52 protein-coding genes, 3 tRNA genes and 5 pseudogenes (1 of these 60 running past the window's edge) are annotated in these 57671 nt (G+C 34.8%); 39 read left to right on the plus strand and 21 right to left on the minus strand.

Annotated elements, in window-relative coordinates:
- The 10 genes from OOK92_RS05435 to OOK92_RS05480 all read right to left on the minus strand — a co-directional run.
- Positions 1 to 763, minus strand: partial view of an MFS transporter gene (locus OOK92_RS05435; RefSeq protein ID WP_264735478.1) — the 5' portion only. 383 nt of this gene lie to the left of the window's left edge; only the first 763 of its 1146 coding nucleotides appear in the window; the start codon lies at positions 761 to 763; its stop codon lies off the left edge, out of view.
- A gap of 127 nt (positions 764 to 890) precedes the next feature.
- Entirely contained in the window at positions 891 to 1943 is a 1053-nt protein-coding gene (locus OOK92_RS05440; protein ID WP_006280070.1) for a threonine aldolase family protein, read from the minus strand.
- Positions 1940 to 2989 carry a threonine aldolase family protein gene (locus OOK92_RS05445; protein ID WP_264736392.1) on the minus strand — a complete coding sequence of 350 codons (1050 nt, stop codon included), beginning with the start codon at positions 2987 to 2989 and terminating at the stop codon, positions 1940 to 1942. The genes OOK92_RS05440 and OOK92_RS05445 overlap by 4 nt, the downstream gene beginning before the upstream one ends.
- A gap of 1 nt (position 2990) precedes the next feature.
- Positions 2991 to 4766 carry an ABC transporter ATP-binding protein gene (locus OOK92_RS05450; RefSeq protein WP_253303154.1) on the minus strand — a complete coding sequence of 592 codons (1776 nt, stop codon included), beginning with the start codon at positions 4764 to 4766 and terminating at the stop codon, positions 2991 to 2993.
- Complete coding sequence (locus OOK92_RS05455) at positions 4767 to 5756, minus strand: phytanoyl-CoA dioxygenase family protein (protein ID WP_319803921.1); 990 nt, start codon at positions 5754 to 5756, stop codon at positions 4767 to 4769.
- A gap of 4 nt (positions 5757 to 5760) precedes the next feature.
- On the minus strand, positions 5761 to 7437 hold the full coding sequence (locus OOK92_RS05460; protein WP_264735480.1) for a WG repeat-containing protein: 1677 nt from the start codon (positions 7435 to 7437) through the stop codon (positions 5761 to 5763).
- Complete coding sequence (locus OOK92_RS05465) at positions 7398 to 9725, minus strand: glycosyltransferase (protein ID WP_264735481.1); 2328 nt, start codon at positions 9723 to 9725, stop codon at positions 7398 to 7400. The genes OOK92_RS05460 and OOK92_RS05465 overlap by 40 nt, the downstream gene beginning before the upstream one ends.
- The gene (locus tag OOK92_RS05470) at positions 9682 to 10635 is read right to left on the minus strand and encodes an NAD-dependent epimerase/dehydratase family protein (RefSeq protein ID WP_264735482.1); all 954 of its coding nucleotides are present in this window, start codon (positions 10633 to 10635) and stop codon (positions 9682 to 9684) included. The genes OOK92_RS05465 and OOK92_RS05470 overlap by 44 nt, the downstream gene beginning before the upstream one ends.
- A 124-nt stretch (positions 10636 to 10759) precedes the next feature.
- Positions 10760 to 11509, minus strand: coding sequence for an NTP transferase domain-containing protein (locus OOK92_RS05475; protein ID WP_264735483.1), 750 nt, complete (start codon positions 11507 to 11509; stop codon positions 10760 to 10762).
- Positions 11510 to 12104: 595 nt separating this feature from the next.
- The gene (locus OOK92_RS05480) at positions 12105 to 13361 is read right to left on the minus strand and encodes an AAA family ATPase (protein ID WP_264735484.1); all 1257 of its coding nucleotides are present in this window, start codon (positions 13359 to 13361) and stop codon (positions 12105 to 12107) included.
- Between the two features lie 121 nt (positions 13362 to 13482).
- Here OOK92_RS05480 and OOK92_RS08560 point away from each other — a divergent pair.
- A pseudogene (locus tag OOK92_RS08560) lies at positions 13483 to 14628 on the plus strand (IS3 family transposase).
- A 44-nt stretch (positions 14629 to 14672) separates the two neighbouring features.
- Here the strand turns inward: OOK92_RS08560 and OOK92_RS05495 are convergent.
- A pseudogene (locus OOK92_RS05495) lies at positions 14673 to 15491 on the minus strand (AAA family ATPase); the annotation flags it as partial.
- A 2859-nt stretch (positions 15492 to 18350) separates the two neighbouring features.
- Between OOK92_RS05495 and OOK92_RS05500 the strand changes: the two are divergent.
- The 24 genes and pseudogenes from OOK92_RS05500 (at position 18351) to OOK92_RS05615 (ending at position 38638) form a co-directional block, all read left to right on the plus strand.
- Positions 18351 to 18810, plus strand: a pseudogene (locus tag OOK92_RS05500) (crossover junction endodeoxyribonuclease RuvC).
- Positions 18811 to 18913: 103 nt separating this feature from the next.
- Positions 18914 to 20119, plus strand: a complete 1206-nt coding sequence (locus OOK92_RS05505; protein ID WP_264735485.1) for a DNA modification methylase — start codon at positions 18914 to 18916, stop codon at positions 20117 to 20119.
- A gap of 16 nt (positions 20120 to 20135) precedes the next feature.
- Positions 20136 to 20621: a hypothetical protein gene (locus tag OOK92_RS05510; protein ID WP_264735486.1), complete on the plus strand. Its 486-nt coding sequence runs from the start codon at positions 20136 to 20138 to the stop codon at positions 20619 to 20621.
- A gap of 19 nt (positions 20622 to 20640) precedes the next feature.
- Positions 20641 to 22134 (plus strand): annotated as a pseudogene (locus OOK92_RS05515) (ankyrin repeat domain-containing protein).
- Entirely contained in the window at positions 22131 to 23969 is a 1839-nt protein-coding gene (locus OOK92_RS05520) for a phage terminase large subunit family protein (protein WP_264735487.1), read from the plus strand. The pseudogene OOK92_RS05515 and the gene OOK92_RS05520 overlap by 4 nt, the downstream one beginning before the upstream one ends.
- Before the next feature lie 231 nt (positions 23970 to 24200).
- Complete coding sequence (locus tag OOK92_RS05525; RefSeq protein ID WP_264711509.1) at positions 24201 to 25148, plus strand: IS110 family RNA-guided transposase; 948 nt, start codon at positions 24201 to 24203, stop codon at positions 25146 to 25148.
- Positions 25149 to 25306: 158 nt separating this feature from the next.
- Positions 25307 to 25552: a gpW family head-tail joining protein gene (locus tag OOK92_RS05530; RefSeq protein ID WP_264735488.1), complete on the plus strand. Its 246-nt coding sequence runs from the start codon at positions 25307 to 25309 to the stop codon at positions 25550 to 25552.
- Positions 25549 to 26235 (plus strand): glycoside hydrolase family 25 protein, encoded by a 687-nt coding sequence (locus tag OOK92_RS05535; protein WP_264735489.1) that lies wholly within the window; start codon positions 25549 to 25551, stop codon positions 26233 to 26235. Before OOK92_RS05530 ends, OOK92_RS05535 begins: the two co-directional genes overlap by 4 nt.
- Complete coding sequence (locus OOK92_RS05540) at positions 26235 to 27656, plus strand: phage portal protein (protein ID WP_264736395.1); 1422 nt, start codon at positions 26235 to 26237, stop codon at positions 27654 to 27656. Before OOK92_RS05535 ends, OOK92_RS05540 begins: the two co-directional genes overlap by 1 nt.
- 65 nt (positions 27657 to 27721) lie before the next feature.
- The gene (locus OOK92_RS05545) at positions 27722 to 28804 is read left to right on the plus strand and encodes a S49 family peptidase (RefSeq protein WP_264735490.1); all 1083 of its coding nucleotides are present in this window, start codon (positions 27722 to 27724) and stop codon (positions 28802 to 28804) included.
- Between the two features lie 123 nt (positions 28805 to 28927).
- Positions 28928 to 29296: a head decoration protein gene (locus OOK92_RS05550; RefSeq protein ID WP_264735491.1), complete on the plus strand. Its 369-nt coding sequence runs from the start codon at positions 28928 to 28930 to the stop codon at positions 29294 to 29296.
- 72 nt (positions 29297 to 29368) lie between these two features.
- A complete protein-coding gene (locus OOK92_RS05555) occupies positions 29369 to 30373 on the plus strand; it encodes a major capsid protein (RefSeq protein WP_264735492.1) in 1005 nt (334 codons plus the stop codon).
- A 102-nt stretch (positions 30374 to 30475) separates the two neighbouring features.
- Positions 30476 to 30781, plus strand: coding sequence for a head-tail joining protein (locus OOK92_RS05560; RefSeq protein ID WP_264735493.1), 306 nt, complete (start codon positions 30476 to 30478; stop codon positions 30779 to 30781).
- Complete coding sequence (locus OOK92_RS05565) at positions 30782 to 31306, plus strand: phage tail protein (protein WP_264731111.1); 525 nt, start codon at positions 30782 to 30784, stop codon at positions 31304 to 31306.
- A complete protein-coding gene (locus OOK92_RS05570) occupies positions 31303 to 31782 on the plus strand; it encodes a hypothetical protein (RefSeq protein ID WP_264735494.1) in 480 nt (159 codons plus the stop codon). Before OOK92_RS05565 ends, OOK92_RS05570 begins: the two co-directional genes overlap by 4 nt.
- The gene (locus OOK92_RS05575; protein ID WP_264735495.1) at positions 31769 to 32233 is read left to right on the plus strand and encodes a phage baseplate assembly protein V; all 465 of its coding nucleotides are present in this window, start codon (positions 31769 to 31771) and stop codon (positions 32231 to 32233) included. Before OOK92_RS05570 ends, OOK92_RS05575 begins: the two co-directional genes overlap by 14 nt.
- Position 32234: 1 nt before the next feature.
- Complete coding sequence (locus OOK92_RS05580) at positions 32235 to 32489, plus strand: PAAR domain-containing protein (protein ID WP_264731107.1); 255 nt, start codon at positions 32235 to 32237, stop codon at positions 32487 to 32489.
- A gap of 2 nt (positions 32490 to 32491) precedes the next feature.
- Complete coding sequence (locus OOK92_RS05585) at positions 32492 to 32827, plus strand: GPW/gp25 family protein (RefSeq protein ID WP_264735496.1); 336 nt, start codon at positions 32492 to 32494, stop codon at positions 32825 to 32827.
- Positions 32828 to 32829: 2 nt separating this feature from the next.
- Positions 32830 to 33612 (plus strand): baseplate assembly protein, encoded by a 783-nt coding sequence (locus OOK92_RS05590; RefSeq protein ID WP_264735497.1) that lies wholly within the window; start codon positions 32830 to 32832, stop codon positions 33610 to 33612.
- Positions 33612 to 34772, plus strand: a complete 1161-nt coding sequence (locus OOK92_RS05595; RefSeq protein ID WP_264735498.1) for a phage tail protein — start codon at positions 33612 to 33614, stop codon at positions 34770 to 34772. Before OOK92_RS05590 ends, OOK92_RS05595 begins: the two co-directional genes overlap by 1 nt.
- A 194-nt stretch (positions 34773 to 34966) precedes the next feature.
- The gene (locus OOK92_RS05600) at positions 34967 to 35767 is read left to right on the plus strand and encodes an ankyrin repeat domain-containing protein (protein ID WP_264735499.1); all 801 of its coding nucleotides are present in this window, start codon (positions 34967 to 34969) and stop codon (positions 35765 to 35767) included.
- Between the two features lie 313 nt (positions 35768 to 36080).
- Positions 36081 to 36581, plus strand: a complete 501-nt coding sequence (locus OOK92_RS05605) for an ankyrin repeat domain-containing protein (protein ID WP_264735500.1) — start codon at positions 36081 to 36083, stop codon at positions 36579 to 36581.
- Between the two features lie 271 nt (positions 36582 to 36852).
- Positions 36853 to 37101, plus strand: a complete 249-nt coding sequence (locus tag OOK92_RS05610) for a hypothetical protein (protein WP_264735501.1) — start codon at positions 36853 to 36855, stop codon at positions 37099 to 37101.
- A complete protein-coding gene (locus OOK92_RS05615) occupies positions 37010 to 38638 on the plus strand; it encodes a recombinase family protein (RefSeq protein WP_264735502.1) in 1629 nt (542 codons plus the stop codon). Before OOK92_RS05610 ends, OOK92_RS05615 begins: the two co-directional genes overlap by 92 nt.
- Positions 38639 to 39023: 385 nt before the next feature.
- Here the strand turns inward: OOK92_RS05615 and OOK92_RS08490 are convergent.
- The 4 genes and pseudogenes from OOK92_RS08490 to OOK92_RS05630 all read right to left on the minus strand — a co-directional run.
- Positions 39024 to 39160, minus strand: a pseudogene (locus tag OOK92_RS08490) (IS4-like element ISWosp8 family transposase); the annotation flags it as partial.
- A gap of 204 nt (positions 39161 to 39364) precedes the next feature.
- Entirely contained in the window at positions 39365 to 41176 is a 1812-nt protein-coding gene (gene glmS, locus OOK92_RS05620; RefSeq protein ID WP_253309670.1) for a glutamine--fructose-6-phosphate transaminase (isomerizing), read from the minus strand.
- Between the two features lie 32 nt (positions 41177 to 41208).
- Positions 41209 to 41655: a preprotein translocase subunit YajC gene (gene yajC, locus OOK92_RS05625; RefSeq protein WP_253302548.1), complete on the minus strand. Its 447-nt coding sequence runs from the start codon at positions 41653 to 41655 to the stop codon at positions 41209 to 41211.
- A 137-nt stretch (positions 41656 to 41792) separates the two neighbouring features.
- Positions 41793 to 41869, minus strand: a tRNA-Asp gene (locus tag OOK92_RS05630).
- Between the two features lie 192 nt (positions 41870 to 42061).
- Between OOK92_RS05630 and rpsB the strand changes: the two genes are divergently transcribed.
- Genes rpsB through OOK92_RS05665 form a run of 7 tightly spaced genes read left to right on the plus strand, consistent with a single transcriptional unit; the run spans position 42062 to position 46973 of the window.
- Positions 42062 to 42910, plus strand: a complete 849-nt coding sequence (gene rpsB / locus OOK92_RS05635) for a 30S ribosomal protein S2 (RefSeq protein WP_253309669.1) — start codon at positions 42062 to 42064, stop codon at positions 42908 to 42910.
- Complete coding sequence (tsf, locus tag OOK92_RS05640; RefSeq protein ID WP_264732175.1) at positions 42891 to 43751, plus strand: translation elongation factor Ts; 861 nt, start codon at positions 42891 to 42893, stop codon at positions 43749 to 43751. Before rpsB ends, tsf begins: the two co-directional genes overlap by 20 nt.
- 10 nt (positions 43752 to 43761) lie before the next feature.
- Entirely contained in the window at positions 43762 to 44496 is a 735-nt protein-coding gene (gene pyrH / locus OOK92_RS05645) for a UMP kinase (protein ID WP_182182811.1), read from the plus strand.
- A 7-nt stretch (positions 44497 to 44503) separates the two neighbouring features.
- Entirely contained in the window at positions 44504 to 45061 is a 558-nt protein-coding gene (frr, locus tag OOK92_RS05650; RefSeq protein WP_164224746.1) for a ribosome recycling factor, read from the plus strand.
- A 6-nt stretch (positions 45062 to 45067) separates the two neighbouring features.
- A complete protein-coding gene (locus OOK92_RS05655) occupies positions 45068 to 45661 on the plus strand; it encodes a hypothetical protein (RefSeq protein ID WP_264735503.1) in 594 nt (197 codons plus the stop codon).
- On the plus strand, positions 45662 to 46357 hold the full coding sequence (gene uppS, locus OOK92_RS05660; protein ID WP_015589050.1) for a polyprenyl diphosphate synthase: 696 nt from the start codon (positions 45662 to 45664) through the stop codon (positions 46355 to 46357).
- Positions 46347 to 46973, plus strand: a complete 627-nt coding sequence (locus tag OOK92_RS05665) for a phosphatidate cytidylyltransferase (RefSeq protein ID WP_264732170.1) — start codon at positions 46347 to 46349, stop codon at positions 46971 to 46973. The genes uppS and OOK92_RS05665 overlap by 11 nt, the downstream gene beginning before the upstream one ends.
- Positions 46974 to 46997: 24 nt before the next feature.
- Here the strand turns inward: OOK92_RS05665 and OOK92_RS05670 are convergent, their stop codons facing one another.
- The gene (locus OOK92_RS05670; protein ID WP_264735504.1) at positions 46998 to 47189 is read right to left on the minus strand and encodes a zinc-finger domain-containing protein; all 192 of its coding nucleotides are present in this window, start codon (positions 47187 to 47189) and stop codon (positions 46998 to 47000) included.
- Between the two features lie 68 nt (positions 47190 to 47257).
- Positions 47258 to 47764 carry a pantetheine-phosphate adenylyltransferase gene (gene coaD / locus OOK92_RS05675; RefSeq protein WP_253309665.1) on the minus strand — a complete coding sequence of 169 codons (507 nt, stop codon included), beginning with the start codon at positions 47762 to 47764 and terminating at the stop codon, positions 47258 to 47260.
- An 81-nt stretch (positions 47765 to 47845) separates the two neighbouring features.
- On the opposite strand from coaD, the gene OOK92_RS05680 reads away from it, so the two are divergent.
- The 4 genes from OOK92_RS05680 to OOK92_RS05695 all read left to right on the plus strand — a co-directional run bounded on the left by OOK92_RS05680 (position 47846) and on the right by OOK92_RS05695 (position 51624).
- Positions 47846 to 47918, plus strand: a tRNA-Phe gene (locus tag OOK92_RS05680).
- Between the two features lie 704 nt (positions 47919 to 48622).
- Entirely contained in the window at positions 48623 to 49363 is a 741-nt protein-coding gene (locus OOK92_RS05685) for a reverse transcriptase N-terminal domain-containing protein (RefSeq protein WP_264735505.1), read from the plus strand.
- A gap of 262 nt (positions 49364 to 49625) precedes the next feature.
- Positions 49626 to 51314, plus strand: a complete 1689-nt coding sequence (locus OOK92_RS05690) for a recombinase family protein (RefSeq protein ID WP_264735506.1) — start codon at positions 49626 to 49628, stop codon at positions 51312 to 51314.
- Positions 51289 to 51624 carry a hypothetical protein gene (locus tag OOK92_RS05695; protein ID WP_264735507.1) on the plus strand — a complete coding sequence of 112 codons (336 nt, stop codon included), beginning with the start codon at positions 51289 to 51291 and terminating at the stop codon, positions 51622 to 51624. Before OOK92_RS05690 ends, OOK92_RS05695 begins: the two co-directional genes overlap by 26 nt.
- Positions 51625 to 51684: 60 nt before the next feature.
- On the opposite strand, the gene OOK92_RS05700 is transcribed toward OOK92_RS05695, so the two are convergent.
- Positions 51685 to 51760 (minus strand) — tRNA-His (locus tag OOK92_RS05700).
- A gap of 150 nt (positions 51761 to 51910) precedes the next feature.
- Between OOK92_RS05700 and murJ the strand changes: the two genes are divergently transcribed.
- Complete coding sequence (gene murJ / locus OOK92_RS05705) at positions 51911 to 53407, plus strand: murein biosynthesis integral membrane protein MurJ (protein ID WP_264735508.1); 1497 nt, start codon at positions 51911 to 51913, stop codon at positions 53405 to 53407.
- Positions 53400 to 53567 carry a hypothetical protein gene (locus OOK92_RS05710; protein WP_264735509.1) on the plus strand — a complete coding sequence of 56 codons (168 nt, stop codon included), beginning with the start codon at positions 53400 to 53402 and terminating at the stop codon, positions 53565 to 53567. The genes murJ and OOK92_RS05710 overlap by 8 nt, the downstream gene beginning before the upstream one ends.
- Before the next feature lie 142 nt (positions 53568 to 53709).
- Here the strand turns inward: OOK92_RS05710 and OOK92_RS05715 are convergent, their stop codons facing one another.
- The 3 genes from OOK92_RS05715 to OOK92_RS05725 form a co-directional block, all read right to left on the minus strand.
- The gene (locus OOK92_RS05715) at positions 53710 to 53874 is read right to left on the minus strand and encodes a hypothetical protein (protein ID WP_264735510.1); all 165 of its coding nucleotides are present in this window, start codon (positions 53872 to 53874) and stop codon (positions 53710 to 53712) included.
- A 70-nt stretch (positions 53875 to 53944) separates the two neighbouring features.
- Positions 53945 to 54901 (minus strand): IS5 family transposase, encoded by a 957-nt coding sequence (locus tag OOK92_RS05720; RefSeq protein WP_264735368.1) that lies wholly within the window; start codon positions 54899 to 54901, stop codon positions 53945 to 53947.
- Positions 54886 to 55080, minus strand: a complete 195-nt coding sequence (locus OOK92_RS05725) for a hypothetical protein (protein WP_264735511.1) — start codon at positions 55078 to 55080, stop codon at positions 54886 to 54888. The genes OOK92_RS05720 and OOK92_RS05725 overlap by 16 nt, the downstream gene beginning before the upstream one ends.
- 19 nt (positions 55081 to 55099) lie before the next feature.
- On the opposite strand from OOK92_RS05725, the gene OOK92_RS05730 reads away from it, so the two are divergent.
- Complete coding sequence (locus tag OOK92_RS05730; protein ID WP_264735512.1) at positions 55100 to 57652, plus strand: AsmA-like C-terminal region-containing protein; 2553 nt, start codon at positions 55100 to 55102, stop codon at positions 57650 to 57652.
- The last annotated feature ends 19 nt before the right edge of the window (positions 57653 to 57671 follow it).

A 57671-nucleotide genomic window follows, 5' to 3' on the forward strand; every position in this document is an offset into this window, starting at 1 on the left:
AGAAGTACATATCACTAATTCTTCCTGTTATTAAAGTTCCAAGGATTCCACCTAAATCATATACGCCTGTTATTAGTGAGGATTGTACAAGAGAAATTTGTAATTTATTCTTTAAAATTAGAGGAAACCAAAAGAAGATTCCCATTTTTATAATATAAGCACAAAAAGTAGCACAACATAGAAACCATATGGAACTTGTTACCTTGATACCTATTTGAGATTTCTGCACCTTATAATAGGTAGTAAAGTTGGCACTTTCTTTGTAATATGCCTTTAATATTATATAAATTCCAAAAAGTAAGCATAAGAAACCAGAGTACAAAAATGCACTTTTTGCATCATATATTTTAATTATACTTGGTAATACAATTAAAGTAATACAAGAACCAAGTTGCTGAGATGCGCTCATAACTCCCCATGATGATGCAATTGAAGAGATGCTGGAGTTTGTAACCATAAACTTGGTAATAGCTGGCCAACCTAACCCTTGTGTCCAAGCTAATAATATTAATGTTAACAGTAATAAAGTTAGATTATTATATGATAAAGTTATACCAATGGTTAATAATCCAGTTGCAATATTGCATAGCCCAAACATAAATAATGGATTATTTTTGGAGTCCATGATTATTCCATTAACAAATTTTGATACTCCATAAAAAAAAGAAAAGCAGGCAAAAAAATAGCTTAATTTTACATGGTCAGTATCTATTAACAGTGGTAGAGCAATTGGTATACTTTGTCTTGATAAATAAAGCAGCATATATCCACAGAAGAATAGTAAATATTGAAAGGAGACAAAGTTCACACCTATTCCCAAATAGCTCTATGCAGATGCTAGCATAATACTATATTGGTATAATATTGTTTGACAAGAAGTTTGCAAACAATTAGTGCAGAAAATTACTTAGTATCTTTCTTATAGCAGATACAGTAGTATTAATATCTTCATAGCTTATATCTCTATGTGTTATAGCTCTGATTTTACCTTTGATGTTAGCCATTCTAATTCCATAATTTGTCATTAGTACGTTTATTAATTCTTGAGTAGATATACAATTAGTACGTAATGAAAAATACGCTATATTAGTTTTATACAGGTCGATATCAATTATAACTTGATCTATGGAGTCTAGGCCTTCTATAAGGTGCTGCATTTTTTTATGATCTTCTTCTAAAGAATTTACATTATTACGTAGAGCATATAAACATGCAGCTGAAATAATGCCAGCTTGGTGCATACCTCCGCCAATTTGAAACTTATAGTACCAAGCTTTTTCAATAAAATCTTCACTTCCAAGCAATATTGCGCCCATTGGAGCACCTAATCCTTTACTAAAATCAATGAATACCGAATCAAAATAACTTGCATACTCCTTTGGAGATATTTTAGTATGAGCACAAGCGTTGAACAGTCTTGCTCCATCTAAATGAGTGAATACGTCATTCTCTTTGCAGAGACTTGAGATCTCTTGAATATATTCTAAAGGCCACACAGCTCCACCACCAAAATTTGTCGTTTGTTCGATAGAAACAAGCCCAACTCTCGGAATATTTCTTAAACTAGGACGAGTAATAAACTCAACAATTTGTTCTCCAGTAAATATTCCTCTCGTACCTTTGATGGGCAAAGGAGTGGCATGTGCCTGGGCTGCGATCAAGCCAGATTGTACTATGAGCGGATGTGAAGTTTCATCAAGCAGCAAGTAATCACCAGGTCTTTGAATGTGTACTTTATAAGCAATTACATTGGACATCGTTCCTGAAATCAAAAAGATTCCTGCAGGTTTACCTAATATTTTACATGCGGTTGCCACTAATTCGTTCACAGTTGGATCTTCACATGCAGCTTCGTTTCCAACTTTTGCTTTAGCCATCGCTTCCCTCATTTTAGCTGAAGGGTCAGTGTTTGAATCGCTAAAGAAATCTATTTTTACTCTCATATTAAATTTAACACAACCTCCTTTATAATTTCAGCAGCTTTCATGATGTCTGTTTCCTTTGTGCCAAGATGGGTAACTGCTCTTATATGAGACTCGAGCCAAGGAAAAAGCAATAAACCATAAGCTTGGCACTTACTCAAGAAAACCTCATTAGTTACATTTAGTGCTTTTATACTAAAGCTTACTATATTAGTTTCTGGATAAGGTAGTACCAGTTTTATGTGTGGAATTTCCTTAATCTTGTCTGCAAACAGTTTGGCGAGTTTATTGTCTTCTTTAAGCCTAGAGATATTGTTCTGTAGTACATACTTTGCTGCATTAGCACAATACCCTATCTGATGATAACCACTACCTAGCCAAACCTGTAGCTTTTTAGCCCTTTCAATTATCTCTCTTTTACCCATAAGCATTGAACCAAAAGGAGCTCCAAGTCCTTTGGTAAAAGAAAAGCTCATTGTATCCACATATTTAGCATAATCTGCTAAAGCAATATTTGTTTCGACATGAGCATTAAATATTCTTGCACCGTCTAAATGAAGATTTACATTGTGAGCTTTTAAAAAGTGATATAACTCGACTTGTTTTTCAAAAGGATAAATTTTACCATTAAACCCATTTATACTATTTTCTATAGAAACAAGACTCACCTGAGCAAAAATTTTATACCTCGGCTTAGAATTAATAGCATATTCTACTTCATCAACATCTAAGATTCCGCTATTATTTCTAATACAATTAAATACGATATTATTTACTTTTGCATTGCCTGCGCTATCGAAAAAATTAACGTGATAATTATAATGAGTTATTAGTTCATCACCAGGACTTGTTTGACTGGCAATGGCTAATCTATTTGCAAGCATACCGCTGGTTGCAAATAATGCTTCTTCTACTTTGAATAATTGTTTGCAATATTCTGATAAGTCATTACAGCTTTTGTCTTCACCATAAGCAAAATCTCCAACAGTTGCATTACTTATTGCATGTATAACGTTGGAGCTCTGCAGAGTTGTAGTGTCACTTCTCAGATCAATAATTTTTTCCATCTTATTTTTTGCCATTCAAACAACCAATTTGAGCATTCCAAAGTTCCTTGTAAAGACCTTGCTTAGAAACTAATTCAGCGTGTTTACCATCTTGGACAATTTTTCCTTTGTTAAATACTAGAATTCGGTCCATGTGTAAAAGTGTAGAAATACGGTGTGCTATAGTAATCGTAGTTTTATTTTTCATCAATTTGAATAAACTCATTTGAATTGTTTTTTCTGTTATAGAATCTAACTGACTAGTTGGTTCATCGAGAAATAATATTGGAGCGTTTTTTAAAAATGCCCTGGCTATTATTATTCTTTGTCTTTCTCCTCCAGATAGCTTGATGCCTTTTTCTCCGACTGTAGTTCCATATTGATCTGGTAGAGTCATAATGAAATCGTGAATACCAGCCAGCTTTGCAGCTCTCATTATTTCTTCGATAGTAGATTGAAGTCTACCATATATGATGTTTGCTAAAATAGTATCATGAAATAACAATGGGTCTTGAGGTATTACAGATATTTGTTGCCTCAAAGAACTCTGTGTAACTTCTGATACTATTTGATTATCAATCTGTATATTACCTTTTTTAACATCAAATAGCCTTAGGATTAAGTTTATAAAAGTAGATTTACCACCTCCAGAACAACCAACTAGACCTACTTTTTCGCAAGGATTAATGGTAACTGAGAAATCTTGAAATAATGACTCCTGACCTTCATAAGAAAAAGAAACATTATTAAACGTTATTTTTCCACTTAATAAATTTAATTCTTTAGCATTTTTCTTATCTTGAATTTCTGGTACGGTAGTTAAGATTGGCAATGCATCTGAAACTTTGCCGAAATGAGTAGAAAATTGCGTAAGATTCCTAGTTAGATGGTTAAGAAACTCTATAATCGATATATTAATTCCAAGTACAAGAGCTATATCTCCTATTGCGATCTTGTTCAATTGATAGTCATAAATTAAAAAGTACAAGTTTACTGCTTGGAGTATATCAAATGAATAGCCATATATAAACCAAAGACAAAAGTATGCCCATTGTAATTTTCTCTCTGCAATAGTTCTTTTCTTGCATATTTGAAAAAATTTGTGTCTCTCATGTGCTTGCTGAGAAAATAGCCTTACTGATATAACATTTAAAATACTATCTGCTATACTAGCTATTACTTGTGAATTTTGTTTAGAGTAATTATCAGCTAGTTCAGTAAGTACACGAAAGCTGAAAATCGATACTAAAATAAAAATGCTTACCCAAGTGAATGTAGCGATTGCAAATTTTATGTTTACTAATGATAAGGTATAAATAGCTAAGACTAATGCTATGCTGTAACCGAAAAAACAATCTATAAGCAATCTTATTAACTCTATCACACTATCCATTAAGCTACTGACCTTATGTACTAAGCTTCCAGATAAATTGTTCTGATAATAGGAATGGTCTTGTTGGAGTAGTCTACAAAAAGATATATCAGCTATCTTTTGACGCATTAAGGTAAACATTCGAATGTCAACAAAATAGCCATAGAATCTAAAAGCAGTAGTGATAAGTAATGCCATACCAAGATAAGCGCTTACAGGTAATAAAAGATTCTCAATTACATTACCTTCCTGATATTTTACAGCTGTATCTAGAATATTTTTTACTAAATACTTTCTAAAAGACAAATCAACAGCTACCACCAGGGCAACTAAAGACATTATAAGTACATTAAGTTTGAATTTAGATACTATATTCAAGATGAACATCAATACACATTTGAAGCTATCAACTCTACTTCTGTTCATTTATAATGCTAGCTCCACTACGTTGACTTTTTTATTGAGAAATACAAGTAGTGAAAACCATAAATTTTTGTATATTTTTCCTGAGATGTCTCCAGCATCATGTAGTGCTGATGCTCGATTCAGAATAAGTAGCTTATATAAATCTCGCTTAGCCTCAGTAGTGTCGATCTCAGAAATATTTGTAGTTGTGTCTGTAATAAAGGCTAACCAGCTCTTGATAAGTTCTTCCATGTTTTTTGCTTTTACACTTTCCTGGTAGCCAAACAATGACAAGCATTCTCTCAGTACAGATTCTGTTAACTCACCACAATTGAGTATACCAAAAACTGAAGGCTGAGGTTTTGGCACATAGGGAAGATCTTGATCTTTTACAATCCACCTTGTTACATAAGCAAATCTATCTTTAGCATCTGTATTCTTATCACTACCATGCCATAACCGTGAATCAAAAACTATCCCATCTCCTGCTGAAATAGGTAGTGACTTAATTTTGTAATTTTCCCGATTGTTTGAGTACTGATCAAAAAAATATGGGTACCAAAAATCAACTAAAGGCTGTATTTCCCATTTATGACTGTTTTCTATAATTTGCAGTGCACCTGAAGTTTCACTTACATTATTCAAAGCTAACCAAACAGAAAAGTGGTAAGGATCATTGAAACTATAGGAGATGTCTTGGTGGAAGGGAACTGCATCTATTAAATCAGCAGTTTTACATATAACATTTGATTTTTTCTGCAGTATCTGACACTGAAGTGACTTTTCAAGGTAATTTTTAATAATTTCATCTAATGCTTGAGAGATAATTCTAGTTACTTGAGATGACGTGCCCCATCTGCCGGTACAGTTTAAGTAGTCAGAAGTTGAAACACTTAGTTCTTGGGATAGCTCTGATATCTTATTTGTTATATCACTTAAAGACTGAGTTATTAGCTTTAAAGGAACCAGATTTTTGATAATAAAAAAACCATTTTTTTGTAGTATTTCCATATGATTAATACCTGACATCAATGACTGATAAGTAATCTGTTAAAGGCACAACAGCAAAAATTTTGAATCCTTTTACTTGTTTTAATATTTTTTCCCAATCGCTTAATGTTCTTAGTTTACCTCCTGTTTCAACCATTACATTAATATCTACAGAGCCTCCAGTTGGAGAGCGGTAATCTAAAATAGTTTCTATCAATAAAATACGAGATATTCCTTTGACCAATTTTAAATAAGACAATACTTTATCATCATCATAGTGCTGTAGAAAGCGGCAAAAGACACCTAATTCATAATTTGTAACTGATAGTTCTTCCTGAGTTATAAGTTTGACTTTTAAATTTTCTACTAACTGTCTTGGTACTTTATGTTCGTTATATAGGCCTATAGAACCTTTATTGTGTATATCAGAATAAGCAAGAAATAAAGAGTGTACACCAAATAGCAATATATTCTTAGCATCATCTATATTAATTCTAGAATTAAACTCTTTAGTATCAAACCTAGAATATCCTAGCAATGCTTGGTAAAACGCTATTTTCTTATTTTCTGATGCTTCTCTTTCCTTAAAAGATTCAAATGAAGAGATTGACTTCTGTTTTAGTATATCGGCAATATTTAACCAATTCTTTTCAGCGGCAACTCTTGCCCACATCGTTGCTGCTTTTGGCAAAAATGGTATTCCCTTAAAACACTTACCTTTTGATGATAGTTGCCATAAGTCCTTGTCCTTATCGTAATCAATAAACCCTATTTCCCACAACGCCCTTAACAGCCTTTCTAGATTTGGTACGATAATGTTTAACTTTTTAGATAAAACTGGCGTAGTTGCAGGTAAAATATTTAACAAATCAAGTTCAATAGCAACGCTTGTTAGGTAAGTTTTCCAAAAGGCTGAAAGTTCTGCAGAAATCCTATGCACTTGAGATTCTTTACCTAAATCAAAAATACTAAACTTTACATTTCCGGTAATATCGATTTGTCCTAACACACCTTCAAAAGTTTCAACTTTTGCCATCCCATTATAAAATGCTTCTACCATTTTAAATCTCTGCTGGTAAACAGGATCACCATTAATATCTATATGAAACCAACCATGTTGATCTTCTGCAATAGAATACCCTTTATGAAAAACATTAAGTTTTTTATACCATTTATTATGTACTAACTTTCCATGATGATTAATATGTGTAGCTTTACTATCCTTATAGACTACAGCGATACCATCCTTAAAATCTCCAACATAATCATATTCCTCCTGATAAATTCTGTTGCCATTTAAATTAATATGAAAACATTTATCATGTCTTCTAACTACACAAGCATCTTCCTGATAATTTCCAATCCATTGATAAGACTGTTTGTATACTCTACATCCAGATGGATCAATATGGTAACACCCTGTATCATCTTCTACGGCTGCTCTATTAAAGTAGAATCCAAAAGTTTTCAGAAATCTATTATGATAAACTGCTTCTCCTCTTACATTGATATGATAAGCACCTGTCTGATCATAAACCGGTGCAAGACCGGGCTCATGAAATTTACCAACCTTTATAAACCTATTTTCATATAAAGGATTTCCTAGCAACTCGTGAAAGCTCTCACACGGTGAAATTTTAATAGATTTAAAATTATCTTTGATTAATTGATCAAAGGTTTTCTCATGTTGCATGTTTTGCATAATTTGTAATTTAAATAATTCTTTTGTAAGCTTAGGTACTCACTACTCTGCCATATTTCCTCGAGTTTAACCTCATTAACATTACCAAAATTTCCTAATGTCTTACGGAGTTCATCTGGAGCACAGCAAGGACTAAACTTTCCTTCATTGTTTATCCATGCTTCTTTACCTAAAAATGGGCATTGACCACCTGGAGCCAAATCCTTAATACCTTCTTGAGAAAGGATTGTGAAATTTTCCAATTTTATCTTTTTACCATTTGGCAATAGAATATTATCTCTAAGTTCGTATAACCTTCTCACCTCCGTGTTCCATCTACTAATTGCTAACTCATCTCTTCTCATAGATAGATCCTTAATTTCCTCAAAATGTGCCCAAAGATGATGTCCTTTAACTCTATCTATGCCGTTTTTTATGGCCATCTTAACTATGTCATAGAGTTCATGTAAATTACTTTCCAAAAATGTTAATTGTAAAGTAACGGTACACCTTTCACCTGTATCGCTAAAGTATTTATCTCTAACTTCAAGGAAAGTTTTTAAATTTTCTGTCACTACTTCCCATTTTGAACCTTTCATGATTCTTTCATGAGTTTCTTTAGTTGCCCCATTCCAGGAAATCTTAACATCAGATAAAATTGGTACCAATAGTTCAGCCCATTTTCTAGCTCCTTTAATAGGAAAAGAACCATTGGTTGTGAGGTTAAGCTTAAGGCCGAACTCATGGCACAAATTGATTATTTCATCAAAGCTTTTATACATTAAAGGCTCACCCATAGTAGAAGGAATGATTTCCCTTAAAGGTGTGCCAGCTGCTTCCTTAATTACTTTTCTGATAGTTTCTATCGACAGTATCTTAGGTTTTATTCCTTTAGCTTTCTTTTCTTCTTTAACTTTGCTGTATGGTGAAAAACATTCGCACATTATACAAGCAAAATTGCAGTAATCTGGATTAGTATCAAAAGTAATTCTCCAAGGACCGGGTTTAACAGCTACTGATTTGCCTTTCTTTTCAATAGCATTACGGTAAATCTTGTTAAGTTTTTCAGTATGCTCACTTATAGAAGGTATATTTCCATTTTCAGTATAAGGATAGCCTTTTTGGGTAAGTTTATTGTATAACTCCTGATTTGTAGATAGGACTTGCATTTTTTCTGACAAACTACTTGCATCTCTGTGCTTAAATAATAGTCCATCTCTTACATATTCTGCCATGCCACCATAATCGGCTGTTATAACTGGTATTCTAAGTTGCTGTGCTTCATGTATTACTAACGGTGAATTTTCACCCCAAATTGAAGGAATGACTATTGCATCGACTTTATTAAATACGTCAGTAACTATATTCTTATTATCATAACTTCCCATCCATTCTATTCTTTCTTTAACAACAGGTGAAAACTGATCGGCAATCGCTTTTAAAGCTTTAGTTTCTTCTCTTGCTGCTCCCCAAATTCTAAGTTTTGCTTTAGATGATAAGTGAGAAAAAGCTTTCAATAATAGATTAACACCTTTTTCGGGAGTATGAGTACCAATATAACCGAAAATAAACTCTTTTTCTTGTGCTCTATTTCTATTCTTAAGACGATTGAGATCAAAACCATAATCAAGATAAGAAATTTTGTTTATCGGAACATAAAAATCCTGAGTAAATTTATCCATCAAGAATTTCGATGGGGAAATAAAGTAATCTATATAGTCTATTATTTTCCTTGTGTGCTTCATTCTAGTTGCAACCCATTGTTCCCAATAATTTATGTCTAAATTCAGGAATTCTTTATCTCCTGTAAAATATCCTTTGTAACATTGGGTTGCACATTTTTGATCCTTTTGTCCATCACAAAGCCGTAACAAATCTTCAGAATTGCGTTGAATAAACCTTCCTCTTGGACACATTAACCAAAAGTCATGTAGCGTAAAAATTGTAGGTATATTGTCTTTAAAAGCAATTTCTGGTAAAGTAATTGATAGATGATTAAGATGACCAAAATGTATAAGATCTGGCTGAAAGTTATCTATTACTCTTTTAAATTGTATATCTACTTCTTCATTGATAAATTTGTAACGATATTTAGCTGTGGGTATATTAATTAAATGCAGTAAGATTCGAGAGTCACTACTATCTAGGACTGTAGTGTAATAAAAATCAGGTAAAAAGCTATTTTCATACCTAGTAAATACTTGTACCTCATTGTTATTTGCTAGTTCATGAGCAAGAGTTTGGCTATAAACCTCTGAACCAGCACTATAATAAGGAGGGTAACCATGAATAACTTTTAATATTTTCATATATTACCATATCTATATTGTTAGGATATTCTTGTGTATTGTTTTGTAGACTTTTTATAAATTTACTTAATCCTACTTCTAATGAATGTTTTGGAGACCAACCAAGTAGCTCTTTAGCTCTAGTAAAATCACCATGAAACTTAGTTACATCAAAATTTCTTGGAGGATAAAAATCAATTCTAGAATCACTTTTCGTGACTTTTAATATTGTTTTTGCTAAGTTTTCTAAAGTACATGGGCTATTAGTAGTAAGATGAATAGCAGGAAGAGAAGATTTTTCGCTTTGTAAATATTTAACAGTTAAGCATATACCCTCTATAACATCATCCAAATAGGTAAAATCAAAAACACATTCTTTACCTTCTATTTTAATTGGATCACCTCTTAATGCATTAATACAGAGTGCAGGAATTACTCTACTGTTATGATCTAGTAAACCACCGTATACATTTGAAAAGCGTAATATTGCTACATTAAAATCTTTTGAACTTGTTATTTGTTCCTCAATAAATGCTTTACCTTTTGCATAATTATTTATTGGATCGATACTAGCAGATTCTGTAACTGGCAGTTCCTTCTGCTCTCCATAGACTTCCCTACTACTTGCATATATAAACCATGGTTTATTTGGAAGTGACTTACATAACCCTAAAAACCGCATTGTACCATCAACATTAATTTTTTGACACAGTGTAGGATAAAGTTCACCATGTATAACTCTAGAAATTGCAGCCAGATGAATGATTCCTGTACACTGAGCAAGTAGTGGTACTATATCTTCTGAAAAAAAACTGAGTGGATTGTTGTGAAACCTAATATCACAGCTTATTACTTCATGGCCCTGGTTTTCTAACTTTTTCACCAAGGTTGACCCTATCAAACCTGCAGCACCTGTTATTAATATCCCCATGTATACCCTCTCACTACAACTAGGAAAATTTGTCGTACCAATTATCTTACAAGTAAGAATCAAAAGGTATTATAAAACCAGTATAAAATAAATGTCAACTTAAATTAGTAATAAAAAAATGTAGTTATGAAAGAAAAGTTGGCTGCCTTCTTTCTTGAAAATAGTGTTCGGCTTTAATCAAATCCTCCTTATTATTTACTCCCATTGCTTCTCTTTCATCAGAAACTACATAACCTACACTCAAGTTATTGTTTGCTGCAATGGGCACTATATCATTAAGACAATATTCATTGGTCGAATTATTAAATTTTATTTCTTTTACTAAGGTAAAGAGATCTTTAGCATATGAAGCTATTATTCCAGAGTTTGCAAGAAGCATTTTATCTCCATTTTTTAGGATTTTTTGAACATTGCCGTAATTATCAATTACTAATCTTCCATATTGTTCATCTTGACTATTGAATCCAAGAAGAACTAAATTATTATACTTTAAACAATCAGTCATTTTCATAACTGTATCACTAGATATAAAGGGAGTGTCTCCATACTGTATTAAAACTATGTCTTGATCAGATAACTCCTCCAGATTTTCTAGAGCAATTTTAACTGCAGTGCCAGTACCTGTAATATTTTCTTGAATTATTAGTTTTATATTGTATTGATCGATTATACTTTTTAGGGTATCAAACTTTTCTAAATCTTTTAGAAGGGAGTTGTTAACAACAATTGATAAGCTTTTTAGACTCAGCAATTTTGCATTAGAAATTACATGTTCTAAAAGAGTAAGATTTCCCACTTGGTGCAACGCTTTTGAATATTCAGAATTCATTCTACTGCTCTTTCCTGCTGCTAATATTATCAAAATTTTACTCATACATAATTCAGGAATTGATTAGGTAGTAAGTTAATTTATAATTAGTAAGATGTAAAGTCCACTTTGATTTTCTAAATGATCTAGACGAAGATAACTACCATCGAACAGACAAAATTCGTTAAATTAGCATCTGTAGTAATTCTTAGCAATTCTTAAGTAAAATTTTAGAAAGAGACGCCCCATAGTTATAATTGAGTGTGTGCTACTTTCAAGTATGGTTTTTATTGATGAAACCTCTTAGACCACTCTGTTTGAAATAAGGTAACTACTGCTTAATTCACCAAAAAGCCTGTAATTAAGTTTTAAAGCGAGTTTGCCCAAAACACACAAATCGATTGTACCTCTTTAGCGTCTGTAATGCCCTTTAAAATTTGAATAAAAGGTACTTTTGTTAATTCTATTAGTATAAAATAAACTTGTGCATGATTTTGTCGTCATTTTTATTCATTGTAAAGAAAATTTTGTATGAAAGTTTTTTAGAAAACTCACTTACCCCTCTTAAATGTTCTGAACATTCTGAAAATTTGAATAAGTGAAAACATAGGCTGTTTGTAAACAAAAAAGTAATTGCTATTTTCAGAAACTTTTTGAAAAATTACCACAAAATATCTAAATCTTTAATAGGCAAGACCGCACCATTTGCTTGTAGATAGTAATGTGTTGGCTTTATTAACTTGTGCTCTACTTTATCTCCTACTGAAACTTTAAATTCCATATCCTGCACACAAAGAAATCCATATTTAGAATTGGTCCCATATCCTGCAGCATTACGAAAGAATTTAATCTGTCCAAGAGTTGCAAGATTATTTATTCTTTCTCTAATATTGCGCTCACTGCCAAGACCCTCTTCTCCTTCAAAACGCTTTGCAAATTGTCCAGCAGTATAAATATTACCTTGATATGCGCTACTGCGAATTAAACTCAAGATAACCTCATGTTTTCTCATCCGTTCTAAATCCAACTTTTTACTATATTGATCTCTGATTATTGGTTCTGAATTTAAAACTGAATTGTCATGTACAAATGCCCCATTTTTCCAGTAAAGTGTCATTTGCCCGTTATTGCACTGCGAATAGTTAGATTTTTTGCGCGATAAAATTCTCTCATCAGGAGAAGCATTAGCTTTATCTGGTCTAGTCAAATACCAACGAGACCTTACTGTATTATTCCATGCTGTTGAACCGCCTGTGCCAGTTTTACGTATTATTCCCGCATCAGAAGGGTGGGCAAGTAATAAAACAGCTCCTTTTATTGCTTGAGCTATTCGACCACAACAACCTTGAATAAATTGTCTCACATGAGAACGGTCGTTTTCATTTCCTCCAAATAGGTCTGCTGCTGTATCTAATATCACAAGCTTCGGCTGAAACGATTCAATATCCTCAAGTAACTCTTGAAAGTACGTAGTTAATTGACCAGTATCTTTGTTATTAAAAACCATAAGTTGATTATTGTGCCCTGCTCGTGACCATAAGCCAACATTATCCTGAAAATCAGAAGATTCCATACCTGATTGATAAAATTCATTTATTGCGCATTGCCGACGCCAAAGTTCTTCTTCATCATCTTCACAGAACACACCATATGTCTTTATTTTTTCCAGATCTATTCCAAGCCAAGGTTTACCAAAAGCAGCGGCTGTCATTAATTGTTGAGCAAGGAGAGATTTTCCAACACCACCATCACCATAAAGAGCTGTAACACTTCCTACAGGGAGCCAATCCTTAATAACCCACTTTCTTTCTGGAGGGATATTGGTCCAAACTGTAGTATCAATTCTTTTTGACTTTCTTGAAGAATAAGGGCTTTTGTTGTTAAGGATAAATTCTTCAACGTTCATTCCTTCTAGCACACTATCTGCAGCATCCCAAGATTTTGGCTTATCTTGAGGAATTGACCTTACCCAGAAAAAGTAGAGAGGAAGTTAAGACGTTTTTGAAGTAAAATAGAACGTTTTTTCAAAGAGGTGTAATATGGGAAACAGAAGGGAATATACAATAGAGTTTAAATTGGAAGCAATAAAACTAGTAAGAGAAACAGGTCAACCGTCAGCAAAAATAGCAAGAGATTTAGGTATGAGTGGAGATTTATTAAGCAGATGGGTAAGAAAATATAATGAAAAAATGTCAGGAGTAGATGCATTTCCAGGTAAAGGAAAGTTAGCTCCTTATGACAAAGAAAGGTTTGACTTAAAGAAAGAGTTAGCAAGAATAACTAGGGAAAGAGACATTTTAAAAAAAGCCCTGGGATATTTTGCCAGCCAAAAGGAGTAAAATATTCTTTTATAAAAGATCATAGAAACAGCTATAAAATACAGGAGTTATGTAGGTTTTTAAATGTATCTGCTTGTGGTTATTATAAATGGGTTGCTCAGGAGAAAAGCAATAAAGAATTAGCAAGAGAGGAGCTTCTAGCAGATATTCAAAAAATATATCAAGCATCACAATGCAGGTACGGAGCTCCTAAAATCCATGCTGAACTAAAAGCTTTAGGCAAAAATTATAACATCAAAACAGTGCAAGATGTAATGCAAAAAAATGGCATTCAAGCTAAGCTTAGAAGAAGATTCAAAACTAAAAAACAGCAAACAGACAGTAGGATTATAGCTCCAAATATCCTGGATCAAAATTTTACTACGGACCAGCCCAATAAGGTATGGGTAACTGATATTACTTATATAAAAACCAAAGAAGGCTGGCTATATTTGGCAGCAATAATTGACTTATATTCACGTATGGTAGTTGGTTGGTCAATGAGTAGTTCAATGGATAAACAATTAATTATAGATGCTTTATTTATGGCTGTTAATAAACGCAAACCCGCCAAAGATCTACTGTTTCATAGTGATCAAGGGTCACAATATACTTCTAAAAATTACCAATTCTTATTAAATAGAGAAAATATTATCTCTAGCATGAGTCATAAGGGTTGTTGTTATGATAACTCACCTACAGAAAAGCTCACTCAAAAGAGAGCTACTTATTGATCCTTCACAACACTCTGCTCAACAAGCTAGAACTGCCATATTTGAATACATTGAAATTTTTTATAATAAACAACGACGTCATTCTACTATTAACTATTGCATCCCTGAACAATTTGATGCATCATTTTCATGACAAAAACGTCTTAACTTCCTCTCTACTTTTTCTGGGTAAGGTCAAATCTTGAGAATAGAAAGTGATGCAACTCCAAAACCAGAAAGCTTTTTTGCGGCTTCTTGAGCATAATCTTTTCCAGGATCATCGTTATCTGGCCATATAATAATGTGTTTACCTTTAAGTGGAGTCCAATCAGTTTTCTCAATAGGTGCTTTTGCTCCAAACATTGCTGTTGTTGCAGTGATCCCTTGTTCTATGAGTAGCTCAGCACATTTTTCCCCTTCTACCAATATCACTCTATCAGATTTAGTGATGCCTGGAATGTTATACAGAGGCCTGATCTCAGGTGCAGTAAAGGTAGATTTTTTAGCATCAAATGGTTGATAACTTTTTCCTGAAGCAGTATCATAACGATATTTGCTGGCAATCAACTGATTATCCTGATCGGGATAGTCCCATTGAGTTATTCTCTTTTGCTCTTTAGTAGGTCGCTTGTTACATCCTATCCATTCACTTATCGAAGAAATTACTTCAACAAATTCTATTTTAGCGTTTTTCCCATGTGCAGCTGCCCAAAGATCAATAATGTCACCACCGTCCCCAGTCGCAAAATCAATCCATAATCCGACCTTGCCATACGCTAATTCAACTTTGAGGCTTTTGCCTTTATTACCTTGTACATCACCTACCTGAAATTTATCACCATGAAAAGTTCCTCTTGGAAATAAATAAGAGAGGCATGATCTGATGTTTAATAATAGTTGTCTTTTTATTTCTTCTACATCAAATTGTTCTAATGGTTCTAAATGTGAGACAGCGTCGTTAAAATCATAATTTAAAGTATTTTTTTCTTTGACATCAGTTAAAAAATCTTGTACCATAGGCTGAAGCTCCTTTTAAAGTTAAGTGTTTGAAAGGTTTTTGAGCAAGGCTGTATTGGTTGCGGTCTTGTTCTCTTAATCATGAAGTAAAAAATGTAGTAGGTGGTTCTCTTGGCAAAGCTTGAAAATATATTAATAAGTGAAGGAAGTCAGTTCAGGTTTATAGTAAAGGTAAGATTGAAGGCTCTTAGAGTTTTCTTTCTTTTAAGACAAAATACTCTAATGTAATTCTACAATATTTTCCTCACTATGTCAACTTCCTATTAAATAATCATAATGCTTCTATTTTGTCACATTGATATATTACATATTTATAGTATGTAATATATATTATATATAAGGAAATTTGCCATTTAACATTTTGGTTAAACCTCCACATATACGCAGCTTTGGAGCCGATTGGCAATTTTGCCAAATGAAATTTTATTTGCCATTTGAAATTCTCTTAAGGTATTGATTTTCTTGTATTTCTCTTTGTAAGTTCATCTGGTTATTTGGTAGGTTTGCCAAATGATTTGCATTTTGAAGCTTACTTTAATAAGTAAATATACCTATATGGTAGAAAATTTATGACAGTTGCTTACTGCATAAACTAAGTTCACTTATTAACATAACTCAAGAGATGCTTATATTTCTGTACCATTTACTATAGTATACCGGATCCCTTATCGATCTTTCCGGAAGTGAGGGAAATTTTTCCAAAACACTTTTACTCCTTATTATAAAAACATCTAACTTTAAACTTACACTGTTCCCTTACTATATATGTTCACCAAAATTATAAAAACTGTTCACTTTTTTAAAAAATTTTGCACAACTCCGCTTTCTATTAGCTTTCATACTCCACTAAATGACTTCTTTTCTAAACGATATATACTAGAAATGCAGTCCGAAATATGAATTGCTCTAAAATTTTTTTCATTACGATTTTTCTATTAAACTTTAATAGAGCTTAACGTGTTTACAATATACCCAGGAGAGAGATTTTCCGTCTATAAGAAGTATCCACAAAAATGCTATATTAGTAAAGTTATTCATAATAATTATTTGTGAATTAAGCGCTTTAGATTCGAGATTATATAGATTTTTGGCAGTTTAAGCCATTTTAGATTGGAAAATGAAATCTCCTAAAAGGAAAAAACCCGGCTATATTAAAGAGTTAAGAGTAATTTAAGTTTGAAATTTAAAAAAACTTCTTAATTGCTTTAAAAGCTAGGATTATAGAGGGTTTTTGAGTGTAGCCCAGTTTCGGGTAAAACCTTATATATTATATATATAATAAATAATAATATATAATAATAGAACATATAGGATATGTACCTTTCATAATACCTACCTAAATATTATTAACACGCTTAAATGTTTAATTTTTTAACTTTCAAATAACAAGTTAAGCAAAAAAACATGAACTGTAATAAGTTTTAACCCGGTGCTCAACTGAAAATGGTTTTCAAAAAGGCTAATATACCGTCCATTTTAATTTTTAACCGAAATATAAAAGTCATTTAAAAAATAAACTCAAGTGGCAATTAACCGGTTTTTTAAAGTCGCCTATAACCTACTCTAACTACTTACGCATACAGGTGGACCAGCTGCATTTCATGATATTAGTAGACATAAACCTAGTTATTGTAAGATAATTAAAGGCATCACTCAAAGGAAGATAAATGTGTGGCCTATTCTTCAAAGTAAGGTTTTAAGGAATAAGAAGCTGTTCTGAGTTTTGTGATTTCCAGTAAAATTGAAAAATTAGGAACAAAAACATACTATACTTAACTCACTGAATTTCTATGCTTTTAGCCACTTAGTGTGTGAAAATATTACTTTTCCATTTCCAAAAGACTTAATGAATCAGATCGCCCTAAATAAAAATACAACACAGAGACAAAAATATGAAAAACCTGCTATTGCATTTTGGATAACCTAAAAAAAGATGAAAGATAAATGCTTACAAAAAACAAGATGGCTAATAATATCGTTTTAAAAAGATTCTACGACTCCAGGGTACAATTATACTACTAAGACCTAAGTTACTTATGTAAGGTAGCTTAAAACTCGATTATGAGGCACTTCTAAATTATCTTTTACCTTAAACTTTTACTTGCTATAAAAAAACCTTACCCTAGTCTATCACGTTTTTTATTTGTTGTAAAATATTTTTTCAAAAAAGTGAACAGCTTTTGTAATTTAGGTAAATATATATAACAAGAGCTGGTTATTTTGGAGGTCTTATTGAAATATAACGACTTTTATTTAAAACTCTTAAGGAAATATTTTAAATAATCTCTATAAACAAATTGTAGATGAAGATAAAGAAAAAAGTTTGAAATTGTTGCTATAAAAGAAGAAACAGAAGCTACAAAAACCGCTTGAAGTGGAGACAAATTTATTTATTTACGTCTCTAATTTTATCGTGTATGGCAGAGACAAAGATTTATATTTCCACTATATTATTGGTAGATGAAAAGCAGAGATATAGGGCTTTCTAAAGGGTGGGGACAATTTTTCACCCCCCTTGAAATTAAAAAATAAAGTTTTACATAGCCCATTTCAATTGTCTCCATTGTAGCACCATTCTTAAAAACGTTTTAGAGGGCTATTATAGCGTTATCTAGATAGGGGTTTTAAATCAAAAGCTCGTGTAATCTCCTCTTAACTCAAATAGCAAAGAAGCTGCTGTAAAAGATATAGCTGGTCTTCAAAGCTCTTTAATTCCTTAGCTGTCTTAAAATTATTTTAACTTTTTTTGAGAAAATCCCGGAAAAAGTAGTAAGAAATCAGGTATATATATAATAGAAGGGCATTGTTTCAACGAGGTTAGTTTACCTCCATGCGCTTCAACACAAAAGTTTCAAATAAATGTCAATCCTAACACTGGACCTCGGCAAACAAACGGGCTGGGCAATTCTTACAGATGGAGTAATTGAAAGTGGAAGCAAAAGTTTTCATGGTAGCCGTTTTAGCGGAGGTGTTCTTAAATTTTCGTAGCTGGCTAAATGAAATGAAGGAAAAGTTCTCAAACATTGAAGCAGTGTATTTTGAAGAAGTGAGAAGACACCTAGGAACTGATGCAGCGCATTGCTACGGTGGTTTTCTCGCAGTTCTGTCTGCTTGGTGTGAAGAGAACAATATTCCCTACCAAGGTGTTAATGTTAAAACTATAAAACGCTTTATAACAGGCAAAGGCAATGCAAGTAAGAGTGAAGTTATTGAAGCGATACGTGAAAAAAGTTTTTTACCTAGAGATGATAATGAGGCCGATGCTTTGGCATTAATGTTCTATATTAGTAAAGATATTAATAAGAAGAAAAATCCATAAAAAGTGGGTCCTTTCGGCCATATTGGCGGGTTTGGTGGGTTCGACCTCAGGCCTTCTTTAGCGTCAGAGATATTTTGAATATTAACTTTTTAATTATTAAGATATGAATTTAGCAATCCACTACTATCCTGTTGAAAACCTCGTCGAATATAAGCGTAATCCTCGTAAAAATGACGATGTGGTCAACAGAATGTGTGCTTCAATCAGGGAATTCGGCTTTCGTATACCAATAGTTGCAAAAAGCGATGGCACTGTGGTTGATGGTCATTTAAGACTTAAAGCAGCAAGAAAACTTGGTATGGAAAGTATTCCAGTGGTCTTAAGTGATAATCTAAATGAACCACAAACCAAAGCTTTTCGATTACTGGCAAATCAATCAGCTAATTGGGCAAAGTGGGATGATGAGCTTTTGAAAGTAGAAATTCAAGAGTTAGAAGATTTACAGTTTGATCTTAAAATGACAGGATTTGAATTAGAAAAAGTTCAACGGTTTCTCGATGATTTTGATGGTGAAAAAAAAGATCTTTCTGACTTAGCTATTGATGACAAAAAAGTAACAAAACCAGGTGATTTATGGATTTTAGGTGATCATCGAATCTATTGTGGTGATAGCTCTGTAGTTGAATCATATAAAGCGCTGTTAGATGATAAAATGGCAGACATTACTGTTTGTGATCCTCCATATAACGTTGACTATGGTAGTAGGGAAGATAAAAAGATATTAAACGATAATCAAGGTGAAAAGTACGAACTTTTTCTCTACGACATCTGTTCCCATATTTTAGCATATACGAAAGGTGCAATTTACATCTGCATATCATCATCAGAGTTTTCAACGTTACAAAAAGTATTTGAGGAAGCGGGAGGAAAATGGTCAACATTTATCATTTGGGCAAAGAATCACTTTACGCTAGGAAGATCAGATTATCAAAGACAATACGAAGCAATGCTCTATGGATGGAAAAGCGGCAATAAACGTGAGTGGCATGGGGGTAGAAATCAAAGTGATCTGTGGTTTTATGATAAGCCAACGCACAATACACTACATCCAACGATGAAGCCAGTAGAGCTAATGGAAAGAGCAATAGTTAATAGCAGTAGATCAGGAGATATCGTACTTGATCCATTTAGCGGCTCTGGAAGTACACTGATTGCATGCGAGAGAACAGGAAGAATTTGTAGGACAATAGAGCTAGATTCAAAATTTGTAGATGTAACTATAAAACGTTGGCAAATATATACCGGAAGAGATGCCATTTTAGCCGGTACTGGCAAAACCTTTTCAGAGATTCAAGAAGAAAATTTGTAAAAAAGAAGCAAAAAAAGTGGAAAAGATCACACAAACGGAATGGGCAAGAGAGATAGGAGTATCAAAGCAATATGTCTGTTATTTAGTAAAGAAAGGAATAGTTGAGTTGGAGGATGGTTTGATCAGTAGAGAACAAGCAAATGAAGCGGTGGCAGCAATAAGAGATCCAAGTCAGCCACTTAGGAGGAAAAATCCAGAAAACGAAAATACAAATAACCTTTCTACAATGTTGCTAAAAACGCGAATAAAAAATGAGATGGAACGTGGTAAACTGCTTGAGGCAAAGGCAAAAGCTGAGATTGGTGAACTTGTGTCAGTAGAGGAGGTAAAAACCGAAGCATTTAATGTAGCAAGAGTTGTCCGTAATAATTTACTTAATATTCCAAATAGAGTTTCAGCACTACTTGCATCACTGAGTGACACTGAAAAGATTCATATGGCGCTAACTGAAGAGATTACAAACTCATTACAAGAATTATCTAATACTAAATTTCAAATATAAAAAAGATTTTGAATATAAAATGGCTGATAACTTAAGTTTGGAGTTAATAAAGTGTCTCATTAATCAACCTGGATTAGATGTTAATGTCAGAGGATTAAATGGAAAGACACCACTACATTGTGCTATAGAATTTGATGAATTAAGCATGGTAGATTTGTTACTCACGAAGAAGAATATTAATCCTTTTGTTGAGGACAATGAAGGCAAAACCTCCTTAGATTATGCCAAAGAAGGGAAAAAAGCAGAAATATTACAAGCGCTAATTAATAACAAATACGGATAAGAGGAAGATAGCTTACTGCACTTAGCTGCGATGATAGGTGAAGTTAATGCAGTTAGATATTTGATAAGAAAAGGTGTTGACGTTAATGTACGAAATGCTTTGCACCATACTCCATTACATCTAGCAGCAGGTATAGGACATGAGAATATTGTCAAAATTTTAGTGGAAGAAGGAAAAGCTGAAATCGAGGTTTTTGATGCACGAAATCAGACACCGATGCACTATGCAGTTAATAATAAAAAGTTGGAGATAGTAAAGTTACTGCTGAAGCTTGGAGTAGATGTAAATAGCGCGCGCATAGGACAAAACTCAATGAAATTGTCACCTGTTCATATAGCTGTAAGTAATACTAATTACGATGAAAGAGACTTATGTCTTGATATTCTCAAATGCTTAATAAAGGAGCCTAATGCTCAAGTCAATTTGCAAGACTACGAAAATAAAACACCACTACATTACGCTGAAAGACTTAAAACAATAGAAGTTTTACTAACGCGAGAAGATATAGACCCTCTGGTAAAAGACGATAGCGGCAAGACACCATTTGATTACGCTAAATCTGAGATAAAGAAGGCTTTGGTGAGTAATAAATACGGTTCTGAAAAGAATAGTCTACTCCATTTAGCTGCACAAAGAGGAGAAATTGAGATTGTAGATGCAATTTTAAAAGAAGAAATCAATATTGATATTGTAAATAATAAAGGTCTATCACCGATTTACCTTGCTGCGGAAAAAGGGCATTTACATGTAGTAAAGTTATTGCTGAAAAAAGGAGCAAATTATACACCTGTTTTGCACTTAGCAATCAAATCAAACAATTTAGAGTTACTTAAAGTTTTGTTTACTGAAAAAAATGGGTCTTTGCTCTGCAGAGATACCGTTGTTAATTTTCCAACCCTTCATAATAAATATATAGCACAGAGAGAAATAGCAGATAAAAGGACGAAAAAACATAATAATATTATCTGCATCTATACTACAGTCAGCGCAACAGCAGTAGCAGTATATATAGGGTTGATAACAACAACAATAAGCAGTGCAATCATTTTTGCAACAATAACAGGGATATTTGCGCTTGTTATAGCAATAATGATAAGTGAGGTGAGCAAAAGATATATAGAAAACGAATTTCAGAAAAAGGTGTTTATGGAATTGGAGGAGTGTGGAGGAATAAACTCTACTGTTAACAATATTGAGATAGAACCAATTATGAGTAGATGCAGACAATGATATACGCTAGAGCTTTTTCTGAAGGTTTAAGACCAGATTCGTCGCTTAAAGTATCAGAGTGGGCAAATGAGTATCGAGTTTTAGCAGCAACTGCGGCATCAGAGCCAGGTAAATGGAGAACGGAAAGAACTCCTTATTTAAAAGAAATCATGGATTCACTTTCTCCGTCCTCACCAACAGAAAAAGTAGTATTCATGAAAGGAGCGCAGATTGGGGGAACAGAAGCTGGTAACAATTGGATTGGCTACATCATAGATCAGACTCCTGGTCCAATGCTGGTAGTACAGCCAACAGTTGAAATGGGAAAACGTTGGTCAAAAGGAAGATTTGCGCCGTTAATAGAGAGTACGCCATGTTTAAAGAGTAAAGTAAAAGACCCAAGGTCAAGAGACTCAGGCAATACTGTACAAAGTAAGGAATTTCCAGGTGGAATAGTAGTAATAACCGGAGCAAATAGCAGTGTAGCACTGAGATCTATGCCAGTAAAATATCTCTTTCTTGATGAAATAGATGCCTACCCAGGAGATTCAGGAGGAGAAGGAGATCCAGTACTGCTTAGTATTGCTCGAACTAATACATTTGCACGGCGAAAGATTTTTTTAGTATCAACACCAACGATTCATGGAATAAGCAGAATTGAGAAAGAATTTGAAGCAACAGATAAGAGATATTTTTTTGTACCATGTCCGCATTGTAATTACTATCAAGTTCTAAAATGGGCACAAATAAAATGGGAGAATAACGACTCAAGAACAGCACATTATGTCTGCACTGAATGTAGCGGCAAAATAGAAAATCATCAAAAAACAGAGATGCTTGAGCGTGGAGAATGGAGACCTACTAATAGAGTAAAAGATGAGAAAAAAGGATTTCATCTTTCAAGTCTTTATAGCCCAGTTGGCTGGTATAGTTGGACTCAAGCAGTAGAAGATTTTCTGCATGCAAAAGAGAGTGAGCAATTACTGAAAGTTTGGATAAATACTACGCTTGGAGAAACTTGGGTAGACAAAGGAGAAGTACCAGACTGGAAGCAATTATTTAACAGGAGAGAATTTTTTCCCATAGGCACAGTACCAAAAGGCGAAGTAATCCTCACAGCAGGAGTAGATGTCCAAAAAGATCGTTTAGAAGTAGAAGTTGTCGCATGGGGAAAAAGTCGTGAAAATTGGTCAATAGACTACCAAGTATTTGAAGGAGATACAGGAGGTGGGGAAGTATGGGGAAAACTCTCCGAGCTCTTAAATCATCATTTTATCGGTGAAAATGGGCTTGAATATATGATAAGTATGATGGCAGTAGATGCTGGATATGCAACGCAAGAAGTATACAATTGGGTAAGAGGTCATCAGGGCTCTGGAAGAGTAATGGCAGTCAAAGGTGTAAACAAAGCGCTAGTACCACTTAGCAGCCCAAGTAGAGTAGATATAACAGTTGGTGGTCAAAAGCTGAAAAGAGGAATAAAGCTATGGCCAGTAGGAGTATCGATATTAAAGTCAGAGCTTTTTCAATTACTTAATATTTTAAAAGAAGAGGAAGGAAAAGCTCTACCTGGATATTGTCATTTTCCCGAGTATGCACCTGAATATTTTAAGCAGCTAACGGCAGAGCAATTAGTCAGCAAGGTAGTAAAAGGATACACCAAACAAGAGTGGCAAAAGGTAAGAGAAAGAAATGAAGTACTGGATTGCCGAATTTATGCGAGAGCAGCATCTATTGCACTTGGAATTGATCGTTGGCCAGAGAGTAAATGGAATAGTTTGAGTGGAAAAATGGAAAGCAAAAAGCCCAAAAAATTAAGACAGAGTAAATGGCTTAGTAGTCAAAATGTACAGTGAAGAATATTGTAAGTTGAAAATGTGATATAAAAGAGGATAAGAGGGAAAGATAGCCCTACTCACTATAGGAATAGGACTATCATGGGCGTGTGCGACCGGAAGAATATTGGTACTACAACCGTTTAAATCAAGGTACACTAGCCCATCTCTCGATACGTTTGAATAGTTGCTTGGGACATATATATGCACCCGTTTACAATCTTAAATTAACTAAAACTATCGAGGTTTATTATGGTTACATCTTATCAAAATTTTATTGGCATTGACATCGGAAAATTTAAAAATGTCGTTGCAATTCACAAACAGAAGAACGCTGTCAAATTTGACAATGATTCTGATGGTTGGCAACAATTATTTCAAAAGTTTTCAGATATTCTACCTAATTCTTTAGTAACTTTGGAAAACACAGGAAAATATGAGCTTGGTTTGTCACATTTTCTTATTGACAAGAATATTGCAGTACATCGAGCTAATACTCGTAAAGTAAAAAGCTTTATCTTGTCTCACGGAACTGTAGCAAAGTCTGATAAATCAGATGCGAGGGCTCTTGCTCAATATGGATTTGAACGCCATAGAACTCTCTCTCTATTTGTACCTACATCAAAAGAACAATCAACCCTGGTTGCACTTTGTCAACGTCGTGATGACATTACGCAAATGAGAGCTCAGGAAAAGTGTAGACTGGAAGCTCCTGAAAATGATCATATAAAGAAAAGTTGTCAGAAGACCATTGAATTTTTCGATAGTCAAATAAACGAACTCAATGATACTATACAAAAAATTATTGATGGAAGCCATGAACTACAACAACGTCAAAAAATCCTTAAAACAGTTTCTGGAATAGGTAAAAAGTTATCACAAGATTTTCTGTGTTTAATGCCAGAGCTTGGTTACTTAAGTAGAAAAGAAGTAGCAAGTCTTGCCGGAGTTGCACCTCATCCTAGGGAAAGTGGTAAAACTGTTGGTTACCGAAGGATTATAGGAGGTAGAAGTAATGTTCGTTCAAAGCTCTTTACATCTGCCATGTCTGCTGCAAGGTCCAAATCTGCACTTGGCACCTTTTATTCCAAGCTTGTTGAAAGTGGTAAGAAGAAGATGGTAGCTATAACAGCTCTAATGCGTAAAATTATAGTAATTGCTAATGCAAGGCTTAAAGAGGCAATTAATTTGAATGTTTAAAAATTTACATAGCAGTAATTGAAATGAATATTGTGCGTCCACACAAACTTAAAGTGCTTGTTCACATAGCTTAAACGGAAATTGTTGCAGTAGCTGTTTGATATAGAATTCTGTTCCTATGACAAACGGGTTTTTATTATCTATATGGTTGGGTAAAGTTGCAAAATTATACAAATGAAAAATTAAAAAAAAACATAGTTGATTTAACTCAAGTAGAAGAAGCGATAAAGAAGCTACAGAGCGGAGAGAGAGTAGTATCAATTGCGTACGGCGATCATGTGGTTAGGTACGGGGAAGTTCAAATAAAAGATCTATTGGATTTAAGACAACGAATCAAAGCTGAGCTGAAAGTTGCAGGTGTGAAGAGAAAGATTGTTATTGCAACTAGTAAAGGAGTTATATGAGAAGTTATATGGTGGAAAATGAGTATCCGGACTTTTTAGAGCATTTAAAGTATATTATAGCCACAGGTAATATAGCATCAGGAAAGTTTATAAATGCAGTGGTAGACCTCTCGCATTGGGATAAGAACGTAGATTTCAAATTAGCAAAAGAAGATGGTATAGCTGGCGTCATTCATAAAGCAACGCAAGGACTGAAGTATATTGATCCAACGTATGTAGAAAGAAGAAAAGCTGCTGAAGAAGAGGGACTTTTATGGGGTTCATATCATTTTGGAGTAGGAGAAAACGGAAAAGATCAAGCTAACCATTTTTTAGAAACAGTAGGAGATCACTCTCAAGTATTGCTTGCGCTTGATATTGAAGAAAACCAAAGCGGAAAAAACATAACGCCAAAGCAAGCAGAAGATTTTGTTGATAGAGTTCACGAAGTAACAGGTCGTTTACCACTGATTTATGGAAGCACCTATTTTTTAGAAGATTTTGTCACACCAATTTTGACGAAGTGCCCATTGTGGATTGCAAGATGGGGAGAGGAGCCTGTGTTACCAAAGGGGTGGAATAAGTGGGTTTTATGGCAGTACACTGATGGAAAAGTGGCACATGAAGTTAAAGGAATAGGAAGATGTGACAGAAATAAGTTTAACGGAACAATAGAAGAATTAAAGAATTTTTGGTTATCATGATGCTACTAAAATCATTCAAACAATTATTCCGGAAACCAAAAATCAAGAGCTCAGCCTGGGATGCATCAGGTTCAGGAAGGAGATTATTGCACTTTCAACCAGAGTCAGGAAGTATAAATAGCTTACTCTCTCAGAGCCTTGAGCACTTACGTAGCCGCTCTCGAGATATGGTAAGAAAGAACTCCTATGCGGCAAACATAATCGATACGATAGTGAGTAATTGCGTTGGAACAGGGATAAAACCGCAATCAAAAGCTAAAGATGGAGAGTTTAGGAAAAAAATCCAAGAATTATGGCTGAGATGGACAGATGAAGCAGACAGTAGCGGAGTGAGTGATTTTTATGGATTACAAGCTTTGGTTTGTAGGAGCATGATAGAGGGAGGGGAATGTTTTGTAAGACTCCGAACAAGAAAACGAGAAGATGGTCTTTGTGTGCCGTTGCAACTGCAAGTACTGGAATCAGAGCACTTAGACAATAAGAGCAATCAAACCCTTGCCAACGGTAATGTAATTAGAAACGGGATTGAGTTCAATAGGCTTGGGCAGAGGGAAGCATATTACCTATTTAGAGAACACCCTGGAGAAGGATCATTTGGCGAATCAGTTCGTGTACCAGCAAATGATGTTTTACATATCTATAGACCACTAAGACCTGGGCAGATTCGAGGAGTACCGTGGTTGTCCAGTGTACTGTTAAAGCTCTATGAACTTGATCAATATGACGATGCGGAATTAGTGAGAAAAAAGACTGCAGCGATGTTTGCGGGATTTATTACCAGACTTGATCCTGAAGCGAACATCATGGGAGAAGGAGAGAGTAATGAACAAGGAGTAGCGCTGTCAGGCTTAGAACCTGGGACTATGCAATTACTTGATCCCGGAGAAGATATCAAGTTCTCGGAACCATCAGATGTTGGAGGAAGTTATGAAGCATTCATGAAACAGCAGCTCAGAGCAATAGCAGTAGGTATGGGGATAACGTATGAGCAGCTAACAGGGGATTTAACGGGTGTCAATTATTCATCAATCCGAGCAGGATTAATAGAGTTTCGCCGGAGGTGCGGAATGTTACAGCATAACATAATGGTATTTCAATTTTGCCGTCCGGTATGGGATAGGTGGTTAGAATTAGCCCTACTCTCAGGAGAACTTGATATAGGCAAAGAATGGACGAAAAAAGGGGGAAAAGAAGAAGTAAAATGGATAGCACAAGGATTTGATTGGGTGGATCCGCTAAAAGACCAGCAAGCACAGCAAATGGCGGTAAGGAATGGGTTTAAGAGTAGGTCAGAGGTGGTTTCGGAACTTGGTTATGATGTAGAAGAAGTCGACCAAGAAATTGCCGAAGATCAAAGACGTGCTAGTGAACTGGGCTTAAATTTTGATTCTGATGTGAATTCTAATGCTGAAATGATATAAAATTCTATTTCTATGACAAATGGGTTTTTATTGCCCCAGACACAAATAAAAAATTTTAAAAACATATGACGACACAAATAAATTGGATGAATAAGCCGATGATGATAGAGCAAAGGAGTTTTGAATTATTGTCATTACATGCTGGAAAACACCCTACGTTTAAAAACATAAAACACACTGCAGAAAACAACGTAGAAAAAATAGCAATAATACCAATACATGGAATTTTGACCAAGAAACCAGGAGCTTTTGATGACATGTTGGGAATGACATCGTATGAGCAAATAGAAGAACAAATTAAACAAGCATTAGCAAATAGTAGTATAGAGACAATTTTACTGGACATAGACAGCCCCGGAGGAGAAGTAAACGGTTTATTCGACCTTTCGGACTTTATTTACGAAGCAAGAACAAAAAAGAGGATTGTGGCGATAGCAAATGATGATGCGTATTCCGCAGCGTATGCAATTGCATCAAGTGCTGAAAAAGTATTGGTAACGAGAACTTCAGGAGTTGGAAGCATAGGAGTAATAGCAAGTCATATAGATCAAAGTGGATTCGATGAAAAGCAAGGTATTAAGTACACAACTGTTTTTGCTGGAAGTCGAAAGAACGATTTAAATCCGCATGAGCCAATAACATCAGAAAGTGTGGAAAGCTTACAAAAAGAAGTAGATCGTCTATATGAAATGTTTTTGCAGCTTATAGCAAGAAATAGAGGTCTTTCAACGGAAAAGATCAGATCAACAGAAGCAGGGCTATATTTTGGTGAGAAAGCAATAGAAATAGGTCTTGCTGATGGAATCACAACGTTTTCTGAATTTATAGATAATTATAGGAGAAATATGACTAAAACTGAGATAAAAGAACAAGCAATAGATATTGATGATCTAATTGAGCAAGGAAGATGTTTAGGGTACGAGAGCTGCCGCACGGAAGTATTAGAGGTAATACGATTATGTAATTTATCAAAGATGCCAGAGAAGATAGGGGAATTTATTGAGCAGAATGTAAATGCGAAACAAGCGCAAGAGATATTAATGTCGATACTAGCAGAGCGTACGAAGAAGACAGAGATTTTGAGTACAATACCGCAAAGTACACCGGAAGACTTGATGATGCAGGTAGCGAAAAGTCGGGGCATTTGATGGTCTTAACCGCGGTATATAATGCTAACATACGCCGCGGTAAACAAAGCGCGCCACAACTATAACCGCCGCATATAACAACTATAAACACGGCGGTAAAACTAAAGGAAAAAAAGGGGAAATATGACAAGTATAACTGAACCAAATAATCTTGGTGACCTCTTAAAATATGAGGCATCAAATCTATACTCACGTGACCAAATTACTGTTGCTAAGGGACAAAACCTAAAGCTTGGTACAGTTATTGGTCGTGATAAAGATGATCTAATTAAAATTATAAATGCAACGGCCACAGATGGCACACAAACAGCAATAGGTGTAATAACAAGTGATGTAAACGCAAGGGAAAACACCAAAGCAGTAATCATTACACGGATAGCAATGCTAGCTGATCATGCAGTGGTGTGGCCAGCAAATATAACAGAAGAGCAAAAAGCTGCAGTAATAAAGCAACTTGAAACACGAGGGATCATCATCCGCAAGGGAGTTTAACGAGCTACCAGACTCAGCAACTTACATAGAAACAACTTAAAACACACAGCATTAAAGGGAAAGGGGGAAAGAATGCAAAATCCATTTACAAATCCAGCATTTAGTATGACGGAATTAACTAAAGCAATAAACATATTGCCGATAAATTATGGTCGAACAGAAAGCTTAAATTTATTTCCAAGTAGATCAGTAAGATTTCGACATATTACGATAGAAGAGCAAAACGGAGTATTGAGTTTATTACCAACGCAAGTGCCAGGAGCACCAGCAACAGTAGGGAAAAGAGGAAAAAGGAAAATAAGGACGTTTACGATTCCACATATTCCACATGATGACGTAGTATTGCCTGAAGAAGTACAAGGAATAAGGGCATTTGGGTCAGAGAATGAGCTGAAAGCATTGGCAGATGTAATAACGGATCATTTGCAGATGATGAGAAACAAACACGCAATAACGTTAGAACATTTGCGGATGGGAGCGCTCAAAGGAATAATTTTGGACGCTGATGGCAGTGAGTTATTAAATCTGTATAACGAATTTGAAATTACACCGAAAGTAGTAAATTTTGCACTGGAAACAGCAACCACCGATGTAAAGCGTAAGTGTCTGGAAGTATTGAGGCATGTTGAGGACAACTTAAGTGGTGAATATATGACGGGGATTCATGCGCTGGTAAGCCCAGAGTTTTTTGACGCTTTAACTTCTCATGCCAAAGTAAAAGAAGCATACGAGAGATGGCAAGAAGGAGCAGCGCTAAGGAACGATATGAGATCAGGATTTACGTTCTGTGGAATAACATTTGAGGAGTACAGAGGACAAGCAACTGACCCTGAAGGAAATGTGAGAAGGTTTATAGAAAAAGATACGGGGCACTGTTTTCCACTTGGTACAGCCAACACATTTACTACTTACTTTGCACCAGCAGACTTTAATGAAACAGTGAATACCCTTGGGCAGCCATTATATGCAAAACAAGAGCCAAGAAGGTTTGATAGAGGGACCGATTTACATACTCAGTCAAATCCTTTACCAATGTGCCATCGCCCAGGAATATTAATCAAAGTCGTTGCAGCATAACAATACTGGTAGAGCAACTACAAAAGTGGTGAGGCATGAAAGTGCTCTACCAGTATGCCCCTTCTTAGCGTGCATGTAGAGATTAGTGCATAAAGGTAAAGTATGCAAGAAAAAATAAAAAGATTATTGAAAGATTGTTTTGCACATTTAGGAGAGCAAGCGTTGTATGAGTCAAGGGATAAGTCGTACATGGTGCAGATATTAAAGCAACAGCCAGATAAATTATATGGAATTGGTGAAGGACAATTTGTAGGAGAAATTTTGACTTTAGAAGTAAGTGTGTTTGATGTATTAAAGCCAATGGTGGGAGATACTTTTTCCATAGGTAGTTGTAGATACAGAGTACACTCACCGCCACTCAGAGATAACTCTGGAATGATCTGGAAAATTCAAGCGTCAGGGGTGTAAATGCGTGTTGAAATTGGAATAAGCGGCAGCATTGAGAAAATAATTCAAAGTATTGAAGCTAGCCAAGCTAAGATAACACGAGCAACAGTAAGAGCATTAAACAAAACGGCATTGTGGACAAAAGAGCAAGCTACGAAAGAACTAAGTAAAGATGTGCAAATAAAACGGCAATTAATCAGAAAAAGATTATGGATAACCAGAGCAACAAGAAATTATCAGAGGGCTCTAGTAAAGATAGGGTTATACGGAGTAAAATCTTCAAAGCTTGGCAATATGAAACAAATGGCAAAAGGAGCAAAAGCAGGAAAACATATGTTTGAAGGAGCATTTATTGCTAAGATGCCAACCGGACATAGAGGTATTTTTAGACGAAGAGGAAGGACAGCCTTGCCGATTCATGAAGTTACTGTACCGATCGGAGAAAATGTACAAAAGATAGTAAAAGAAATGGCTAGTTATAAAACAGGAAAAGTGTTTGAGGAATATTTTGAGCATGAGTTGAATGTTCTTTTAAAGAAGCAATGAAAGAATTTTGGAAAGGTTTACATGAGGCAATTTGTAAAACGCTAAAAGAAGAAATCCCAGCAATACAAACGTGCGAAGTGTATAGAGCAGAGCGTCGGGAAATAATAGCCCCAGCAGTATTTGTAGAGCTTGCAAGTTTAGAACCAGGAAAAGACCCTGGGACTGAGGAATTAGCGTTGAGGGCTAGATTTGAGGCAAGAGTAGTAGTTGATGGAACAGTCGAGGATTCCTCGATAGTTGTGAGAGAATTAGCAACAGAAGTTGCAAGAGTAGTGAATAAAAATACTTGGGACGTGGAAAATGTTTCAGCAGGTGAATTTATATCAGCAGGAGGAGATGATTTTAGGCCAGAATTAGATGCATATCTAGTGTGGATGGTTGAATGGGTGCATGAAATCCATGTAGGCAAGTCAATATTTTCAGGCGGAGTTACGCCGCATATTATAGAGATAGGTGAAGTACATGTTAGACCATAATTTTGCGATTGCAGAGCTAAATAGAAGGCTAGCGAACATTATTCGTATAGGTCTAGTTAAAGAAGTAGACTATGAAAAAGCAAGAGTGCGGGTAAAGGTAGGAGAATTTTTAACCGATTGGTTACCGTGGATAACAACAAGAGCGGGAGAAGATAGAAGTTGGTTTTCCCCAGATATTGATGAGCAGGTGATGGTATTATCGCCATATGGAGAGTTGTCATTAGGGGTGGTGTTACCGGCAATTTATCAGCAGAAGTATTTTCCCTCGGAATGCCGAAAAGACGCGCATATTTTAGAATTTAAGGATGGAACGAAATTATCGTACGATAAGGAGAATCATCATCTTGAGATTGAAGTAGTAGATAAAATAACGCTAAAAGTTGGAAAATCGAGTATAGAGATGACAAAAGAAGGAATAAAACTTAAGGGAAGGAGAGTTGATCTCAATTGACATGAGAAGAGCTATAGTTTGTATAGGAGATCATTGCATGGGGATACCGGTTCATGTTTGTATGAGTGGAAGTAACGACGTTTTTGTAAACGGTAGATCTGTTTGTCGAAAAGGAGATATCTTAACTCTAGGTGAGAAACTAACGCAAGGGTCAAACAGCGTATTTGTCAATGGTATTGGCGTAACAAGAACAGGAGACTTGGCATCGTGTGGTTTTCATGTAATGAGTATTAGCAAAAATGTATTTGCGAGCTAAAAATGCGTGGGATGAGCAATAAAACGGGAAAAGAGTTGGAAGGACTAGAGCACCTGAAACAGTCAATAGTTGATATTTTGACCACACCAATTGGTAGTAGAATCATGAGAAGAGATTACGGTTCAAGATTATTTGAATTAGTAGATAAGCCAGTAAATCGTGATTTTACATTAGAAATTTACGCAGCAACCGCTGAGGCATTGCAGAAATGGGAAAAGAGGTTCAAACTGGAAAAGGTAAAAATTACAGAGGTAAAAGAAGGGAAAGTCACAATTTCTTTGGATGGGATTTATCTACCAAATGGGGAAAAGATTCGCTTTGATGGAGTTGTGGTATAAAGATGGAGCAGCCTAACATTATTGAGCCACTGAACTTCGAAGAAATCTTTTCACGTATGAAGGAGGAGTTGATACGTCGAGACTCAAGTTTTACAGCATTAGTAGAAAGTGACCCAGCAATAAAGATTTTAGAGGTAGCAGCATGGCGAGAACTTTTGCTCAGAGAAAGAATAAACGAAGCAGCAAGGGGCAACTTACTTAAGTTTGCAAGGGGAGAAGAACTTGATGATTTAGCTGAATTTTACGGAGTGGAAAGGGAGAACGGGGAAAAGGATGAACGATTTAGAAAAAGAATCAAGGCAAGAATAGTTGGCTCAAGCACAGGAGGAAATTATCGGTATTATGCATTATCAGCAGATACGAGAGTAAAAGATGCATTAGTAGAATCACCTGTACCAGGAAAAGTACAAGTTTCAATCTTATCAACAGAATTATCCACACTGCCAGAAGAATTACTAGAAATTGTCAGAAATCAGCTAAACAGGGAGGATGTGAGGATTTTAACAGATACAATAGAAGTGGTAAGTTGCAATATTATAGAAATAGATATCCACAGTAAAATTAGCATTAAAAGACCAGATATTATTGAAACGGTGAAGAAGAAATTTATCGAAAAATTTGAAACAACGAAAAGATTAGGATGGAATGTAACAAGGTCGTGGATTATAGCGAATTTGTTCGTAGAAGGAGTAGAAAACGTAGAATTAATAGGGCCAAAAGAGGATGTTGTGGTACTGGGGAATGAGTGTGCTTTCTTAAAAAGTTTAAATGTTGAGTTGAATTAATGCTATTACCCCCAAACGCAACAAAACAAGAAAAAGCGCTGATTGATGCAATCGATTACAAAGTAGACCCAAGCTGTGTAAAAGGATTTAAATTTAGCCCAGGGGAAAAAGTATTGCCGTGGATAATAGAGGAATATGGGTTAGAAGAAATTCTATCATGGGTGAAGGATAAGAAGAAATCGATTAAAGAAGGAGTAAAATTTCAGCGTTTAAGAGGAACACCAGCGTCACTAAAAATAGCATTAAAATGGGCAAATATAGAAGATATTACGATTATTGAAGAGCCACCCGGAGAACACTTTTTTGAATTACAGATAGGGATAAAAGATGTTCCGAAAGACTTCTTTGTTGATGCAGTAGTAGAACTAGCAAAACTATCATTACCTGCAAGATCACGGCTAATGAGGATTTTTAACGATTATTATAATGCGCAGAGATTTATATTGGATGAGAGTTTATTTGGAGATCTTCTTTCTGACTATTCGGGGGTAAAAATAGAAAAAGATGGACCAGTGTTATCATTTGGAAGAGTAAATTTTTTCAGGTCAGAAGGTCCATTAGTAGAGATTATAGATAGTTACTTGCGAGATCATTATGAACGAGCTTTGAGCAATGATATATATTGCCTAGATGTAGCAATACTTGGAGAAACCGAGTCCCACATGAAGAATTACAGAGGCATCTATGAAAGAAATCATGTGTGGTATAACTTCAAAGCGTTATATCCGCTACCACAGAGCTTATTACCTGAGATTAAGTTTGCGAAAGCGCAGATAGTATTGTCGGATAGTTGGAGTTTAGGAGAAATAAACGCATGTTTTCCAGTAAGTAGTATAGAAGAGAGGGGAAAAAGGTTTTTACTAGGAAGTGATAAGCTATCTGAACAAGTGTGGAATTTAAAATACAAGCCAATTTTAGAAAGATTTTTTGCCGTTCACCACTATCAAGTAAAGAATTTCTCTACCCCCAAAATAATAAGATTTAGCGTAGCAGAACACTACATTCATTTTGAAAACGAATTGGATTCAAAGCAAAAAAATGCAACATACGAGCTAGAAAACTACATTTTAGTATTTTACGGAGGCGTTTTAACTTGGCACGAACATCGACATTTGAACAGGTCCTGGGAAGAAAAACAACCTATATGCTTAATGAATTAAATACATATATTTATATCTTCATACACTACATTAACATTCGGTAAAAATGTGTGTTTTTTGAAAAAAAGAAGTTGCTTTTCCATGCCAAAACAGCTATAAATTAGGTAGGTGTAGGTAAACATAAGAAATTGATCTTGCACTGAAGTGAGCCAAATTGGCGACTTTATGTATGTTTTTATAGTGGGGTAACTAAAATGTTCAATTTAAATAAAAGACTGGAAAAATTAAAGGAGAATTCATTTCGTGGAATAAATGAAAAAGACGCAGCAGGTTGCACAATATTGCACCGAGCAGCACAAGTGTCAAATCCAGAAGTAATAAAGTTATTAATAGAAAAAGGTGCAGGTACAAACGATAGAAACAATAGAGGCGAGACACCATTGCACCTAGCGGCATTCTATGGAAAGGTAGAGAATGTAAAAGCACTGATAGAAGGAGGAGCAAATGTAAATGCTATAGATGATGGAGGATATACGGCATTACATAGTGCGAGCTTAATGAGTTGTGAAAAGACAGTAAGGGAGCTAATAAAAGGAGGGTCAAATATTAATACTGGGAACTACATAGGAAGGACCCCCCTACATGAAGCAGTATTTATGAGGGAAATAGGGAACGTGAGGGCAATATTAGAAGCGGGAGGTGACGTAAATGCGAAAGACCAAAAAGGATATACACCACTACATATAGCATGCAAGACAGGAGAAACAAAAGAGATAATAAAAGAGCTAGTAAAAGCTGGAGCAAATGTAGAGCAAAAGGATAAATTTGGCAAAACAGCAATGTATTATGCGAGAACTGAAGAGTTGCTAGAAAAACTAAGGGAGTTGTCGGAGCGGACAGTAGATGCGATATTTAGCCTAGATTTAAAAGAAAAAGGAGAAAGAAGGTTTGAAGAAATAAGGGAAAAGTTAGAAGAAGCGCCATTGGTCAAGAAGGCACTGATGGAAGTGGAAAAAGAGCTAGAAGATATGGATGAGAAGATAAAAGGGCTATAAAAAGAGCTTTCTGTAAGAGAAGGGAGTAAAAGGGTTGGCTACAAGATAATAGGAAAAATAGGAAGCCTAAATTTAAAAGAAAAAGCTGACAACAGCAGGAGAGGAACCGCTTATTATTTAACAGATTAAGTATATAGATTTATATCTTAATCTAATATGCGAAAAAAATGTGTATATTTTGTAAAAAAAACTTGCTTTTTATGCCAAAACAGCCCTAAGTGAAAAAGTAGCTAGTAAACAAACAAGATTTGCTAAGCGCTAAAGTGAGCCAAATTGGAGGCACTTTAAATTGCATTAATAGCTGAGGAACATTATGGTAAAATTTAGTAAGAAAGAAAGAGAAGAGTTTAATAAGTCGTGGAAAGAGGTATTAGATAACTCAATAGAAAATATTAATAAAAAAGACACAAAAGGAAGGACGATATTGCATTACGCGGTGGGAATGCCAGATCCAAAAAAAGTGAGGTTATTAATCAAAAAAGGAGCAGATATAAATGTGGCAGATGCGGGACAATATAGACCATTGCACTTAGCAGTAATGGGACAACGTGTAGAAAATACAAAGGAGCTGATAAAGGCAGGAGCAGAGATAAACGCAGTGGAACGAAGTAGCAAATTTGCCGCGTTACACCTGGCATGCATGGTGAGTGAGGTAAAAATAGTAGAAGAACTAGTAAAAGCGGGAGCAAATATAGAGCAAAAGGATAAATCTGGCAAAACGGCAATGGATTATGCGAGAAATAATAAAGAGATAAAAGAAGTGTTAGAGAACGTAAAAATCGCAAATAAGCAGAGAGAGTTCATAGAAAAATAAGGGTCGTATCAGCAGCAGGTGTGATAGTGGCAAAAGAAGAGCTTGTGAAAATTTAGAAGGGCTGTGGCTAAGAAAGAGGTGATTATGGAAAAAGGGAAATTTTATCATTAGAGGGAAAAAAGAAGCTTGATGATTTGGGAGAGTGCTCAATTGATGAAAGATAGCGTATGTGTTTCTAAAATTTTGCATAAAAGCTGAGAGAAATAAAGGTTAACAGTTGCGTCTTTTTCGCAAGAGTAATGGATTTATGGAAAAAAGGAGTGCCTGAACTATGAAAACATTTACAGGAGAAATTATGAGAAAGAGAACGTTAACTGTGACCTGTCGATATGAGCCTGATCAGTTAGCAGATAAACATTTATCAGAAGCTTACGAGCAGTTACTAAAATATTCGGTAAAAAGAAATAACGAAAAGGAGGTGGAAAAAAATGATAACGGTGGCCTTATATGCGAGAGTTTCATCGAGGAGCCAAGCGCAGAACAATACAATAGAGAGCCAAATTGCAGAGCTCAAGCATAGAATTGCTGCAGACAAACACGAGTTATTAGATGAGTGTGAATTTAAGGACAATGGCTTTAGTGGGTGGAATTTAGAGCGTAGAGGTTTAGATGAGTTACGTGATAAAGTAGCAGAAGGTCAAATTAATAAAGTTTATATTCATTCACCTGACCGGTTGTCAAGGAAATCTGCACACCAAATGATATTACTTGATGAATTTGAGAAAGCAGGAGTAGAAGTAATATTCTTAAATCATGCAAATGAAAATAATCCAGAGTCTAAATTATTACTAGGAATGCAAGGATTAGTGTCAGAATACGAATGTACAAAGATTATGGAAAGAAGTCGTAGAGGGAAACTCCATGCAGCAAGAAAAGGTAGTGTAAGTGTAATGAGCAAAGCACCTTATGGTTATCGATATATAAAAAAGCATGTAACAGGAGAAGCCAGATTTGAAATTAATGAAGAGGAAGCAAAAGTAGTGCGCAAACTATTTGAGTGGATAGGTCAAGAAAGAATAGGTATAAGGGCAGCTACACTGAGGCTAAAAGAGAGGTCAATTAGAACAAGAACTGGACAGGAGAATTGGTATCCAGCAACAATTTGTGGCATATTAAGAAATCCTACATGTAAAGGACACGCAGTTTTTGGTAGAGTAAGAAGGATTGAAACAGCATCATGGAAGGCAACAGGAAGAAGGTCTAAACAAAAGATGAAAAAAGTTTCTGTCCACCGTACAGATAAAGAGAATTGGATTTATATACCAGTACCAAAAATAGTTGATGAAGAATTATTTGATGTAGTGCAAGAGCAGCTGGATGAAAATAAAAAAAGAGCAAGAATGCAGAAAGTGAAAGGAAAAGAGAGAAATCTACTACAAGGTCTAGTTGTATGTCAAAACTGTGGATATGCTTATACCGGTTCGCATTGTAGAAGTGGGGAAAAAACATATAGCTATTATCGTTGTAATGAGCGTGTTATGATTAATAGTTACGGTAAATGTAACAATAAATATATCCGTGCAGATATGTTAGAAATGGTTATATGGGAAGAAGTAAAAAGTTTGTTAAAGGACCCAGAGAGGATTAAAAAGGAGTACCAACGTAGAGTTTCAGAAAATAAAAATGATGAATCATCAGATAAAAAATTTGCAAGAAGGGAAAGTCAAATAAAACAAGGTATCGAAAAACTTATGGAAGATTATTATAGTCAAGAAAATGCAGGCGGGGAAAAATATATAAGTGAGGAAGAATTTAAGCAGACAATGAAAAAAATGAGGGAACGTTTAAAAGGGATGGAAGAAGAAAAGAAAAAGGTTGTTGATCAAAAGACACTACAGAAGAGAATGAGCCTTATTATCAATAGTATAAAGGGTTTTTATTCTAGTGTTAAATCGAACCTAGACTACCTAGATTGGCAAACTAAACGTGGTATTGTTAGGACATTAATAAAGCAAATTAACATTGGTCTTGACAAGGTAGAAGTGACATTTCGGATCAAAGAACTAGCGCAGGAGGAGAATTTGCAACATTGTATTAAACGCGTTGGCGTTTTTTAAGCCTTAAACGCTGCAATTTAGCTGCTTTTAAATGCAACTCACCTTAGTTTAAATGTTTAAGAAATTTACTAAGCAGAAAAAAAGGCAAAAGAAATCCCGTGTTAGCTAGTTGTCACTTTCTAATCCTGCAAATTGGCGTTCTCTACTGTCTTAAACGCTTTGTAAGCGCGTTTCGGCTTATATAGCTAGAAATGTTGTGAAGACATAAGGTGCACATAGTGCGAAAAATTAAAAATAAGACGCCAAGTACGTTGTTTTTTTTGCTGTTTAATCTGCACAGATGAAGATAACTGAATACCTTCAGTACCATGATAAGAGGGCTGGCGGAGTTTGTCAAGTAGGTTTTTTCGTCTCTATTCCCAATAAAAGTTCGTTATTGGTTATGCAGGAAGTCTAATACTGTCGTAAAAGGAAGTTTTCTTGTGCGTGTGAAACTTTTTTTCCAACACAATGGATCTTCTGAAAAGTTTTCGAGTATATTGTATTTTTAATTTGTAAAATAAGATTTTTCCCTTTTTGCATGTTTCACCTAAAAAGGACACATTTTAGACTTCTTTGTTGAAATAAAACAGAAATAAAAGTGCTGTTTATTGCAGCTTTTGGGTAATTTAATGGTAAAAATTTTAGAGAGAAATTTTACACACAATCGCAGACATTTTTCCTTAAGTTGACGCCATTGAGTGAACGGTTACCTTAATTAGAAGTCTAGCTTTAACTTTAAATGGACTACTCAACCGTGACAGACTTAGCTAAATTTCTTGGACAATCGGCATCTAACCCTTTTTTTGCTGCAGTATAGTAAGCAAGGAATTGCATAGCAACACTATAGATGATAGGAGAGATAAAATTATCAGTGTCTGGAAGTTGCACCACATCTGCGCAAACTCCCCTTAGGAATGGCGCTCCTTGCTTATCACTGAAGGCAATTACTTTGCCTTTTCTTGCAATAATCTCTTGTATATTAGATAGCGTTTTAAAGAATAAACTATCATAAGGGATAATTGCTATAACAAGCACAGTAGAGTCTATTAAAGCAATAGAACCGTGCTTCATTTCTCCCGCTGCAATGCCAATGGTATTAATGTATGAAAGCTCTTTTATCTTCAATGCGCCTTCCATTGCAACTCCGTATGAACTTCCTCTGCCGATTAAAATAACGTTATTGTGTTCTAATATACTGCCCGATATATGTTGTATTTGCATCACATTCAAAACGTGCTCAACATACTCGGGAATAGAATTGATAGCACTGCTTAGCTGTTTTATTCTCTCTCCACCCAGTATACCTTTTATTTTTCCAAGCTCCACGGCAAAGCATGCTAAAGTTGCAAGTTGCGCAGAAAAGGTTTTTGTTGAAGCAACACCAATTTCTGGTCCAGCAAGAGTATGTAACACAATATCTGAGATCTTTTCAATGCTGCTGTTAAATGTGTTAGTTATACTAATGATTGTTTGCTTCTGTGATTTCGCATAACGCAGCGCTTCTATGGTATCTGCAGTTTCGCCAGATTGAGAGATGAATAACCCAATGCTGCCTTCTTCTAGCTTGACGTTGCTATACCTAAATTCTGATGAGATTTCTAGATATACTCGAACTTGAGCGACACTTTCCAGCCAATATTTTGCTATTAGCCCGGCAAAATAAGATGACCCGCATCCAACTATAGTAATGTAACTCCGCTCAGAAAACAATTTTTTGTTGACCTCTTTATATTGCTTGTAAAATTGATTTATTGTTTTGTTTAATGCACGCGGTTGCTCAAAAATCTCTTTTAACATGAAGCTAGGATACCCATTTTTGCTAATTAGAAAATCACTTGGACTACTATTTTCTATACTACGTTTAACTTGTGTACCATTGTTGTATATACTAACTCCACTAGATTTTATCACTGCAATGTCGCCATCTTCCAAATACGATATTCTTTCCACAAATGCACTTAAAGCATTAGAGTCAGATGCAGCAAACACTGTGTTACAGTTATAGCCTATTGCTAAAGGCAAATTTCTCTTCGCAACAAATAAGGCATCTGGATATTCTGCAAATAATAAGACCAAGGCAAATGAGCCATGTAAGTTGTTTAAACACTTAAATAGAGAATCAACTGGCGACAATCCTTCATCAAGATATAAGGTTAGCATATTTGGTATGATCTCTGTGTCAGTATCAGTATGGAATAACATTCCCCTTTCTTCTAGACCCTTTTTTAGCAGATTGTAATTCTCAATTATGCCGTTATGAGCAACAACAACATTATTTGTATGAATGGGATGAGCATTTTTAAGGCCTGGAACTCCATGTGTAGCCCAGCGAGTATGTGCTATACCAACTGTACTGTGAGACATCTTGCTTTCATCAACAACTTCATACAATCTTTTAACTTTACCTTCTGATTTTTTGACTTCTATCTCGCCTTCGTTATTTATGATTGCTATACCTGAGGAATCATATCCCCTATATTCCAATTTTTGCAACCCAGTTAGTAAAGTTGGTATTACTGAATCACCGCTACTTACTACACCAAATATTCCGCACACAAATGGATCACCAAATGAACTTTCTTTTAAAGTTATGCAGCATTTTTGCCTTTATCATCTTTTCCCTTTTTACTTTCCTCTGGTGGTTGATTTTTATTCTTTTTATCACTCTTTTCGATTTTGCCTTTTTCAATTGGTTTAGCTGCCACTTTTTGAGTTTCTTTGTTTAAAACTTCAGATATAGCGGACTTTAGGACTTTCACCTCAACTTTTGGTGCTATTTCTATTATAAATTGTGCATTTGCCTCATCAACTTTATTAACTTCACCTATTATCCCGCCAGAAGTAATGACTGTATCACCACGTTTTATTTGATCTATAATTTTTCTATGTTCTTTTAGTTTTTTGTGGTTTGGGCGAATAATGAGAAAATAAAATACCACAAATATTAAAATCAATGGAATAAAACTAGCAAAAGATGCGCCGATACTTGATGCATTGCTAGTTGCATCTGCTGCAAAAACTTCAGAAATGAGCATATTTAATCCTAATTGTTAATGATAAAAACAAACCTATTTAAGTATTAATTACAATACCATGCCATGTCAAGTCTGGTGAAAACGTTTCTAAATAACGGCAATAATATTGCGGATTTTAGGTTATGCTAAAACCACTATGGCGGGAGTGATGAGACTTGAACTCACGACCTCATGCGTGACAGGCATGCGCTCTAACCAACTGAGCTACACCCCCCCTAATTTCTTTTTAGCGTTTTCGGGCTTCGACTTTAAAGCTAATAAACATGTTGCCCTTTGTCAATATTTTTTGTTTGCGCTTTGCTGTCTTTTCTATTACTATGTAAATAATTTAATTTCACACATGGCTTGTACAAGTAGTCCCATTAGGGTTATGCCATGGAAGATAAACTATTTGGAGGAATGATATATGACAAATTTGCCTGAAGTCACTGTGCGTGATTTAGCCGAATCTGGTGTACATTTTGGTCACAAAATTAGTCGCTGGAACGCAAAAATGGCTCCATACATATATGGAGTGCATCAAGAAAATCGTATACATATAATTGACTTGCGAAAAACATTACCATTGCTACAGGTGGCCATGAAGGCTTTATATGACGTTGCATCTCAAGGTGGTCGCATTCTATTTGTTGGTACAAAGTTTCAAGCTTTTGATATTATTGCAAGTGAAGCGATTCGTTGTGGTCAATATTATGTGAATCATCGATGGCTTGGTGGTATGCTTACTAATTGGGGCACTGTTTCTTCTTCGATAAAAACCTTGATACAATATGAGAAAATATTAAATGACGAGGATAGCATTTTAACAAAGAAAGAATTGGGGAACATTGAAAAGAAAAAGCAAAAGCTTGATAAGGCGCTTGGTGGTATTAGAGAAATGGGAGCAATTCCTGATATCTTATTCATCATTGATACTAATAAAGAGCATATTGCGGTTAAGGAGGCTAAAAAGTTAGGAATTCCAATAGTTGCAATACTTGATACTAATTCTGATCCAGATGATATTACTTATCTAATACCTGGAAATGATGACTCAAGAAAATCAATAGAGCTCTATTGTAAATTAGCTACCGACTCTATATTAGCTGGAATAGAGTCTAGTCTAGCAAGATCTGGAGTTAAGATTGATAATATAAAAGGTGATGAGTTTATTCAAGAAAAAGAAGATAGTATTGTGCAAACTAAAAGGAAACGTAGTAAAGTTTACAAAGAAGAAGAAAGGGAGGTAGTAACAAATGAAGATGAATCCAGATAATATAAGGGAATTACGTGATAGGACAGGGCTTGGCTTAAGTGACTGTAAAAAAGCATTAGAAGAATGTGATGGTGACATCAAGAAAGCCGTTGATAAGTTGCGTACAATAGGTCTTGCTAAAGCTGACAAAAAATCTGATAGAGTAGCTTCAGATGGGCTCGTTGCTATGTGTTTGACTGAAAATTATGGTGCATTGGTTGAACTCAATTGCGAAACCGATTTTGTTGCAAGGAATGAGAAATTTATAGAGTTAGTTTCAAATTTAGCATCAATTGCTCATCAAGAACGCTGTATCAGCGTTGATGAGTTAAAAAATGCCAAGTATGAAAGCATTGGCACAGTGCAGGAAGCTATTATGAATGGTACGTCAGTTCTTGGTGAAAAGTTAGAGTTGAGCAAGCTTTGTTACCTAGAGACTAAGGATGGAGTTGTTGCTGGTTATGTACACGGTGATGTACGTGGTTTAGGTAAAACTGGCGCTTTAGTTGCATTGCAATCACCCGGTGATAAGGCAAAGTTACAGGAAATTGGAAAACAAATAGCGATGCACATAGTTGCTATGAAGCCTGAAGCTTTGTCTATAGATGATTTAGATCAAATGAAGTTGAAAAATGAACGTTCTATAATTGAAGAGCAAGTAAGGAGCTTAAATAAACCTGAAGAAGTAGCAAAAAAAATAGTAGATGGACGAATGGCTAAGTACTATGAAGAAGTTGTTTTACTAGAACAAAAGTTCATAAAAGATGATAAAATGAAGGTTTCTGATTTTATAAAATCAAGCGAGGTGAGTGCTATTAAATTATCTGATTACAAGTTACTTGTTTTGGGCAGTGCAAACTAAATGGCAAGAAATGTCTTCCTTAGCAGATAAAGTAAAATACTCTAGAGTGTTGTTGAAGATCTCTGGTGAAGCTTTGATGGGGTCACAGTCTTTTGGCCATGATATGGGAATAATAAGCCAATTATGCAAAGATATAGCTGATGTTAACAGGCTTGGAGTTCAGGTATGTATTGTTGTTGGTGGTGGTAATATCTTTCGTGGCGCATCTGCGTCTTTAAGTGGCTGTGAAAGAGCAAGCAGTGATTATATTGGAATGCTTGCAACTATAATCAATGCTTTAATTTTACAAAACTTTTTAGAAAAAAATTTAGTAGCTTCTAGGGTATTATCTGCAATACCCATGGCCACTGTATGTGAACCTTACATAAGAAGGAAAGCTATTCGTCATTTAGAAAAAGGTAGAGTGGTAATTTTTGCAGCAGGTACAGGCAACCCATTTTTTACTACAGATACAGCTGCTGCCTTACGTGCTGTTGAAATGAATTGTGATGTTATTCTAAAGGGTACACAAGTAAATGGTGTATACTCCGCTGATCCGAAAAAAAATGAGGATGCTGTAATGTATGATAGGCTTTCTTACACGGATTTATTGACTCGTGATTTAAAAGTTATGGATGCATCAGCAATTTCACTTGCTCGTGAGAATTCTATTCCAATTATAGTTTTTTCTTTGAAGGGAGAAAAAATAGTTAATATTATTAAGGGTCAAGGTACTTATACTATAGTTTCAGATTGTAAACAGTAGGTAATTTATGTTAAATGAAATAAAAGCTAAAACAAAAGAAAGAATGCTAAAAACTATTCAGTCCTTTCATGATGATATTAAAGGCGTACGCACTGGTAGAGCTAGCGCATCGTTGCTTGATGGTATAGTTGTAAATATCTATGGTGGACATCAAAAGTTAAATCAGGTTGCAGGCGTTTCAGTTATAGATAACAAAACCCTATCAATTAAAGTTTGGGATATTAATGTTGTAGGTGAAGTGAAAAATGCTATATTAAATGCCAACTTGAATTTAAATCCTGTTGTTGAGGGCAATACCATACGTATAGCTCTTCCGGATTTAACACAAGAAACCCGTGAAAAATTAGTAAAATTATTGCATCAGTTTTCTGAAAATGCGCGGATTGCCATCAGAAATATACGCAGAGATGTTATGGAAGAAATAGAGAAAATGAAGGGAAATAAGGAGATCTCAGAAGATGATTTTCATGGTGCTAAGAAGGAAATACAAAATATTACTGATGATAATATAAAAAAGATTGATGGTGAATTGTCCATCAAAGAAAAGGATATATTGCATCACTAAGGTAATATGAAAGAAACCTTCAGTAGTGAAAAAGAAAAAATTATATGCAAAGGTGTCATGGAAGTAGTCGACACACAACTGTATGAACGTTGCAATATTGCACAGTATTATACAGTAAATGATGTCATTCCAGTGTCCTCTTTTTTGTCATCCCAGTGCCTTTTTTCCCTGTCATCCCAGTGTGTAACACTGGGATACATCTTATTTTCATCATGGACATTATATGCTCTAAGAATCTGTTATCCATTTCCCTCTTTCCTGTTATCCCAGTGCGTGACACTGGGATACATCTTATTTTCATCATGGACATTATATGCTCTAAGAATCTGTTATCCATTTCCCTCTTTCCTGTCATCCCAGTGCGTGACACTGGGATCTACCTTATTTTCATCATGGACATTATATGCCCCAAGAATCTGTTGTTCATTGCATAATTTGCAAATATTTTTATACTTAGATCCCAGTGTCACGCACTGGGATGACAGGAAAAAGGGCTACTGGGATGACACCTTTCAAGTAGAGATTGCTACTAAATCACTATTTTTGTACAGTGATATGTTAAGCACTCAGATGATATCGGGTGGTTTAGGTGAACTTTAAATGTTGAATCAAGAATCTTTACCGAAACATTTAGCAATTATTATGGATGGTAATGGTAGATGGGCGAACAATCAAGGAAAGGTAAAAATTGATGGTTATAAAAAGGGCAGTGAAGTTGCATACGATATTGCCAAGTATTGTACGGACCTAACCATACCCTACTTAACTTTGTATGCATTCTCTATGGAGAATTGGCTTAGACCCAAAAACGAAACTGACTGTCTATTTGATTTATTTTACTCCGTTTTAACTAATGAAGATAAAGTCAATTTCATTTGCAACTGTAACATTAAGTTGAATTTTATTGGCAATTTAAGTCTGTTATCCAGTAAAATATTGGATCAAATTAAAAAAGCAGAAGAAATGACACATAAGAACGATGGTTTATTACTCACTGTGGCAGTCAGTTACGGAGCAAAGCAAGAAATTACACAAGCTATAAGCAATATTATAAAAGAAAATATTGCTTATGTATCAGAAGAGGAATTTGAAAAATTTCTATATACTAAAGATCTGCCAAAATTGGATTTATTAATTCGCACTGGCGGCGAAAAAAGGTTAAGCAACTTTTTATTATGGCAAGCAGCTTATGCTGAATTATATTTTTGTGATACTTTATGGCCTGATTTTTCTTGTCAAGATTTGAGCAAAGCATTAGAAGATTATACAAAAAGAGAGAAAAAATATGGTAGATAATAATTTTATAATTAGAATATTGTCCTCAATAGTAATATTATTCATATTTTCTTTTGCTACATATTTCAGTGATTTATCGTTTTACCTATTGATTTTTTCAATAGCAGTTTTATCTTCTTTTGAATGGTATAATCTAACCCAAGGAAACAAAATTTTATACGTTTTCGCATTATTATTGATTGCACTACCAAGCGCCTCATTAATATATTTATATAACCTACCACAGGGAAAATACGCATTAGTATGGTTCGTCTTAACCATTTGGGGAATTGACATTACTGCCTACCTATTTGGTAAGAATTTTGGTGGAGCTAAAATTTGCCCAATTCTTAGCCCTGGAAAAACTTGGACAGGACTTCTTGGTGCGATTTTAGCTGGAGTAGTGTGCACAATTTTTGGATCAATATTTTTTGGTCTATTTTCAATTTTTTATTCTCCAATCATTGGTCTTGCAATCGCTATTCTAGCGCAACTTGGCGATTTCACTGAGTCGCTTGTTAAAAGAGCTTACGGTGTTAAAGATAGTGGAAGTATGATACCTGGCCATGGAGGAGTGCTCGATCGTATGGATAGTTTCATTTTTACTGCCCCTCTTCTTGCTATTTACATAAGCTAAGTCTGCAGAAGAAATAAAGTGCCATTAGAGTTCATCCCTAGTCAGCTCCCCAACCGCTTCTACAGTACAGTCATGGACAAACGTCTTTTTACAATAAGGGCAGGCTATTTCCTCTTCTTCTCCCATATCTAAATATATTAATGGATGGCCGGAACCCTCATTATTCTCATCACCATGACAACAAACTTTTCTATTATTAACCCTCACTTTTGACATGCTACTCCTTTAGCTTATAACATTTTATATATTGAATATACCCATTCAGAAATAAAAAACAACAAGCACTATTCTCCATTTTTTATCCTATTCAGGTTAATCAATTCGTTTTGAACGCCTTTTGATACAAATTTGCTAACATCTTCTCCTAATCTTGCTATTTCCTTTACAAAACTTGATGAGATAAATTGAGTATCTTCAGAAGCAGGAAGAAATATGGTTTCGATTTCAGGAAGAAGTTTATAATTTACCCAACTCATTTGAAACTCGTAATCAAAATCCGATACTGCTCTTAATCCTCTAATAATAACAGAAGCATTCTGCTCTTTGGCAAACTTCACTAGCAACCCATTAAAAGATATAACATCTGCATCAATTCCTAGCCCTTTGATTTCACTTTCAGCCATGCTTGTGCGTAGCTTTGTGTCAAAGGCAACATGCTTATTAACGTTTTCTGCAACTCCTATTATTAATTTATCGACTAGTTTACACGCTCTTTTGATTATGTCAATATGCCCAAAAGTTATAGGGTCAAATGTGCCAGGGTAGATTCCTATTCTGTTATTAATGTTCATCCTTTATTTTTATATAAACTACTTTAAGAACTTTTGATAGACATAATAACATTTTTTATCTAAAAATGAAAGTATACAGTTGGCCTGATAGCTCAGTTGGTAGAGCAAAGGACTGAAAATCCTTGTGTCGCTGGTTCGATTCCTGCTCAGGCCACCTTCTCTTTCTTGGCAAATTTGCCTTTTTGTTATAAAATACTCTATATCGTAATATAAATATTAGAGATGGTGCGACCTGAAAGTCTTCGGTCATATTGTTTAAAGGGAGAGGAATTCCTTCAGAAAGAAACTGAAAGAGTTCTAAAACTTATTAAACCAGATGTTTTGCCATCTGAGTCTACGCATCAGTGCGAATCGGGTAACCGGTTGGTGCCGAGCGATGCGGACAATGAACCTCCTCTTGAAAAAGAAGATGCGTAATCGTAAGAGGAGCATAAACTACAAGCATCATGTGGTTGGAGGGCTAGGCTAGTGGTATGGTGAACGTAAGTGAAGCTTCGTAAGTATCGTAAAAATTGAAGAGCTAAAGATGCTGATAAGCTCTGACCAAAAGGTAATGTGGATAAGTTACATTTTTCATCTCTAGATGTACGCAAATAATAACTCCACCGGTATAGAGAAGTCACCTAACCCACTGTTGTATGACAGAAGGAACAGGGTAAGCCTGTATTTCCGCCTATATGGCAAGCAAACCGCAAGGAACGCTGATGAAAATGCAGGTAAAGGAAAATGGAGAAAGCGAATGCCATTTTGTAACGAAATGGATAGAATTTGTAACATTAATTCGCGTGAAAACGAGCAGACTTCCATTTGGTCCCTCGTGACAAGAAACTTTGTCAACCACTTAAGGTAGGAAAGCAGATGATTACAAGTAAAACTGTAAGTGCACCTACCAACAGCTCCGAAGCATGGAACCAGTTGCCATGGAAGAAATGCCAAAAGGTTGTTATGAGGCTACAAAGGCGTATTGTTAAGGCTGTTCAAGAAGGAAGATGGAGTAAGGTAAAATCTTTACAACATCTCTTAACACGCTCTTTTAGTGGAAAAGCTTTAGCCATTAAAAGAGTAACTGAAAACCAAGGAAAAAACACAGCAGGTGTAGATCGTCAACTATGGTCAACTTACAATGCTAAATTTCAAGGAATAAAGCAGTTAAAACAAAGAGGGTATAAACCTTCTCCGCTAAAACGAATTTATATCAGTAAATCTAATGGCAAAAGAAGACCTCTTGGAATACCCACGATAAAAGATAGAGCCATGCAAGCATTATATTTGTTTGCTCTGGAACCGATAGCTGAAACAATCAGTGATCGTCACTCTTATGGCTTTAGATCTAAAAGATCCTGCGCGGATGCTATTGTTGCTTGTCACTTATTACTGGCAAGGCGCAATCGACCACAATGGATACTAGAAGGTGATATCAAAGGGTGCTTTGACAACATTAACCATGAATGGCTTATGAAGCACATTCCTATGGAGAGAAAAATTCTCCATAGTTGGTTAAAGGCTGGTTTCCTAGAATCAAAAACCTTGTACCCCACAACTGCTGGTACCCCGCAAGGAGGTATAATTACCCCGCCAACAATGTTGCAAAAAACGTAAAATTAGAGAAAAGCATTTCTCGAAAACTTCTATGTCCAAAAACAAGAGTGCCATTTATTTATAGTGCCAACAATCAATTAACCATCAGTTTCAATGAATGATATGAACATATTATTTCAAGGAAAGTTCATGGGAAATAAGAGATTAGCTATACGGATTAGCTGTAGCTATGAAACTAACCGGTTGGCAGAAAAGTATTTGTTAGATGCTTATGAAAAAGCCGTGTCAAAGCAAGTAAGCCAAAAAAATTTAAAACATAAAAATGGGATTCAAGGAGGATCAAATGGTAACAGTGAGTTTATATGCAAGAGTTTCTTCGGGGAAACAAGCACAAGAAAATACAATAGCAAGTCAAGTTGCAGCTTTAGAGAAGCAAATTAGTACGGATGGATACAAATTATTAAGTGAGTATAAATTTATTGATAATGGCTACAGTGGATCTAATCTAGTCCGTCCTGATCTAGAAAAGTTACGTGATAAAGTAACAGAAGGTAAAATTGATAGAATTTACATTCATTCACCTGATCGCTTATCTAGAAAATATGCATATCAAATGGTATTACTTGAAGAATTTGAGAAAGCAGGAGCAGAAACGGTTTTCTTAAATTATGAGATTAACGATAATCCAGAATCTCAATTGCTGTTACAAATGCAAGGTATGATAGCAGAATATGAACGAGCGAAAATTATGGAACGAAGTCGTCGCGGAAAGATTTATGCAGCTAATAAAGGTTGTGTAAGCGTAATGGGAGGAGCTCCTTATGGTTATCGTTATATAGATAAATATATGGGAGGAGGACAAGCTTTATTTGAAATAAACGAAGAAGAAGCTAATGTTGTTAGGAAAGTATTTTTGTGGATAGGAAGAGAAAGGACAAGTATTGGGGAAGTGTGTCGTCGGCTAAACACTATGTCTATTATAACACGAACAGGAAAAAAGTACTGGGATAGAAGTGTGATTTGGGGTATGTTAAAAAATCCTGCTTACAAAGGACAAGCGGCTTTTGGTAAAACAAAAGTAGGTATAAAGTTACAACATATCAGACCACAGAAACATTCTTGTGAACAACCGAAAGATAATTACTCTACCTATTCTGTTGAAAAAGCAAATTGGATTTATGTTAAAGTGCCAAATATAGTGGACGAAGATGTATTTGATATAGTTCAAGAACAATTAGCTGAGAATAGAAAAATAGCAAGGACAAGAGAAAGAGGAGCAAAATATTTACTACAAGGTTTAATCGTATGTAAGCGTTGTCGTTATGCATATTACGGAAGTCCTGTAAGAAATAAGCGAGGAGAAAAAATTGATCATTATGCTTATTATCGTTGTATTGGTAGAGATTCTTACCGTTTTGGTGGTAATAAAATTTGTGATAATAAACACATTCGTACAGATGCATTAGAAACAGCCGTTTGGGAAGAGGTTAAGCATTTATTGAAAAATCCAAATAGGGTTTTAGAAGAATACAGGCGTAGACTTTCAGAGCTTAAAAAATCATCATGGGATCAAAAAAGCGATTTACTAGAGAAACAAGAAAATAAATTAAAACGTGGTATTGCTAGACTTATTGATAGTTATGCTCAAGAATATATTAATCAAGAAGAATTTGAACCACGAATTAAAGCAATGAAACAAAGTTTAAAAACAATTGAAGAGGAGAAGAAAAGGATATTCGATCAAAAGAAATTAAAACAGGAATTAACTTTGGTTGTAACCAATTTAGAAGACTTTTCTTCCAATATTACATCAAACCTTGATAACGCAGACTGGCTAACTAAACGTGATATTATTAGAACGTTAGTCAAGAGAATTGAAATTAACCTTGAGGACGTAAATGTGGTATTTCGTGTAAAAGAGCTACCAAACTCTCCTGGAAATAATCGAGAAGAAAAGAAAAATTTGCAACATTGTTGGCGGGGTAATGACTCCTATTGTTGCACCTGCTAAAGCTGCAGAGCCCATTCCAAGCATTGCACCAGGAAAAATAGCAGTTGCGGCTGCAGCAAGGCCAACTCCAATTGCAGCGCTTGCAACGCATGAAACGGCCATACTGAAAAGATCTTTCTTGGAGCATCCTCCTTTGCATATACTACATGCAGCCAATAATATTACAGGAACGGCAGCAACAATTCCACCCATAACCAAAGGTGACAAAGCTGTGAAACTCAATCCCAAACCTGTAAGTGCTCCTATTACTGATGCTGCACCGCACAATATTAAAAAAGCTTTAGTGTTGTCATCCATATACTCTCCCTAATTAATTGATAAATAATAGTATTACCACTTGTTCATATTTCTGTAAAGCAGAAAATTTTAGTGGGGCGAGCGACCAGGATTGAACTGGCGACATTCAGTACCACAAACTGACGCTCTACCAACTGAGCTACGCCCGCCAAGATATAAAATATCTAACATACGAGCGCAAATAGTCAATTGATTATTTAACTCTCCTTTTGTAGAGGGTTTTAAGTTTAGCCAATAAATATTTTCATTGATACTTTTACTATTATAGTTAATTGTATTGATACTAATGAAGTAGTGGTATGTTTAAAAGTATTTTCACATTTAGTTTTTTTACGGCTATTTCAAGGATCTCAGGGTTAATAAGAGATGTATTGATTGCTACGGTTATTGGTGCAAACTCTCTTGCAGACATATTTTTTTCTTCGTTTCGTTTTGCCAATCTATTTCGCGCATTTTTTGCAGAGGGAGCATTTACCACGTCCTTTATACCGTTATATTCAACAGAATCACACGATGATAAAAAGGCATTTAATTTTGCAAGTAGTGTAATATCCATTACGTTTATTATCTTAGTAATTTTTTGCCTTATCATGCAAACTTTCTCCCCTTATATGATTCAAATTTTTGCTCCTGGATTTGACCAAAGTAAGTTTACCCTTACTGTTACTTTATCAAGAATTATGATGCCCTACATAATCTTTGTTTCAATTGCATCACTTATTGGTGGAATGCTGCAAGTAAAGCAGCATTTTGCTTCAACAGCTATTGCACCAATCGTTTTGAATCTCTGTTTAATCATCAGTTTGTTTGTGCCTTACATAAAAACTCCAGCGCACAACCTTTCTATAGCTGTCCTTATAGGAGGAATTTTCCAGCTACTTTTGATACTATTTAGTGCATACAAGTTAAAGGCAGCTTTTTCTTTTAGCCTTGAATTAAGCAATGAAGTAAGGTTGTTTTTTAAGCGTGTGATACCTGCAATTATCAACAATTGTGTAACTCAAATAAGTGTATGGATTGACACAATCATGGCGAGTTTTATACCAAATGCGGTGTCCTATATATATTATGCCGATAGACTAAATCAACTACCGCAGGGAATAATCGGTACTGCAATCGGTACAGTGCTTCTTCCTTTAATTTCAAAACAGGTAAATAATACTGAAAATATAGTCAAAATACAGAACAAGGCTCTCAACATAGGATTAATGTTAATTATGCCAACAACTGCTGCCTTTATTATTATTCCCGACATAATTTTACTTACGCTTTTTTCTTACGGCCGGTTTGATCATTATGCAGTGCAGCAAACTGCTCCCACGTTAATAGCATTTTCTCTTTCTTTACCTGCATTTATTATAAATAAAGTATTGCTACCCACGTTTTTTGCTAAAGGCAATCTAAAAATACCAACTATGTTCTCACTAATGTGCCTTGGAATTAATGTAGTGCTAAACCTTTTGTTAATGAACGAGTATCAGCACACGGGGATTGCTATCGCTACTTCCGTTTCCACTTGGATAAACTCCATTCTATTAATTAGTTATTTAACAATAAATAAAATGTATAAGGTTAGCCAAGCGTTATTGTTAAATATCATGAAAATTTTTGTAGCAACGGTAGTCATGTCAATAGCCCTTTATATTTTTAATTCTTTGTTGGCAGGATTATTTTTTGATAAAATATTGGCTCGTATTGTTTATTTAACGACTTTAATAGCTTTGAGTGTTATTGTTTATTTTGGTATTCTCTATTTAATGTTTAGAGGAAATTTGAATAATTTGAAATATGTATAAACTAGATCTTTTGCTAAAGGAACAGCAAACGGTGTCATCCCAGTGCTTGACACTGGGATGGCTTTGTTGCATCGCTACTTATGAAAGGCTAACTATAGCTAGGATTATAAGCAACCTATTGAAAATCTTGTTTTTTTGCAATCAACCTGATCAAATTTAAGAATAGTAATTTATTATTTATATTAATAAACTTAATTCTATTGAAAATAGCTAAAGCATTGAAATTCTTGAATTTTAGCCGGATTAGTGAGTGGTAGTGAAATTTCTTTTACTCAAATTTAGGTATTCACTGACCGTTCTTGTTATAAATACCAGAATAATAAGCTACTGATATTCTCCATCTTTTTTATCTTTAATCCATCATAGCTAGCTATGCAACAAAGCCCACTGGGATCCAGATATAAAAATATTTGCAAATTATGCAATAGACAACAGATTCTAGGAGCATACGCTGAAATAATGCCCATGATGAAAATAAGATGGATCCCAGTGGGCTTTGTTGCATAGCACCTTAAGCAGTGATGGTTTACGACAAATTTATGTAATGATTTCAAATTTAGCCATACCAATATCAGTGAATTTGTTGAGCAAATAGCACTTAATTAGTAATTCTTTTTCACGATTTACTTCAGATTTATTCCTAAAGCTAAATCCAAATACTTGCTTCAACCTTGAGAAAAATCCTTCTATGTAAGATCTCTTTCCATAAATTGCTTCCTTTTTCCACTCTTTTACACCATCTTGTCCATATAATTTTATTAACCTAATAGCAGCATTTCTGTCAGACATATAATCTATTTTTGAATGTTCTGCTGCATCCTTTTTTGGTAGAACTTTTGTCTTTATATCGTATTTCTTACACAATTTATAAAGTTTGTGCCTATCGTATGCCCTATCTGCATATAATGCTTTTATTTTGTGCTGAAAATTAACTTCTTCAAGCAAATCGCAAGCTCCATAGTGGTCAGAGTAGACGCCATTACTGTATCTTGCAGCTATAGCTTTTTTACTATTCACACTTAACATAACATGTAACTTTCTTACTTGCTCGTAGCTTCGGTACTTTCTATCTGCACTGTTTTCCTTACTGTGGCCAGGAGTGTTACTGTAAATGCTGATACTTGTGCTATCTATGATAATTTCAATATTTTCCATGTTGCTTTTATCAACCCTGCAATCATTTATCTTAATATTAAGTTTTTTAAACCTTCTTGATGCTTGTGAATAGCTGATAACTGCCAAATTTTTTCCTATTTGTTGCAGATATCCTTTTATAAACCCCACCGTTTGTCTTAACCCAATTCTAAAAAGATTGACAATTATATGCACCAAAATTACGACTTTATCACTGTAAATATAGTTGCCGCCCTGCATTTTTGGACTATTTTCATACCAATTTTCGATAGCTTCATCGATGTAACGAAAAATATTTCCCCTTTTTTCAAGGAATTTGTTATATTCGTTTTGGTTACTGACTTTCATTTTCTGTGGCATATTTTTTCTTCAACAGTTAAATGGTTATTTATAATGAATTTTGTCAGTAGCCACCAGATTTTTTCGGTTGCTATGCAACAAAGCCATCCCAGTGTCAAGCACTGGGATGACAGGAGTGGGTGCTGGGATGACAAAGATAGACATTGAGATGACAAAGGTAGGAAATAGAGTAACTCCATTGCAATTAAGAGGCATATTATGAAGCTCTCAATATACGCCATATTATCAATCTCGCTGCTATTAATTCTCATGCACGTTGCTGCAACTTTTAAGGATTGGAGTGGCTACAGGAAATATATCATAAAAGAGTTGGAGAGAACGTATGATGCTAAAGTGCATATTGGAGGGAAAGTTGAAGTTTCACTCATTACTCCAAAGCTCACTATTCATAATGTATATATACAATACAACGAAAATAAAGAGCAAAAGCTATCAGATTTAATTAGTGTAAGAAAAATTGAAATAAGGCCATCGTTCCTATCGTTGCTTTTATTCTCGTTGCAACCAAAGTCAATCACATTGTTTGGCATGAAAAGCAATAAAGAAAATTTAATTAATATTATAAATACAAAAGCCAGTGGTAACACAGTCGATATAGTAATAAAAGACAGCCAAGTAAGTTTTAAGAATGATTTCGCTAATTATAGCAGCATTGTTAATATAAAGGAAGTTGCTGTAAAAAAAAATAGGCAATTCTCTGGTAAAGTAAAGGTAGGTGATAATAATTACGATTTTTCAGGAAAGGTTAATATCACAAAAAAGAATGCATACATTAGTGTTGAATCAAATTTTGTAAATTTGCTATTTACAGGTAATAGAAATCAAGAAGAACTCCAGGGTAATTTAACATTAACAATTAATAACAGTTCCGGTTCTGTGGGTGATTTAGCAAAAATCATTAATCTTAGCTTTCTCTCTTGTGTTATTCCTAGTGAAAATATTGAGATATCATCTAATATCAACCTCGATGAAAATGAGTTTACGGTAACTGACTTGAAAATTGATTCCAAAAGCATGCAAGCCAGCGGTACAATACAAAATGATAGAAAAAGCGATCACACTAATTTCAATATTAGCTTCAGTAAAGTTGACTTAGATTCCATACAAGACAATTCACAAAAAACAACGAATATAAAAGACCTTCTGGAATGTTTTAGAGCAGTTGTGCCAAAGAACTTGAGCTTAAATTTTAATATGGAAGCTTCTAACATTCAATATCAAAACAAAATATTGGACAATTTCCGTGCTGTACTAAAATCCACTGATGGCAAAGTAAAAGTTAATACGCTTCTCAAATTTCCTGGAATCAATAATATATCTTATTTATCAGGAGAGATCTCAAACAATAATGCCCTATCTGAATTCAACGGTGATTTGTTAGTAGAAGGAAATGATTTTGAGTCGTTCATTTCATGTTTTTTCCCTTCTATAAAGATGAAAGAAAACCAGAAAAATCAATTTACACTAAGTTCTAAACTGCACCTTGCACCAAGAATATTATCTATCTCAGACATTAGACTGCTAAATAATAAGGAATCCTTGCAAGGGTCAATTAGAGTAAGCCACACAAAAAAACGCAGTGTGATTGATGGTGAATTTAGCATGCATAATCTTGATGCAGATAAATATGATCATTCATTATTTAGCAGTTTATCTAAAATGCAACGGCTGAAAAATTTTCAGTATGATGCAAATATAAAGGCCAGTGTTAATAACCTTACATTGAATGATACGAAAATTAAAAATTTGGATTTTTTGCTGAAAATGGAAAAAGGTAAGCTAGTTGCAGATAAAATAAAACTATCTGGAGAAGACTTCGATATTACCGGTAATGCAAAAATATTAGTAGATCAAAAATACGCCAAACCTTTATTAGATGTGAACCTTACGGGCAATAAATTTAATGGAAATATCTTTAAATTACCAAATTTAGTAGAGGTAAAAAGAAATTCAAGAAATGAGATAGATCAAATCCAATGGTCAACAAAGCAGCTTGATTTTTTGGATGACAAAGAAGGCTTTGATGCAAATGTGCAAATCAATACTGCAGAATTTAAAACCGAGCAGAATGTTTTGAAAGATTTTAATTTGGATGCGGTAATGAGAAACAACGTTATCACTATCAGGCAGGCAAGTTACGTATTAGAACACGGGCAAGTGTTTTTTCAGGGTTATTTAAGATCAGACTCAATGAATACAAGATTTTCTATTGTAAATTTGGACACTAAAAAGATTGGTAAGGTTATAGGAATTGACAATGTAAATGGTCAGATAAGCTTAAGTGGTGCAATCAAAACTCAAGGAAAAAGTTTTCATGATTGGGCTAATAGCTTATCAGGAGATGTAAACTTACAAGCGCAGGGAATAGAAGTTACTAATGTAGATTTCAATTCATTTATCGCTAATTTGTTAAGCAGTAAGAATAAGTCTGAAATTTCCACATTTGCTTATGTTGATATATATAATGGCAGTACATTTTTTGAAAATATTAGCGGAAAAGCAAGTATTAAGAGTGGTATATGTTCAACTAGTTTACAATTCGGGATTGATCAAGCATCAGGGTCGATCTCTTCTAATTTAACCTTATCTAACTTCGCTTTAGCTTCTATATTCAGGTTCTTTTTCATACCACCAAACTATAGTAATCCAATCTATATCGATATGCATTTGGATGGCCCTATTTGGCGTCCTAAGATGAGTTTTGATGTAGACCAAATCTTCATCGCTCTGGTTGGCAAGAGGAATAGTTAATTTACTAACATCTGTTTAT

It is taken from the genome of Wolbachia endosymbiont (group A) of Rhinocyllus conicus (assembly GCF_947250775.1).
Classification (GTDB): domain Bacteria; phylum Pseudomonadota; class Alphaproteobacteria; order Rickettsiales; family Anaplasmataceae; genus Wolbachia.

Bases quoted from the DNA above. Each gene is read 5' to 3' on its own strand.
- OOK92_RS05440 (WP_006280070.1), bottom strand. From the start codon at position 1,943: ATGAGAGTAAAAATAGATTTCTTTAGCGATTCAAACACTGACCCTTCA.
- OOK92_RS05445 (WP_264736392.1), bottom strand. From the start codon at position 2,989: ATGGAAAAAATTATTGATCTGAGAAGTGACACTACAACTCTGCAGAGC.
- OOK92_RS05450 (WP_253303154.1), bottom strand. From the start codon at position 4,766: ATGAACAGAAGTAGAGTTGATAGCTTCAAATGTGTATTGATGTTCATC.
- OOK92_RS05455 (WP_319803921.1), bottom strand. From the start codon at position 5,756: ATGGAAATACTACAAAAAAATGGTTTTTTTATTATCAAAAATCTGGTT.
- OOK92_RS05460 (WP_264735480.1), bottom strand. From the start codon at position 7,437: ATGCAAAACATGCAACATGAGAAAACCTTTGATCAATTAATCAAAGAT.
- OOK92_RS05465 (WP_264735481.1), bottom strand. From the start codon at position 9,725: ATGAAAATATTAAAAGTTATTCATGGTTACCCTCCTTATTATAGTGCT.
- OOK92_RS05470 (WP_264735482.1), bottom strand. From the start codon at position 10,635: ATGGGGATATTAATAACAGGTGCTGCAGGTTTGATAGGGTCAACCTTG.
- OOK92_RS05475 (WP_264735483.1), bottom strand. From the start codon at position 11,509: ATGAGTAAAATTTTGATAATATTAGCAGCAGGAAAGAGCAGTAGAATG.
- OOK92_RS05505 (WP_264735485.1), top strand. From the start codon at position 18,914: ATGAATTTAGCAATCCACTACTATCCTGTTGAAAACCTCGTCGAATAT.
- OOK92_RS05520 (WP_264735487.1), top strand. From the start codon at position 22,131: ATGATATACGCTAGAGCTTTTTCTGAAGGTTTAAGACCAGATTCGTCG.
- OOK92_RS05525 (WP_264711509.1), top strand. From the start codon at position 24,201: ATGGTTACATCTTATCAAAATTTTATTGGCATTGACATCGGAAAATTT.
- OOK92_RS05535 (WP_264735489.1), top strand. From the start codon at position 25,549: ATGAGAAGTTATATGGTGGAAAATGAGTATCCGGACTTTTTAGAGCAT.
- OOK92_RS05540 (WP_264736395.1), top strand. From the start codon at position 26,235: ATGCTACTAAAATCATTCAAACAATTATTCCGGAAACCAAAAATCAAG.
- OOK92_RS05545 (WP_264735490.1), top strand. From the start codon at position 27,722: ATGACGACACAAATAAATTGGATGAATAAGCCGATGATGATAGAGCAA.
- OOK92_RS05550 (WP_264735491.1), top strand. From the start codon at position 28,928: ATGACAAGTATAACTGAACCAAATAATCTTGGTGACCTCTTAAAATAT.
- OOK92_RS05555 (WP_264735492.1), top strand. From the start codon at position 29,369: ATGCAAAATCCATTTACAAATCCAGCATTTAGTATGACGGAATTAACT.
- OOK92_RS05560 (WP_264735493.1), top strand. From the start codon at position 30,476: ATGCAAGAAAAAATAAAAAGATTATTGAAAGATTGTTTTGCACATTTA.
- OOK92_RS05565 (WP_264731111.1), top strand. From the start codon at position 30,782: ATGCGTGTTGAAATTGGAATAAGCGGCAGCATTGAGAAAATAATTCAA.
- OOK92_RS05570 (WP_264735494.1), top strand. From the start codon at position 31,303: ATGAAAGAATTTTGGAAAGGTTTACATGAGGCAATTTGTAAAACGCTA.
- OOK92_RS05575 (WP_264735495.1), top strand. From the start codon at position 31,769: ATGTTAGACCATAATTTTGCGATTGCAGAGCTAAATAGAAGGCTAGCG.
- OOK92_RS05580 (WP_264731107.1), top strand. From the start codon at position 32,235: ATGAGAAGAGCTATAGTTTGTATAGGAGATCATTGCATGGGGATACCG.
- OOK92_RS05585 (WP_264735496.1), top strand. From the start codon at position 32,492: ATGCGTGGGATGAGCAATAAAACGGGAAAAGAGTTGGAAGGACTAGAG.
- OOK92_RS05590 (WP_264735497.1), top strand. From the start codon at position 32,830: ATGGAGCAGCCTAACATTATTGAGCCACTGAACTTCGAAGAAATCTTT.
- OOK92_RS05595 (WP_264735498.1), top strand. From the start codon at position 33,612: ATGCTATTACCCCCAAACGCAACAAAACAAGAAAAAGCGCTGATTGAT.
- OOK92_RS05600 (WP_264735499.1), top strand. From the start codon at position 34,967: ATGTTCAATTTAAATAAAAGACTGGAAAAATTAAAGGAGAATTCATTT.
- OOK92_RS05605 (WP_264735500.1), top strand. From the start codon at position 36,081: ATGGTAAAATTTAGTAAGAAAGAAAGAGAAGAGTTTAATAAGTCGTGG.
- OOK92_RS05610 (WP_264735501.1), top strand. From the start codon at position 36,853: ATGAAAACATTTACAGGAGAAATTATGAGAAAGAGAACGTTAACTGTG.
- OOK92_RS05615 (WP_264735502.1), top strand. From the start codon at position 37,010: ATGATAACGGTGGCCTTATATGCGAGAGTTTCATCGAGGAGCCAAGCG.
- yajC (WP_253302548.1), bottom strand. From the start codon at position 41,655: ATGCTCATTTCTGAAGTTTTTGCAGCAGATGCAACTAGCAATGCATCA.
- rpsB (WP_253309669.1), top strand. From the start codon at position 42,062: ATGACAAATTTGCCTGAAGTCACTGTGCGTGATTTAGCCGAATCTGGT.
- tsf (WP_264732175.1), top strand. From the start codon at position 42,891: ATGAAGATGAATCCAGATAATATAAGGGAATTACGTGATAGGACAGGG.
- pyrH (WP_182182811.1), top strand. From the start codon at position 43,762: ATGTCTTCCTTAGCAGATAAAGTAAAATACTCTAGAGTGTTGTTGAAG.
- frr (WP_164224746.1), top strand. From the start codon at position 44,504: ATGTTAAATGAAATAAAAGCTAAAACAAAAGAAAGAATGCTAAAAACT.
- OOK92_RS05655 (WP_264735503.1), top strand. From the start codon at position 45,068: ATGAAAGAAACCTTCAGTAGTGAAAAAGAAAAAATTATATGCAAAGGT.
- uppS (WP_015589050.1), top strand. From the start codon at position 45,662: ATGTTGAATCAAGAATCTTTACCGAAACATTTAGCAATTATTATGGAT.
- OOK92_RS05665 (WP_264732170.1), top strand. From the start codon at position 46,347: ATGGTAGATAATAATTTTATAATTAGAATATTGTCCTCAATAGTAATA.
- OOK92_RS05670 (WP_264735504.1), bottom strand. From the start codon at position 47,189: ATGTCAAAAGTGAGGGTTAATAATAGAAAAGTTTGTTGTCATGGTGAT.
- coaD (WP_253309665.1), bottom strand. From the start codon at position 47,764: ATGAACATTAATAACAGAATAGGAATCTACCCTGGCACATTTGACCCT.
- OOK92_RS05685 (WP_264735505.1), top strand. From the start codon at position 48,623: ATGATTACAAGTAAAACTGTAAGTGCACCTACCAACAGCTCCGAAGCA.
- OOK92_RS05690 (WP_264735506.1), top strand. From the start codon at position 49,626: ATGGGATTCAAGGAGGATCAAATGGTAACAGTGAGTTTATATGCAAGA.
- OOK92_RS05695 (WP_264735507.1), top strand. From the start codon at position 51,289: ATGACTCCTATTGTTGCACCTGCTAAAGCTGCAGAGCCCATTCCAAGC.
- murJ (WP_264735508.1), top strand. From the start codon at position 51,911: ATGTTTAAAAGTATTTTCACATTTAGTTTTTTTACGGCTATTTCAAGG.
- OOK92_RS05710 (WP_264735509.1), top strand. From the start codon at position 53,400: ATGTATAAACTAGATCTTTTGCTAAAGGAACAGCAAACGGTGTCATCC.
- OOK92_RS05715 (WP_264735510.1), bottom strand. From the start codon at position 53,874: ATGGGCATTATTTCAGCGTATGCTCCTAGAATCTGTTGTCTATTGCAT.
- OOK92_RS05720 (WP_264735368.1), bottom strand. From the start codon at position 54,901: ATGCCACAGAAAATGAAAGTCAGTAACCAAAACGAATATAACAAATTC.
- OOK92_RS05725 (WP_264735511.1), bottom strand. From the start codon at position 55,080: ATGGAGTTACTCTATTTCCTACCTTTGTCATCTCAATGTCTATCTTTG.
- OOK92_RS05730 (WP_264735512.1), top strand. From the start codon at position 55,100: ATGAAGCTCTCAATATACGCCATATTATCAATCTCGCTGCTATTAATT.